A 48,841-nucleotide genomic window follows, 5' to 3' on the forward strand; every position below is an offset into this window, starting at 1 on the left:
CCATCCGTAACCGACAATCGAAATCAGCACGGGGGAAAGGGGGCGGTGTGTCCCCGGCCCGCTCGCACGCCCGACCACAACGAATCAGCCCGTCTCATTCGACAACTCATGAAATATGGCGGCTAAGGTAAAACCGCGACGGGTATGCGGAGCATCCCCGATGCGGGCCGGCGAACCGGCACGCCAGCCCCCTCTACGGCCGTGGAAGGTCCAAGCAGCGCCCAGTCCTAGTTCCCGCTGGGTCCCGGATAGAGATCGTTGAGGATTTCGGTAGTGGTTGTGCCCAGATAGGACGCGATGCCGTCGACAATAGCGTCCCGGAACTGCACACCGATATCGCAGGCGGTTGTGCTTAGGCAGACCAGCAGGCCGACAGTCATCAATGCTCGTCGCAGATAGCTACGCATCCTTCATCTCCGCGTTTTGGGCGACTCTCGAAACAGTGATTCGACTCGCCGCGAGGATTGGTCAATGCCACGCGCCCCGGCACTGACCGCGTTCCATGCACCAGCAAACCCGAAGGTCCTCGGTGCGCACACCGGCAGCGGCCTCCCGTGACACCGGGATCACTCCATCTGCATCGGCAATTCGTGTGCCAGAACCCCGGAAAGTGCCATGAGGCGCCTCCTCCCCAATCCATGACTCGCCTGCCTGTCATCGCAGGGGTGTGTACAATCCTGGGCCTCGGCGGCGGCGCCGTCAATAGAAATCAGAGTGGCTGATATCGTCGCGGATGAAGTTCACCTGCTCCGCGAGTTGATCCAGCTCAGCCAGGAAGTTCTTGCGATTGAATTCGTGCGGAATCATGACGGTAAAGCGGTGTCGATACGTAACCAACCCCGCCGGCCGCGGAAGTTCCGCCTTGTGCGCGTGGTGCGCCACGATGGACAAGCCGTGCCTCGTGAAGAACGAGGTCATTGCCGTGAGCAGGCCGTCGAAGTCCGGGGAGGAAACCCGAAGCGTCAGGGGCAGCGACTCCGCCAGATTGCGCGGCTCGAGTTCCCGAATCCGGGTGAACAGGGCCAGCAACTGGAGGGACTCGCCCAGCTTTGGTGCATCCTTCTCCACCAGTTCGAGCTGCCGCGGTGTCCCCATGACGTAGAGCAGGACCACCGCTTCGGTGCTCAGCGTATGTGCAATGCCCTCTCGAATGGCTGCGCCGCGTTTCACGACGAACTCGGCCGCTTCCTGAAGAATGCCCACGCGGTCCCGCCCGATCAGATGCAGCAGACCGAATTCGATTCCCGTGGCGTTCGTGGTCACCGCGAGCACTCCCAGACCCGGCGAGCCCCGACCAACGGCTGCCGGAGCGTACGCTTTCCGCGGACGTCCCCCTGTGGCGGAGGCACGGCCACGCAAATCGCGTGCGGGGCGATCGTACGGACCGTTGCAGGCCGAGTCAACCGGACATGCCTCGTGCCGCCCGCCCTCCGTGTCCTTGTCGCCGCCTGCGCCATGCATAGACTCCACCGACCGGTCCGCAGCGCGGTTGCGACCGTGAAACGCCTTTAACGCCGCTTCGGGTTTCGATGGATATCGTGGTCGTCCTAAATCTGGTTGGCGGGTTCGCACTGCTTGCCTTCGGCGGAGAATTGCTCGTCCGGGGGGCGGCTCGCCTCGCCGGCCTCTTCGGCGTCTCCTCCCTCGTCATCGGACTGACCGTGGTGGCGTTCGGCACGAGTGCCCCGGAACTTGCGGTCAGTGTCCGTTCCGCCCTGACCGGCCAAGCCGACATCGCCGTCGGTAATGTCGTCGGCAGCAACATCCTGAACGTCCTTCTGATCCTCGGACTCTCCGCGGCCTTGACCCCGTTGATGGTCTCGCGCCAACTGGTCCGTTTTGATGTCTGGGTGATGATCGGTGTTTCCGTCCTGATGCTGCTCATGGCCCTTGACCGCAAGCTCGATCGCATCGACGGCGCCATTCTGGTCATCGGACTGCTGCTCTACGTCATATGGTCCATCCGTGCGAGTCGCCGGGAGCAGGCTGCCCTTTTCGCGGCCGAGATGGTGGCTCCCGCGCCCGCGGGCTTGCCGAACACGCTGGCTGTGCCCGTCAATCTCGCTCTCGTCGCCGTCGGTCTGGCTTTGTTGGTCTGGGGTGCGGCGCTGATTGTCGCCGGTGCCGTCGCCATCGCCACGTGGATGGGCATCAGCCAACTGGTCATCGGTCTCACGATCGTGGCTGTTGGCACATCGTTGCCCGAGGTGGTGACCTCCGTCGTGGCCGCCCTCCGCGGCGAGCGCGACATCGCTGTCGGCAACATCGTCGGAAGCAACATATTCAACGTTCTTTGCGTGCTCGGCGTGACCGCGGCCGTCGGGGGGCAGGGCATCCAGGTATCCGAAAAGGCCCTCACCTTCGATATTCCCGTGATGATTGCGGTGAACGCGGCCTGCCTGCCCATCTTCTTTACCGGTTACCGCATCGGCCGCTGGGAGGGCGTTCTCTTCCTCGCTTATTACGTCCTCTACGTCATCTATCTGACCCTGGACGCGACTTCCAGTGCCGCCCTGACCGGCTTCCGGGAAGCAATGCTGTGGTTTGTTATTCCGATCACGGTAATCACCCTGGTGGTCATCTCGTTTCGGTACTGGCGAACGCTGCATCTGGAATCTCGTGCAGCGGCATCGGGCAGCGCGGAAGTGTGACGAACCCCTGTGCGGCTATGATGCAGGGGCAAGCTTCGACGGAAAATTCGACGTTGAGAATCTCCCGATGATCGATCGCGTCATGTTGATCGGCGGTGACACCCGCCTCCGCAAGCTCGTTGAGGAGGCCTGTGGTGCTGAGAACGTTCACGCTCTTCATGCTGCGAGCTACGAGGCCGTTTCCCCTCCCGCCGCGTCCGGCGAGCGACCATCCGAGATAGTCCTCTGCGATTATGAGACTTTCCCGAGCGTGCGAAGCGACTGGCCGACGGTTGGGGTCCTGCTCATCGACGAGCCCTCTTCCAGTGATACCACCATCGAGGCCATCAAGCAGGGCGCACTCGACTTTCTCGTCCGCCCGACGACCGTTGCCTCACTTGCCCGCCAGATCCGCGATGCGCTGCGTATCAGTCGGGCGATCGAGCTCCCCGCGGAGCGCGACGAGACCCACCGGGATTCTCGCGTCGAACGCATCATCGGGCAGTCACCCGCCATGACCGAGCTCTACAAGCTCGTCGCCCTCATCGCTCCCCGCGATATCAACGTGCTCATTACCGGTGAGAGCGGGACCGGAAAGGAGCTTGTCGCCCGGGCCATCCTTCATCACAGTCCCCGCCGCGATCATCCTTACCTGGCCGTCAACTGCGCCGCCATCCCGGAGACGCTTCTGGAAAGTGAACTGTTCGGACACGAAAAAGGCGCCTTTACCGGCGCCACGTCGCGCCGTCTCGGCAAGTTTGAGCAATGCGACGGCGGGACGCTCTTCCTGGATGAGGTCGGCGACATCCCGCTGCCGACCCAGGCCAAACTTCTCCGTGTACTCCAGGACGGGAGTTTTCAGCGCCTGGGTTCCTCTCAGACGCAGAACTGCGACGTTCGCATCATCTCCGCGACGCACCAGCCGCTCGAGACCATGATCCGGGAGCAGCGCTTCCGTCGCGATCTCTACTACAGATTCCGCGTCGCCAGCGTCGAGGTTCCCCCTTTGCGCGAGCGGGAAGTGGACGTTGTGCTTCTTGCCCACTACTTCGTGCGCCGCTACAACGCCCTGCTCGGCACGGAGATCCGCAGTTTCGCCCCAGATACCCTCCCGTTGCTCTTGCGCTACCCTTGGCCGGGCAACGTCCGCGAGCTGGAGAACGCGATAAAGTCTGCACTGGTCGTTGCCCGGGGGACGATCCTCTTGCCCGAATTCCTGCCGGATCACATTCGGGCCGGAACGCCGGCCGCGGCTGAGGACGCCATCCCAGACTCACGAGCGGTCGGGTTCGAGACTTTGCCACTTCGCCAGCTTGCCGACCGGCTCATCGCCGGGCCCTCGTTTGAGGGGCGCGTTCGCGCCACCGCACTGGACGTGCTGGATCGCGAGTTAGTGCGCGCGGCCTTGGAGCGCCACGCCGGGCGGCTTGCCCCCGCCGCCCGCCAACTTGGCATCAGTCGCGCGACGCTTCGCCAACGTGTCCGACAGCTCGGCCTCGAGACCGAATTCAAGGTAACGGGGATCCGCTCGAACGAGATGGCCTCAGATTAGCCAAAGTGGATAAAATTTGTCCCTTCCGGACCGCATATTGCCATCTGTTAAACCCGGCCTCATGCATTGATGTATCTGTAAGCGACTATAAATAAATAGTTTATATAAACATCGCATTGGCTGTTTCGACGGCACGCCTCCTGCCATTCCTCTCCTGACGGGTGGCGCGAACGACACCCGTCCAGTCGCTCAGTCTGATTGAGACGAATTGGCGCTCCGCCCAGCGGAACGCCCTACGGCGGACGGAAATCCGCGAGGGCTGAAGCGACCCGCAGGTTTCGTTCGCGGAAAGGGTGGCCGATGCAGATGACCACCAGCCGATCGCGGAGGTTCAATCGACGTGATTCACTCCTCGAAATCGCCTGGGGCGCGGATGTGCCCTGGCTCAAGCGGGCGGCCGCGGGACCGGCCTTGGAAGCTCGCGACGCGTTGCGGGATTCGCCTGCGAAGGCGAAGGGAGTCTGTGCCGACTGCGGCAAGCGAATCCCCGCGGCGCGTCTGAGGATCATTCCCGACGCCACGCGATGCGTTCCCTGCCAGGAAGCGTTGGAGGCGAAGTCGGGAGCAGCTTGATGAAAGGGGGCAACCCAATGTTGATCATTCGTCTGTGCTACCATGTCACTCAGCCGGGAGTTTGGGCCAAGCTCCCACCGTTCCGGCCACGAGATCCGCCTCCAGGATGAGTTCGCCGGAGGGCCGGCCTCTCTCAACAATGCGAAGGGAACTGATGTGCGACCGGGTTGGATGGTACCGACCCGGTCTTATCGTTGCCGAGATCGTCCGGATCCCGCGCCGGCAGATCCCAAGTGTGCTGGCGCAAATATGCGGGCGGCTGATGTTCGTTCCGGCACAGGTGGAGTCCGGTAAATGCAGGGCGGATTCTGAGTCCCGGTTTCCGCGAAGTGACCCTGACGGCCGCCCGCGACGCTTGTCATTCATCATCCGTTTGAACAATGCCCGCGCGCTTTCATCGCTCACCCGGTGAATGTTCGTCGGAGAGAATCTTGCCGCCAGTGATTGGACCCCTGATCGAACTCGTCGATTTGCCGAGCCACCCCGCGCGAATGTCACCAGCCGGTTCGCCGTTCCCGAATGTTCTGCTAGGATAGCCGGCGCTGGATCCTGGCGATGCGAACGGTGGGAACAGCGGGCCTGTAGCTCAGCGGTTAGAGCAGGCGACTCATAATCGCTTGGTCGGGGGTTCGAATCCCTCCAGGCCCAATGGTCGGACTTGAAATTGGCGCAACCCGCAACTCATTTGCCGCTCGCCAGCCTCACCTTTACCGGCTTCGCCCGCCAAATGTCTCGTGCGTATTCCTGAATCGTTCGGTCGCTGGAGAAGCGCCCCATGTTGGCCGTGTTCAGGATCGACAGCCGCGTCCAGCGATCCACGTCGCGATACGCCTCCTCCACCTCGTTCTGGCAACGGATGTACGCCTCATAGTCCGCCAGAACGAGGAAGTAGTCGCCGTGGTGCAGCAGCGCGTCGTAGATCGGCTGGAATGTCCCCGGCGCTTCCGGACAGAATGTGTCATCGCAGAGCGTAAGCAACGCCTGACGCAGTTCTTCATTGGATTGATAATATCGCCACGGGTTGTAGCCCGACGCCCGTGCCGCTTCGACTTCCTCGGCCGTCAGTCCGAACGTGAAGATGTTGTTGTCGCCCACCGCCTCGCGGATCTCCACGTTGGCGCCGTCGAGCGTTCCGATCGTCACCGCGCCGTTGAGGGCGAACTTCATATTCCCCGTGCCCGACGCCTCCATGCCCGCGGTCGAAATCTGCTCAGAGAGCTCCGCCGCCGGAATAATCGCTTCCGCGAGGGAAACGCCGTAGTTCTCGGGAAAGACGACCCGCAGCTTGTTGCGTACAAATGGATCGTTCTCGATGGTTCGTCCCACGGCGTTGGCAAGGTGAATGATGAGCTTGGCTCGGTGATATCCCGGGGCGGCCTTGCCCGCGATCAGGACGGTCCGAGGGAGGAAATCACCCCCTGGATTCCGGCGAATCCGCTGGAAAAGCGTAATGACATGCAGGATGTTCAGCAGTTGCCGCTTGTACTCATGTATACGTTTCACCTGGCAATCGAGCAGCCAGTCCGGCTTGATTCGCAGCCCCTGCGTCTTCTTCAAGTATTCTCCCAGCCGCTCCTTGTTCAGTCGCTTGATCTCCCTCCACTGGGCGCAGAAGGAGGCGTCGCCGGCGAAGGGAATCAGCCGGTGCAGTTCGTCAAGATCCTTAAGCCACGCATCGCCGATGGCCTCGCTGATCAGGTATGCCAGGGGAGCGTTCGCCTTCTTGAGCCAACGCCGCGGCGTAATGCCGTTGGTCTTGTTGTTGAACTTGGCCGGATAAAGGGCGTCGAAGTCGCGGAAAAGCCGTTCGACCAGAATCCGCGAATGCAGCGCCGAGACGCCGTTGACCGAGTGACTTCCCACGATCGCCAGGTTGGCCATCCGCACCCGCCGCTGGGGCTCTTCCTGAATCAGCGACATGCGTTCGACCGCCGCCGGGTCGTGGGGAAATGCACATCGAACGTCGTCCAGGAAGCGGCGGTTGATTTCGTAAATGACCTGCATGTGCCGCGGCAGCAGGCGTTCCATCAGCGCCACGGGCCAGGTCTCCAGCGCTTCCGGCAGCACGGTATGATTCGTGTACGCGAAAACGCGCGTCGTGATGTCCCACGCCTGTTCCCAGCCCAATCCGTGAAAGTCCATCAGCAGGCGCATGGCCTCCGGAATCGCCAGTGCCGGGTGGGTGTCGTTGAGTTGGATCGCGGCCCGCTCGGGCAGTTCCGCCCATTCCTCGTGCTGAGACCGGAACCGTTGCAGGATCTCCTGAAGCGATGCCGAGACCAGCAGGTATTCCTGCTTGAGCCGCAGCTCCTGCCCCTGTGCGAAGTCGTCCTTGGGATACAGCACCTTGGTGATGTTCTCCGCCTGCGACTTGTCCTGGCAGGCACGAAGGTAATCACCATGGTTGAAGTAGTTCAGGTCGAATTCGTTGGTTGCACGCGCCGCAAAGAGACGCAGCGTATTCACCGTGTTGTTGCGATAGCCCGGCACCGGCACGTCGTACGGCAGCGCCAGCACGTCCGCCGTATCCACCCAACGGAATCGCAATTGTCCTTCGAGGTCCCGGTACGATTCCGATCGCCCATAGTATTGAATCCGTATCACGTCTTCCGGCCTGGCGATCTCCCACGGGCTCCCTGAGCGCAGCCAGTCGTCCGGCTCTTCCACCTGCCGTCCGTCGCGGATGCGCTGCGTGAACATGCCTTGTTCGTAACGCAGTCCGTAGCCGTATGCGGGAAGTTCCAAAGTCGCCATCGAGTCCAGGAAACAGGCCGCAAGCCGCCCGAGCCCGCCGTTACCCAGCCCAGCCTCTTCCTCCAGCTCGCGAATCTGTTCCAGGTCGTAGCCCAGTTCGAACAGCGCCTGATAGAGCTCATCATACAGTTGCAGGTTGACGAGACTGTTACCAAGCGTCCGGCCGATGAGAAACTCGAGCGAAAGGTAGTAGACGCGCTTTGTATCAGCCCGCTCGTAGTAGGCCCGCCGCGTGGCGATCCAGCGGTCGATCAGGCGGTCGCGGACGGCCATCGCTACCGCCACGAATACATCCCGTTCGGTCGCGTGCCCGGGGACTTTCGCCTGCGTGAAGCGAAGATGACTGAGAATCGATCCCCTGAGCGATTCGACGTCCAGGCCCAGGCGTTCGTCCCGGTCGAGCAGTGCCGACTTGGTGATTTGCTGTGTATTCATTCGCTTGGCCTTGCCCTCGTTCCGACCCGAACGCCACGCCCGTGCCTATACGATCGCTCCTTCGAGCCCCGCCGCCGTCCAGTCGCAGACGGAATCTTCTTCTACATTGCCGCTGTTGATCATCGACGTCGGCTGTCCCGTACATTCCACGACGCTCTGCCACAGGTGGCCTGTCGGATCGAGGCGCTTGCTGTTGGCGACCGCCGCGGAGATGGGCACGTGGGTGAACTGATCATTCCAGTGTCCGACAAACATCCCCGTCTTGCCCGCCATCGCCGCGTGCGCCGCCATTTGACCAAGGATCCCCGCGAACAGCGAATCGCTCGGCGTTGCCGGCGCCGATCGAATCAGATAGCTGGGATCGATGTACTTGAGCGTGTGCGGAATGCTCATGAGGCGGAGATACTCGCCGATACGATCGCGAAGATACGTGCCGATATCCTTGAGTTTGATATTGCCCGAAGGGTCGCGTGCCGCGTCGCGATCCGTATCGGACTCGAACAGCCGCTGCCCCGCGCCCTCCGCCACGACCACCACGGCGTGCCGGCGCTTCTTCAGTTGGCGGGCGAGATGCGAGAAGAGTCCGTTGCTTCCCGCCAGTTCGAATTCCACCTCGGGAACCAGCACGAAGTCCGCGTCCCGGCTGGCAAGCGCCGCATGGGCCGCGATGAAACCCGCGTGCCGTCCCATGAGCTTGACCAGCCCCACGCCGTTCAGTGCTCCCGTCGCCTCGACGTGCGCCGCGCGGATGGCCAGCGATGCCTCCGAGAACGCGGTTTCGAATCCGAAGGTCCGCGTCGTGAACGGGATGTCGTTATCAATCGTTTTGGGAACCGACACGACGGCGATCTTGAGTCCCCGCCGTTCGATCTCCCGGCACAGAGCATCCGCGCCACGGAACGTCCCGTCTCCGCCGATGCAGAAGAGCATCTGGAGATTCAGCCGCTCCAGCGCATCGACCATTTCCGCCGGCTCCTGGGGCCCGCGCGACGACGACAGAATCGTGCCCCCGCGTTGGTGAATATGGGCGACGGTCTCCGGGTCGAGCATGATCGGCCGGTGCCCGTACCGCGCGACCAGCCCCTCGAACCCGTACCGGAATCCGTAGATCAGCTCCACGCCGTAGTGCTCGTGGAGCTGGAGCACGATCGCCCGGATTACATCGTTGAGCCCCGGGCAGAGCCCTCCGCACGTCACGATCCCGCAACGCGTCTTACTCGGGTCGAAGTAGACCTGCTCGCGCGGACCGGCCAGCTCGAAGCCGATGTCGCCGCCATCCTGCGATGCCTCCGTGCTCCCTTCGTCCTCGCCCGTAACGGTGTGGCGCAGCAGCGTCCGTGCGCCGTCGCTCACGTAACGCGGCGTCCGGTAGGGCGAAGCCACGCGCCGCGGACCAAGCTCCGCGACGCGGAAATCCAACGGATTATTGTCCGTCCTCATCGTTCCTCGCGTGAGCCAGCGTCCGGCTTCAAGTCGCCCTTCCAGCAACAGTCGGCCGGACACAGATCCTGTCGCTCCGCTCTGTGCCTTCGTGCCTCGCTTTCGTTCTCAAACGCCCACCGCCTGCATGGGCGCCGTCCGCGGACCGGCTTCGGCCACCTCGCGCGACACGCCGTCCTTGTATTGCTCGAAGTTCTTCTGGAACATGCCCGCCAGCTTCTTGGCCTGCTCGTCGTAGGCCTTCGCGTCCTTCCACGTCGACCGCGGATTGAGCACGTTCCCCGTAATGCCCGCCACCTTCTTCGGCACCATGAACCCGAACAGCGCATCCGGCTCCATCGGTGCCGAGACCAGCGATCCGTTCAGCGCCGCGTTGATCAGCGTGCGCGTCACCTCGATCTTCATCCGCGAACCTGTGCCATAGGGTCCCCCCGTCCAGCCGGTATTCACCAGCCAGCAGTCCGTGTCGTGCTGCCGCAGTTTCTTTGCCAATAACTCCGCGTAGGCCGCCGGATGCCGCGGCAGGAACGGCGCTCCAAAGCACGCGCTGAACGTCGCCGTCGGTTCCTTCACGCCTGCCTCGGTCCCCGCGACCTTGGCCGTGTATCCGCTGATGAAGTGGTACATCGCCTGCTCGGGCGTGAGCTTGGCGATCGGCGGCAGCACGCCGAAGGCATCGGCCGTAAGCATGATCACCGCCCGGGGATGTCCGGCCTTCCCGGATGTCACGATGTTCGGAATGTGCGTAAGCGGATACGACGCCCGCGTGTTCTCCGTAAACGTCGAATCAGTGAGATCAACACGCCGGCAGGCCGGGTCCATTCCCACGTTTTCGAGAATCGTGCCGAATCGTCTCGTGCACGCGAAGATCTCCGGCTCCGCGTCCTTCGAGAGGTTGATCACCTTCGCATAGCAGCCGCCTTCGAAGTTAAAAACGCCGTTGTCCGACCAGGCGTGTTCGTCGTCACCGATGAGCAGTCGATTCGGGTCGGCCGACAACGTCGTCTTTCCCGTGCCCGACAGTCCGAAGAAGATCGCCACGTCCTCCGGGTCGTCCTTGGCGACGTTCGCCGAGCAGTGCATGGGCAGCACGCCCTTCGCCGGCAGGATGTAGTTCAGCAGCGTGAATACGGACTTCTTGATCTCTCCGGCGTAGGCCGTCCCCCCGATCAGTATCATCTTCCGCGTAAAGCTCAGCGCTACGAAGGTTCCGCTGCGCGTCTTGTCCACGTCCGGATCGGCGTGGAAGTTCGGGCACTGGATGACCGTGAATTCCGGCATAAATCCGCGAATCTTCTCCGCGTCCTGCTCCGGCTGGATGAACATGTTTCGCGCAAACAGGCTGTGCCAGGCGAACTCCGTGATGATCCGCACCGGCAGCCGATAGCGCTCGTCCGCGCCCGCGAAGCAATCCTGGACGAACACCTTCTTGCCCCGCAGGTAGCTGCACATCCGCTTGTGCAGGTTGTCAAAGCGGTCCTGCGCGAACTTCACGTTGATCTTGCCCCACCAGATGTCCTTGCCCGTCTGCGGGTCATCGACCACGTACTTGTCGTTGGCCGACCGTCCCGTGTGCTGTCCCATCCGCACCACGAGCGGGCCGAGGTGCCCGATCTGCGCCTCGCCCTGGCGGATGGCGCTCTCATACAGCGCCGGCGTCGAGCGGTTCCAGTAGATGCTTCCCAGGTTCGTGAGTCCCGCGTGCTCAAGTCCGTACCGGCAGACCAGGTCCGACATTTCCATGTGCCTATCCTTTGCTCGCTGGCCGAGGGACTCCCCGCTCGCGCGGAGTCCTTTGGCGCATGACTGATATCCACCTATCTCATCGGACCCCCGTCGCGCCCGGATAAGACCGCCGTTTCGCGTGCAAACGTACTCCAGGGCAGAGTCCGAAAATGGCTGATCGCGGTGAACCGGAGCAGGGTCGTCGTTCGGAGACGGGATTGGCGGGATTTTCCTCGTCGACTAAGATCACTGGATACGGGAAGGGCCGGTAACGGACGTGCGCGCCGCATTCGCGACGCCGGCTTCGTTGCCTTTTCGATCAACCAGGTTTCGGCAACAGAAGACACGATGATCGTCAAAATCGCCACCGCTCGTGGATTCTGCTTCGGCGTCGAGGACGCCATCGAAATCGCCGAGGCCGCCGTGACCAACCACGGCCCCGGCAGGATCGTCGCCCTCGGACCTGTCATCCACAATCGTCAGGTCGTCGAAAAACTCGAGCGCCAAGGGCTCAACCAGTCCGGCGATCTCGAAACCGTCGACGGCGACAAGGCTGTCCTCATCCGCTCCCACGGCGCTCCCCCGGAGACGTTTGAAAAAGCGCGACAGCGCGGCCTGAGCATCGTCGACGCCACCTGCGTTCTCGTGAAGCGCGCCCAGAACGTCGTCCGCCAGCTCCACGAGGAAGGCTATCACGTGGTGATGATCGGGGACCCCAATCACCCCGAGGTCCGTGGCGTCATCGGCTACGCCCCCAACGTCACCGTTATCGACCACGGCAGCGATCTCGAAGAGGCACTCCCCTACAAGGAACGACTCGGCATCGTCGCCCAGACCACGCATTCGCCCGAGCACGTCGCCCAGATGATCGCCGAGATCCTCAAGCGCCCCTACAAGGAAGTGAAAATCGTCAACACGCTCTGCCTGGAGGTCACCCGCCGCCAGGAAGCCGCCGTCACCCTCGCCCGCGAGGTCGACGTGATGTTCGTGCTCGGTGGACTCAACTCCGCCAACACCCGCGAGATGGCCCGCCTCTGCCGAGAGGCCGGCTGCGAGACCTACCATGTCGAGACCTACGAACAGCTCGAGCCGCACATGATCGACGGCAAACGCGTCGCCGGCGTCACGGCCGGCGCTTCCACCCCCGAAGACGTCATCGCCGACTTCGTCCGCCACCTCGAAAAGCTCTGAACTCTTCTCCCTTCGTGGCTTCGTCCCTACTTCTTGCTACCATGTCTCGATGTCCCGCTTCGACCTCATTTTCGTCGACTTCTACGGCACCGTCTCCTCCGGCGACCGCGAGGCCGTCGAGTCCGTCTGCACCCGCGTCGTTCAGGACTTCGAGCTCCCTCTTTCCCCGCCCACCTTCGCCGTCCGCTGGGGCGAGCATTTCTTCGCCGCCCTCGACGCCAGCAACGGGCCGAACTTTCGCACCCTCCACGAATGCGTCTGCCTCAGCCTGACCCAGGCCGTCGGTGACTTCGATCTCCGCATCGACGCCCCGGCCTACGTGGAAGAGCTGGAGCGCTATTGGGCCAATCCGCCCATCTACAGCGACGCCCTCGAGTTCCTCCGACGCGTTCCGCTCCCCACCTGCTGCGTCTCCAACGCCGATACCGAACCGCTGCTCGTCGCCATCGAGCGTCACAAGCTCCGCTTCACCTGCGTGATGACTTCGGAAATGGCCCGCAGCTACAAACCCCACGCCGAGATCTTCCGCCACGCCGCCCGAGCGGTAAGCGGAGCCTCGTCGGCCGTGTGTGACTATGGCAAACTTCCTGGCGAGCCGTGTGGCTTCAGCCCGCGCGGACCCGCTCAATCGGGTGCCATGGCCAAGCTCGCCGAAGGTGAGCGCCGCCATGCTCCTTCGGAGAAACCGGGCGCGGGTGCCATGGCCAAGCTCGCCGAAGGTGAGCGCCGCCATGCTCTTCCGCCGGAACTCGACGCTCTCCACTTGCTCACGTCCGACCCCAAGCGCATCCTCCACGTCGGCGATTCCCTCCACGCCGACGTCGGCGGCGCCGCACCCCTCGGCCTCACAACCGTCTGGCTTTGCCGCGACAGCCGCACCCACGACATCGGCCGCGCCCGCGCCGACCACATGATCCGCTCCCTCGACGAACTCCTCGATTTGGTGGCCTAGACTAGGACCGGCGGAGCGGCTCGGCCTTGAAGGGATCGAGATCAGAAGCCTTGGTCGCCGATTCGACCTCCAGCTTGCATATTGCTGTCACTACTTATCGGTGAGAGAATCTCATCAAGTTGGAGACCGCATTCTCCAAATCTGGTGGTCAAGAAGTCGGGGAAATCCCGCACTGCACTTGGCTCAGCAATCGCGTATATCTGCCTGCCGACATCCGTCAGAAGGACTCGCCCGATATCAATTCGCTCCGCTCGCTCAGAAAACAAAAGCCGAAACCGACGCTCTTGATACTGCAAGTTCAGAAACCATCCTTCTGGCTGCGTCGGCAGAGTGAGCGTCTGAGAATAGCCGGAATCGTTCGTGGATATCAGGCCTAGGCTCGCGAGGTGGAGGCAGTGCTCAAACGTTAGGCCCCGTTCTTTGTAGTAGCTTGTTCTACGAAAAATCAGCGGGAACGGACTATTCTCAATGCGTACGACGAATCCCGCAAGCCGTTGAAACAGACTGGCGTCAGCTGGTTCAAAGCACGCGACAGCATTCACGGTGCGTCGGGCAATCGAACCAGGATTGTTGAATTGTTGAGCAAGCAGGTAGGCAAACAACTGCTGCATTTCAGAGTTACTATATTGGCGAGCTTGTTTGAAGAAATTCGCAATCCAGTCGCTATCGACCTCTTCGGGTCGAGCCGAGTCGTTCAGGAGGGGGAGTGTCTTTTCTGCGACGGACTCCATGTTGTCCTGATTTCGGTGTAGCTCGGCAAGCCATCTTTGCTGCGCGCGCTTAACGCGTGCAGCATCATGTTTTACTCCAAGTTCCTCAAGCTTGATGTCGGTCCTCGCTCTAACAAGGTCGGCTTCGCATTTCTTCTCTACTGCCAGCAACTTCTTCTCGGGGTCTCGCCAATCACCGATGAACTCTGAGATTCTATCTATTACACGTTCGAGGGTGCTAGAGCGAACGTCCAGCTTGACCTTGAGAATCGCGGGCAGTTTCATTCGGGTAATGTATGGGTCCAACACCAGTACGGTCAAGGGAGTCCGCCGGAAGTCCATTACTTCCCCCCTTCCACTCCCCGCCTCGCTCCCTATCATTCCTTTCCATGCTCCTCCTCATCACCGGTACCTCCGGCCACCTCGGCGAAGCCCTCGTCCGCACCCTCCAGGGCAGCGGCCACGACATCGTCGGCATCGACATCCTCCCCTCGCCTTTCACGACGCACGTCGGTTCGATTGTCGACCGGGACTTCATCAAGAAAGTGATCGATGGCGCCGACGCCGTCATCCACACCGCCACCCTGCACAAGCCCCACATCGCCACACACTCGAATCAGGCCTTCGTCGACACCAACATCACCGGCACCCTCAACCTGCTCGAAGAATCCGTCCGCGCTGGCGTCAAATCCTTCATCTTCACCAGCACGACCAGCACCTTCGGCCGCGCCCTGCGACCCCCGCGCGGCGCCCCGGCCGTCTGGGTTACCGAATCCCTCACCCCCGCCCCCCGCAACATCTACGGCGTCACCAAGTGCGCCGCCGAGGACCTCTGCGAACTCGCCGCCCGCAACGACAAACTCCCCTGCATCATCCTCCGAACCTCCCGATTCTTCCCCGAGGAGGACGATGACGCCGTCGTCCGTGACGCCTACGACGACGGAAACGTGAAGGCCGTCGAGTTCCTCTACCGCCGCGCCGACATCGCCGACGTCGTCTCTGCCCACCTCCGCGCTCTCGAACTCGCTTCGTCCATCGGCTTCGGACGCTACATCATCTCCGCCACCACGCCCTTCGAGCCCAGCGACGTCGCCGAACTCAACACGGACGCCCCGGCCGTCCTTCGCCGCCGCATTCCCGACTACGAATCCGAATTCGCCCGCCGCGGCTGGCGGATGTTTCCGTGCATCGACCGCGTTTACGACAACGCTCTCGCCCGCCGCGAGTTAGGCTGGACACCGCAGTACGACTTCGCCCGCGTCCTCGCTTCCCTCCGCGCCGGCGAGGACCCCCGCAGTCCCTTGGCTCGGGCCATCGGCTCCAAGGGCTACCATTTCAGGCGTCCCGACCGTCCGCCGTAGCCCGGCATCGACCGCCTCATTCCACGTTGTGTCTTCGTGCCACTTCCGGGCGCGCTCACTCGAATTGCGCATTCGACTGAGCGCCCATGCGCGTTATTACCTGTAGAGGGACCGCGTTTCCGATTCGCCGTCGCGGTACCCGTTTCCATTGCAGGGGGATCCCGTATTCACTGCCGATTTCCCCGATGGGCCCGGATGCACGCCTAACCGTGGCAGGGGCGGCACAGTCCATTCAAGAAGGAGGGAGCGAATTATGTCCGAAAACGGGCGCAAAGAACGCTCATTTGAATGTCAGTCTGAGAGATACCTAGGTTTTGCGCAAATCGGAATCGACGCGGAAACGCGTCTAAGTCGTTGAAATAACGCGAGTTGCGAGCGAATTGAGGGGGCGGGGAGGTTTTGCGCACGCAAGACGGTTCCGGCCAGTTGCGCTTGGTTTTGCGCTCTTGTCGGAGCGCTGCAAGTTGCGGTGAATTGCGGGTTTATAAGAGAAATGGGAGCGTGGCCGCTCCGACGCTCCGACAAGCGGTCCGACAGAATTGGTGAATAGAATTGCAGCGGCAGGCGATATGTGGAAGTGTCGGAGGATAGATTCGCCAGATTGCCGGGCTTGCCAAGTGCTTCGAGGATGGGTCGAACCGCCGTTCATCGAAGTCCATCTTAACAGCTATCTTAACAGCAGCCACGAGGCCATGCCCGGCAAGCCGGGTCTGCAAGGGAACGGAGCAAACTACCCGGACAACCGCAGGGCGACGCCGAGGCGCTGGATGCCGGAGCGGGCGGGACGCAGGTGCGGGCGGAGGAGGGCGACCTTGCGCTTGCGCACGAGCAGGTCGAGCTCGTGCTCCATCCGCGCTGCTGCCGCCGCGCGACGCCACTTCGGATTGTCGTCCAGCCACTCCTTCGCGGCGACGTCGAGACGATCTCGAAGAGTCTTCGGAAGCGACTCCCACCAGAGGGGCAACGTGGCCACGGCCTGCTTCTCGGCCTCGCGGTCACCCTGGCCGACGCCGATCAACATACGACGCATCCCATCGTCCAGCAAGCCCAATGACTCCGCCACCGTCTGCGGGTCGCGGTTCCCAGCCAGGGCCGGCGGACCATCGATGGGCACGGAAGCCAACACCTGACGCGCGGCATTATCCGCCCCGATGGAGCGTAGCAGGCGGGCGGCGTTCGGAAGAAGCGACGGAGCCACGGAGGCACGAAGGCACGAAGGGGCTGCGGAGGGAGGATCAACGGGAGTGGCCATGGCGGCGATGGCGCGGCGGGTGCCGCGGTGAGCGGCGTCACGCTTGCGGGCCTTGGGTTGAGGAGGGCACGAAAGCACAGAGCCACCCGGCAAGCCGGGACTGCTGTGGCACGAAGCAGAGGCAGGAGGACGGAGAGGAGTCTCGCTCTCACGGAGGGCGGCGGACTGGCGGCGGTAGTCGGCTTGGTCGGCGGCACGCAAGAGCCAGGTCTGCACGTCGTGCTTCGCCCAGCGGGCGAAGGACTTGAACGGATAACGCTGACGGTCGCACGGCCAGGCGTAGTAGCAATCGACGGCGGCGAGGAGGTCGGCAAGCTGGAAGCCCTGGCGGAGTACGCGTACACCACTGTGCATCACTGTGGTGCAGATTGTCTCGACGTTGCCGATGCGGAAGCACCACCAGGCGAGAAGCTTGACCGCGGATTCCGCTTCGGCGGCGGTGAAACTCGCTACGGCCCGTGGGGCGGCGACGTAGCCGTCCCGCAACGACGCCTCGCCTTCCGTGTGGAAGCGCTCGGCCCAGAGCATGATCGAGCGGATGGAGACACGCTCGCTGGTGGACTCGACCACACGCCGCGCGGCCTCGCGCTGGGAGAGGGTGGAGTCGGTGCTGCGGAGGTCGTTGAAGCGTTTGACGCACTGCACGCGAAAGGACTCGCGGGCGGAGTGAGGAGAAGGCAATTGGCAATAGGCAGTAGGCAACGGCGAAGAGGTCTGCTCTGTGCCTGGCCTCATAGAGCGGTAGTCGATGGGCACGCGGTCACGGGCGTAGGTGGCGTAGGGAAACGCTACCGAGCCCACAACGCGATCGCCGTCGCGCGAGGCGGTGAGCACCAGGCCGAGGAAGTTGAAGGAGCTATCGAGCATCAGCCGACTTTCTTGCGCTGGACCTTCTCAGCCGTCTTGCGCCAGATCTCCACTTCCGTCTTGAGCTCATTGAAATCCTTGCGGATTTGACGGATCTCCGTGCGGGCCGCTTCGTAGAGCGTTTGGAATCGCTCGGCGCGTTGCTCGGGCGTTTCATCGGGGACTGTAGATGGCTGCTCGGCGTCAATGTCCACGCGAGCAATGCTAGGCGCCTTCTTCCGTGATCCGGCGACGGCGAACACCCCGAGCTTGACGTATTCCTTCTCACTCATGCCGTTCTGGACGGCGCTGAGCAAAGACCGGCGGTCCCCGCCAAGCTGCTCAATGGGGTCGAAGTACTTGTCCATCCAACCATCGAGATCGACGCCTTCGGTGAGCACCCAGCGCACGAAGTCGTTGTAGTGGTGTTGCTGAATCTCGATCAGGTCGCGGGCGAAACGGTACGCGGCGCGGCGGTGACGCTGGAGCGACGTACGCACGCCATTGGCGTAACGCACGACCTCGGCATGATGCTTGAGACAGCTAGCCAGCAAGTGATCGAAGCGGGGCATGGGAGTCCTCCTTGAGTTGGCGGTAGTGGTGGTCCTTGCAAAAATGGCCGAACTTCGCGTTGCGCTTTGCATACGGGGTGCGGTACCCAGCAAGATTTTGGCAACCTGGAAACGAACACTCGACCAGCGATCCGCCGGCGAAGCGGGGATGGAGGTGACCTTTTAATCGCGAAAAAGGAAGGCCTCCTTTGATGCGTCGGTCAATCCTCTGGCGAGCAGACCTCTGGTGGGCCCTGCGTGCCCTGCATACTCGGTCTGCTTTTCGCCTGGCATCTTTTCGGCCGTCGTCCCATGATGCACGCAATTGCCGCTTGTAGTGCATGGGACATAGGCCTTTCCCGGCATTCACCTTGAGCGGCGCATCTGGCTGGCACTCGGGGCAATGGATCGTAGGTGTTCGATGTGTCCTCTGGTAGCAATTGCGGCAAAGTCCACGCGCCCAGTGCTTCTTCATCTCCGCGTCCTTCGGGCACTCCGGGCACTGGATCATGCGGGGCATCAGCGGGACTCCTTGCGCTCGGCCATGAGGGCGGTGATGCAGGCCTGGATGTCGGCGAGGCAGTCGGAAGAGAAGACCGTTTGAGCCCCGGGGAAGAAGACATAGCTCCGCCAGGAGCCGTACCAGGAAATGGTGCCAAGCGAGACGCCGGATCGGATGTTGCGGACGACGATCACGAGAGTCTTCCGCCCCTTCTGCGGCGGCACTTCCTCGAAGCGCAAGTACTTGGTTTCGTGGGGGAAGTTCACGATCGGGCCTCCTCGGCGACCATTTTCGCGGGGTCAGGAAAATGGTCCTGCTCGTCGATCTGCGCCTCGGCGCGGGCCACTGCCTCGGGCGTCGTGGGGATAGCGGAGACGGTGCGATCATTCAGGCAATTGTCGCACGCGGTGAGGCAGGGGAAGTGCGTCGTCCTCACCGACCCCGTCGGCGCTGCACGGAAGTACTCGTCGATGAGCTCGTGACGGCAGTGCCAGGAGTCGATGCAGTAGTCTTCCACGGCGCGGAGCTCGAACAAACGGTAGACGTCGAGCTCCGGGGCCAACTCGCGGAAGTCCTCACGTTCCGGATCGTCGTTGACTTGGTGTTCGATCTCCTCCAGGTGCATGCGCTCCAGCCAGACGAAGTAGTCGTCCTCGTCGTAGAGCAACACGCACTGCGAGGGCTGACCGTCGCGGCCGGCGCGGCCGATCTCCTGGTGATAGAGCGACAGACTGCTGGGCATGGACATGTGCACGACCTGGCGGACGTCGGACTTGTCGATGCCCATGCCGAAGGCGATCGTCGCCACGACCACGTCCAACTCGCCGGCCATGAACGATCGATGCACGTCGTTACGCTGCTCGTCGGGCATGTCGCCGTGGTACGCGGCCGCCCGGTACCCACGCGCCACCAGGTCGGCGGCGATGCGGACGGTTTCCGCCCTGGTCGTACAGTAGACCAGGGCGGGAAGGCACGAAGGCACGGAGGCACGAAGGCACGAAGGGGATGATGAAAGGAGCTCAAGCAGTTGCGCGTCGCCGGAGCCGATGCGCTGCTGCACGTGCAGGTGCAGGTTGCGGCGGACGAAGTCGCCGACGAGCACGACCGGATCGCGCAGGCCGAGCGTCGCAATGATGTCCTCGCGGACGGCGGCCGTGGCCGTGGCGGTGAAGGCGCTGACCTGCGCCCGGGGAAAGACCTTGCGGAGCTCGCCCAGGCGACGGTAACTCGGCCTGAAGTCGTGACCCCACTGCGAAACGCAATGGGCCTCGTCCACGACGACGTGAACCGGCGGTCGCATGGTAAGCGCGGCGAGAAACTCCGGGGTCATGGCCCGCTCGGGGGCAACGTACAGAAGATCGAGATCGCCGCTCTTCCAGTCGGTGTAGATCGCATCGATCTGGCGGGGATGTAACTGCGAGGTGATGGCGGAGGCAACAGGCAACGGCCAACAGGCAACAGGAGAATCTGCTTCGTGCCTTCGTGCCTCCGTGCCTCCGTGCCTGGCATTCAGTGCCTGGACCTGATCGTTCATGAGGGCGATCAGCGGAGAGATGACCAAGGTGGGGCCGATGAATGGTCCCGACGCCTGGTAGACGAGCGACTTACCTGAGCCCGTGGGCATGACGCATAGGAGATCGCGTACTCCGATCACCGCCTCCAACGCCTCGCGCTGAAGGGGGCGGAACGAGGAAAGGCCCCACGATTGCAGGATCGTGTCGAGGAACGAAGCATGGTCAGAGTTCATTCGTCATCCTCGTCGTAGTCGGGCATTCTGGAGGCTGGATCAATCCCTGATCCACCACACGCGTAGCAGTCCCGCATGCCGTCGATGCCCTCATCCTCGTCGGAACAAAAAACCTCGCCCGAACCCTCGCAGGTTCGACATGCGTGCATCTCGCACCAAAGCGCGTAGCCCTCGGGGTCGTCAATGGGATCGGGGGCTTCGCTCACGGAGAGGCCTCCTTCCACTGCCGGAGCACGTCGGCGAGGATGTCGTGGTCGGCGTAGACCCAGAACCCACGGCACTCCGGCCAACGCTCACGAATCGTCTCAAGATCGATGGCCTTCGCCTGGTCGACGGTGAGCTTGGCAAACGTGCCGGCCACGTCCACGGAACGGCCGAGGCCGACGTTGCTTCCCCACAGGTCGAGACGTTGCACGAAACCCGCCGGCGGATTGGCCACGACCCTGCCGTCGCCGCGCGGCGTGTAATAGGTCTTGTTGTCGGCGCGGAGCAAGCCGAGCTTGCCCAGCGGCCAGGCGTAGTGCGTCGCACGCGAGGAACTCGTGGGCAGCACGACGTCCACGGCGCCGACGCGACGCACGGCCGCATCCACGGCGCCGCCGATCACGGCGCGATCCCCCTCGGTGAGTTCCAGTTTCTGCAAGGCCTTCTGGGCGCAACGGCCGTAGGTCTCGACGTCGAGCAGCGTGGCGGTCGCGCCGAGCGCTTCGGCCTCTCGGCGGAGGTGCTCAATGGCCTCGGCGTAGAACGCGGCATGGAACTGGGCCAGCGGCGGAGGAACCTGTACGCCGGGAGCGAGCCCGTCCGACCAGGCGACCCAAAGCCAGCGCCCCCAGACGACGTGAATGCCTTGCGATTGCAGCGTCGCCGCCGCCTCACGCACGAGGGGGTCGTACACGGCCAGCGGACGGTCCTGCCACGAGAGCGTCACCAACGCCACGTGGGTGAAGCCGCGAAGATCCCGCAACTGCTCGACGATGGCCTGGTCCTGGAGGCGACTGCTCTCGTCGAGAATCAGCAGGGCGTACAGCAACCGCACGGGATCCGCGCCGTACAGTGATCCGTCGCGGTGGATCTCCGGCGGCGCGGGCGCGGGGGCGACGGCGGTGGGCAGATCGACGGTGCACTGCATGGTGACCGGCGGAGACCCGCCGAGGCAATGGGCAATGGGCAATAGGCAATAGAGGAAGGCAACAGGCAATAGGCAACAGGCAATAGCACGGGACCTCACGAGGCGACTCCTTTCGAAGAGGATGAGCGCGGCTTCCGTGGCCGCGGGGTGGTCTTGTGGGCGCCGCCCGTCGAGCGGGCGCGTTGGTGCATGGTGAAGAGCACGTGAATGACCTCGCCGGCACGGGCGGCGGTGAGCAACTGCTCCGGACTGCGGACCTTGAAGTTCGTCTCCAGCCAGTTCTCGAAGCGCTCCGGACTGTGGAAGTGGGTGAGGCCCAAACGTGTGATCTGCTCGACATGGTCGGCGGTGATCACGCGCACGCTGGCCGTCCGCTTGCGTCCGTAGGGCCTGGGCTTCTTGCCCGGCGGGTTGGGAAGGTCGCCGCCGCCGAAGTGCCTGATCCATTCGCTGCACTCCAGTGCCGACAGCCGCCGCAGCGAGCCACCGACCATCTTGCGGAGCTCCCCGAGTGCGAAGCCCTTATTGGCCGCTTCCATGACAAGCTTCTGGTGCTGGAGCTTGCTCGACGAATTGGGAACCGTGGAAAGCTGCGTCACGACAGCACCTCCTTGTCCTTGAGGAGCTTGGTGAAATCGAAGCCGTGGCGATACTGCACGACCTTGCCGACGCGGGGGCCGAGGTTGACGATGCGCGTCTCGATCTCCGGTGGCCACGGCTGGAGCAGCGGGTTGAGCACCTCGCACCAGCGCAGGCTGCGCCGCAGACGATGCAGCAGCACGCCGATGACCACGAAACCGATGCCGGTGAGCACCAGGGCGATGGAGACGAGCAGTTCGAAGAGCAAGGTAAGACCTCCATGTCAGGCAACAGGCAATAGGCAATAGGCAACAGGCAACAGCAAGAGGCACGAAGCGGAAGAATCAGCCGGCGACGGCGGTGCGGATGCGCTCGCGATGGTCGATGTCGGCGGTCATGGCGTCGTCGCGCATGGCCCCCTTCTCCGCACTGCGCAGCGCTTCCGCGTCGAGATTCACCCGATCCTCGGGGCCGAGATTGTCACGCCGTCGAACCAGCGACACGGCCCACTTGACGATCCAGTCGCAGCGACGCAGCGAGCCGTGGCCGAGCATGTTGGCCACGTCCTGCAAGTAACGCTGACCGTCGGGAAGCAGACGGACCTTGTCCGATTCGTAGATGCGGCGGATGTCCGCGATGGAGAACAGGGGCTTGCGGCTGCCCGGCGTCTTGTCCGCCCCCCGGGTGAGCTCCAGGAACATGGCGAAGCGACTGAACAACTGGCCGTGGTCCTCGTCCTTGTCCTCCTCCAGTCGCCGTACAAGGTCCTTCGTGGCCAGCAGCACGATGGGCACGTGGCACTCGTCGTAGAGATCCCGCAGGAACTCCAGGCCGCTGTCCGCCAGGCGGTGGGCCTCGTCCACGACGAGCAGGCGGCCGCTGTCGCGGAGGATGTTGAAGACCATCTCGTCGAATGTCAGCCGCCGGCGATCGCGGCGCAGGCCGCGCGGGTCGCTGATGTGGAGCTCCTTGGCGAGCAAGCGGCGCAGGGCCATGTGCGTCGTGTTGCCCCGGCTGACGCGCAGATACATGGCCCCCGGGTAGCGGTCCACGATGGCGTGGGCGACCATGGTCTTGCCGATGCCGGTGGGTCCGTGGGCGATGGCCATGAACTGCCCCGAGACGGCCTGCTCAGCGAGCGTGATGAGGTTCACCGCGACGCCCGTCTCCACGAACTTGCGCTGGGGGCGCGTGGCCCGCCGGCGGGCGTCCACCTCCATCCAGTTGTTCAGATCACGCACGTGGCCGTCGCGCGTCTCGGGCTTGACGCGGCTGTACTTGCCGGCGAGCACTTCGCCGATCGTACTGGGCCTTACGCCGCCGATCTGGCGGGCGATCTCCGCGTAGGTAATGCCGTGCCGGGCGATGTAGTCCTTCACGGCGGTAAGCACGTCGAGCACCTGCGTCTCGGTCAGCGGTCCTTCGTCGGGCAGCATCCTTGCCTCCAACAATACGCGTCCCTGCTGGCGCAACGTCTCGACCAGGTGCGCTGAAGAATCGCGCGGTTCTGGCTGTTGGTCAGCGTTCACAGTCGAAGCTCCGAAAATGCAACGTCTTCGTCATCGTCCTCGGATACGCCGGGATCGGTCAGTCGCAGTGAGGCGAAGTCCACGTCGTCGTAGCGCGATTTCGGCGGGGGCGCCACTTCCACCGATGCAGGAATCGAGACGCCCTCGAAGCCGGTTCGAACCGGAAGGCACGAAGGCACGGAGGCACGGAGGCACGAAGCAGAGGTATCCGTGCCGGTGGCACGGAGCTCGGCGACGCGTTCGCGGTGATCGCGGTTCATGCGCTCGTTGGCCGTACGCGTGCGCTTGACTTGACTGCGGCGGGCCTTTGCTATCTGGGCCTGCTCACGCTTGACCTGGGCGGTGGCCTCGCGGGCGTGGTCCACGTCCACGCCGGGCTCGATGTACTCGTTGGCGTCCAGACGCCCGATGATCCGCCGGGTCTTCGCGTCCAGCGCCCAGACGTGGCCGATCTCCGCCTGGTCGAGACTGACCAGCACCTCGCGGCCGCGCAGCTTCTTCAAACACGCCGCCTTGGCGCCGTAGCTGACCGTCCCTGCGCCCACGCGCAGGGTCACGCCGTTGGCGTGGACCTTGTACGCACCGCGGATGCTCATGAGCGTGGCCAGGGCCTTGTCGTCAGCGCGACGCAGGCTCTGCGCCGTGTGCCACACGGCCAGCGGCGACGCATCCAGACTGCGATGACGGCGGTGGTGATAACGCAGCACGATCTCGCGGACCGTCTCGCGGGCCTGATCCATGGTGGGCACCAGCGCGGGATCGAAGATGCGCACGCCGCGCTTCACGCGGCGGCCGAAACGCACCTCGTCCACGGCCTCGGGCTTGTCGGCACTGCCGCGCCCGCAGTAGGTGGCGAATAGGGCCTTGGAGTACGCGTGGAAGGTGCCGAACCAGCGCTCCACCGGACCCTTGGCCCAGGGGCAAAACGGCAGGGCGAACTTGAGGTCGATGCCGAGCTCGCCGGTGATCCCGCCCCAGCGGAGCACGTCGTCGCAGAGGACGTTGTCCTCGCGGTAGCGAATCTCACCCTCCGCGACCTTGCGATCCAGCGAGCGGCGCTCCACCTTGGTCAGCCCGGTGATGAGCTTGCTGGCGAAGTCCGCGCCGTTGTCGATCTTCAACTCGCGGGGCACGGCCCAATCGCGGAAGGCCGTGCGCAGGGCGGAGAGAATCGCGTCCTGGTGGGCCTCGGGACCCAGGTGCCAGCCGACCACGCAGCGGCTGCGGATGTCCATGACCGCGGTGAGCCAGGGGCGAAGCTGCCGCCGACCCCACCAGCACCAGAAGTCGCAGCGGGTGTGGTCGGCCATGTACAAGCCGCCTACGGGCAGCCGGGAATAGTCCATGTGGGCGTAACGCATGTAACGCCGCGACCAGTAGGACCCACCCTCGCGCATCAAACAACTGGTGGAAAGGTCGTCCGTCTCCGCCAGCCAGCGACGCGTGCTCGAATAACTCGCGGGCCACGACCAGCCCTCCTGCCCGGCAAGCCGGTTCTGCTCTGCATGCCGGACCGTGGCCTCGTGGCACTGGGCGACGCTGAGCTTCAAGGTGGTGTGGTAGAGGGAGTAGAAGTAGTCGATCGCTTCGGGCGATCGAGTACAGGCAACAGGCAACGGGCAACAGGCAATAGCGGAAGAAGAGGAAGACGGTCCGGTGTAGCGGTCGACGAGGGCCTCCACGCCGCGAATGCGTCCGTCGTCGCGCGGCGTCTGATACGCGGACCACCACAGTTCCAGGGACCGCACGCTGATCTTGAACGCGGGACCCTCGGCGGCGCGGGCCTCGGAGACGATGCGCGTCGCCGCGACCTTGGAAGAGGAAGTACTGTCAGCGACGAGCTCGCGCCAGCGGTGCATCCAGCGGGCCTTGCGGTAGGCGCGGTCGAGCAGGTGCGCCGGGAAACGCTCGCTCAGCATCACCCGGTCCTGCTCGTCGCGCGTGTCGCGATCGATGACACGGGCGAGGCGGGGATCGATGCTGCGGGACAGCCACCAGGTAACGCCGCCGCTTCCGCCGGGAAGCGGACCCTTGCGTGCCCTTCCTTTCGCAGCCGACTCCAGGGCCAGTCGCTGGGCGCTCCGCTCACTGAGGCCGAGCCTGGCGGCGACGTCCGACAGCGGAAGCCAGTCGGCGGGGATGGCGGACGAAGTTGTACGGGCGGGCAAAGCCATTTTGCTCAGATCGGTGCATCGAGATGCACCCTACGGTTCTAAGTGACGCGCGAGATCCTCGGTCAATTCCAGATTGAAACCCCACTCAGCGAGCACTGTCGAGCAGTCCAGGAATTCGCCGTCGTCGTCTCGCAAGGCCCAGTCGCGCAGGGCGTCGACTAGGGCCGCGAACTGGCGGAGCACGTCCTCGACGTCCGTCAGGTTCAACTGGGCGAGGCGCTTGCGATCCACCTCCATTCTCAGGCCGTATTTGAGAAGATCATGGATGTGGAGCTCGTCGCAGCTTCCTATCGCCCGACCGCACAAGGCGTGGACGATGCGAAACATGTCTTCTTTGGACCATGCATCGGGGGTGATGATTGATTGTTTTTTACGCGGCACGGGCGGACTCCAGATTCTTGAGGAACTTGGCCAGGGGTTCGGGGCGCGTGCGGTCGTACGTGGCGGTGAGACGTTCGTGGAGCCGGCCGTCGGCGCCGAGCTCCCACCAGGTCTCCCAGCCGACGCCGCAGAAGTCGCAGTAGAGATAGGTGATCTCACCGTTCACGACGTTCTCGGCGGCGACGTGCTCGCGGTCCAATGCCCCGCTACAGCGCGGACACTGCTGAATGGCTCGGGTGATCATGGTTCTCCTCCGATGGTGCATCGAGATGCACCCTACGCAGATCGCGGCAGCCCGGACACCACTCACTAAACGCCTGGGCGATCCGCTCTGCGTCGCAGGCGTCCACCACGTACACGCTGACGGTCTTGCGCCCGCAGCGACAACGAATCTCCACGCGGCGGGCGGCAACCGCCTCGCCGAAGACGCAGGCCAGGTAGCCCAGCAGAGACAGAACGGTGATCAAGGCGAGCGTGGTCATGAGCTCCTCCCGGCGACGGCCTTGTTGAAGGCCTGAACGATGGAACGCTGGAGCGACGCCTGGGTGGCGCGATGGGCCACGTAGGCGTCGACGAATTTCTGGACGGTGGGCGCGTCGGCTTCGTCGATGCGCCCGTCCCTCAGCAACTCCGCGAGGTAGACCTGCGTCTGGTGGTATTCGCCCTGGTCGCGGATGGCCCCTTCGAGGAAGTCCTTGGTCGTACGAACGTCGCCGGCGGGCAGGAACGCCCAGTCGATGTCATCGCGGTCGCCGAGCAGCAGGAAGATGATGCGGGGCTCGTCGATGTGGGCCAGGAGCATGCGCCAGAACTCGACGGGGATGTTGATCTTGCCCGTGGCGTAGTCGCTGATGGTCTGGATGGCACGGTTGGTCCAGCGGGCCACGAGCTTCTTGCTCAACTGGTACGTTTGCCCGGTGAGGCGATCCGTGTAGACCACGGCCTGGTCGCAGAGGAAGTTCAATAGCTCAACGTCCTGACGCATGTCCTGGTCCATCAGCGGCCTCCGTGCCGGGCGAAGAAAGGCAATGGGCAATAGGCAATAGGCAACAGGGAAGACCGGAGAGAATGGAGCGGAAATCCGTTGCCGAAGGGCTGCCGTGCGATAGAGTTGAGGCAACAGGCAATGGGCAATAGGCAATAGAAACAGTGCCCCCGCGGGCGGGGAGGAACGAAGGACGCGGCGGAACAATCCCTGAATCGCCAATACGGGGAGTGCCCGTACGGTCAAGCCCGATCCCCTGGGCCGACCGGCAAGTCAGGGATTGATGGGATGGTGCCACGTCCAACGTCCTCCGTCCGCCCGCGTTGTCGGGGCGGTAGACAAAAGCCACCGGGAACGCCCCGGCGGCGTGAGACACACGTCAGCGCCGCTTGTGGCGGCGGTCATCCAGGCGGGTCGTGCGGTAGCGATGGGCCAGGAAGGCCTCGACCTCGCGGGCGAGGCTCTCCACCTCGGCCCCGTAGACGGTGAGCGAGCGGCTCTTCCCCAGGAGCGGGTCGTAGACGAGCACCTTCAATCCGGGTGCGGTGTTCAGTCGCATGGTCAACCGGCCTTTCTGGATTCACGAACCGCTCGCACCACCAGACGGATGATCTGCTCCGCGGTGAGCTTGTCGCCGCGAATGGTGACCGTCTTGGACTGCTTCCGCTGGGGGTCGCGAACGGTCAGGTAGAAGCGACGATCTCGGCTCGTTGTGAGCATAATATGCTAAGTATGCACGATGCGCAGAGTAAAGTCAAGTGGATTATTGCAGAAGACGTGTACAGACTGTGGTCATGTCAAAAAGAACCGAAGAGAAGCGGCCGCGAGTGACGCTGAATATCCACCCGCAGGTATGGCCGTGGTTCCGCCGGCAAGAACTGGACAACGGGATCACGAAAACGAGGCTTGTTCAGGCTGGGATCGCGGCATTGCGTTTCCTCGGTTCCGGCGAACGCGAGGCGATGGTGCAATGGGCAACTCTAATTGACGAGGACCAGGTGACCTGGGCCGAGTTTGACGAATGGTGTTCGGCAAATCAGAAGCAGCGGGAGCAATCCTTAAGGCGGGTTTTGGCACGGGCAATAGGCCATGAACTTGCAGCACATCCCGGGTTGCCCGAAGGACGGCAAGCGGGCAAGGCTGGAGCATAAGTGTAATTTCTTCGATTAGGAGTTCGCGTTCGGGGCGCAATGGCAGCGGGAACTGGAGCATGGGTGACCTCCAGAATCATCAGGGCAACCGGCCGGGCGTCCTCCGTGACGGCACAATTCCCTGGCCACCGGCCGGCGGCGAATCGAGGCGGCTGGCATCTCGCCCGCTGCGAGATCGGAGACGGTTGTACGGGAAACGTTAGGGCGTGTCAATAGGCACGAAGCGACGCCCGGCAAGCCGGGTTTGCTCTCGCCACGGAGCCACGAAGGGAATGGATGGGCGATGCAAATGCGGGGCGGACGTGGCCCTGGGGGAGCACAAACCTCCGCCGCCAGGGAAGATCCTGCTGATCACCTGTCCAAGTTGCGGGCGGCGGGCACAACCCCACGTGTATACCCGCGCGGCGGAGAAGGCCCGCAAGGCGGCCGAAAAAGAGGCGGATCGGGATCGGCTTCGACAAGAGAAAGCCGAGGAGCAGCGGGCACAGGCCGAGCGGCTCGCAGCCCTTGAACAACGGCGGAGGGAATTCCGCGAAGCGCAGGCGGAAAGGCAAAGGGCCGATCAGGCATTTTATGAGCGCGAAGCCGCGCGGCGTGAACGAATCGCCCGGGAGGCGTATGAGCAGCGCCGCGCAGAGGACGCGGAGCGCTTCGATCCAGTCGTGTTTGACAGCCCGCGCGTTGGGATTGTCGCCCGATTCGTCCTGATCTGGGGCGGCCGCGTGGCGATGCTGCTGTGCTGGGTGCCGGTTGCCGCCGCTTCAGGCAGACCATATGGAAGCGATACGGTGGATGCCTGGGCACTGGCGGCCGGGATGTTCGTCTCGGGGGCATGGTTGTACGCGGCTGGAGCCGTGTGGGAGGAGGTGCGGCGCATCCGCATCGCGGTCGAAAAACAATTCGAAGAAAAAAGTGCTTGACATTTGCGCACCCATCGCCACGATGCGGCGCGTGAAGACCTCCGGCAGGGCGAATGCCCCGAGGAGGCCGTCGAACCGAAGGCCGGGATGGACTGGAGGATCGGCGACAATCCAGAGGCCGCGTGAGACCGGCCTGAACAGGTAGACAAACGTGAACTGATCCGGTGCCGACTTCGGACCGGGTCCACGAAAGTGCCCCCACTGTCGGGACATGCGTGGACCCGGTCTTTTTTTGCGCCTGACGGTTCCCATGGCACGGACGCCCGCACAGATCAGGGACGAACAGCGGCGAACGACGCCGCCCAGGCGACCACAGACGACGCGGCAGCGAAGCGCGGACATCGCCCGCCAAGGCGGGACCGCGGAGTACTTCTACGCCGTCGTGCGCTCGGTGATCTTCCCCGGCGAGGCGGGGCACCAGGGCGGACCGCACGCCACGGTGTGGGCGCACCGCGTCACCTACCGCGACCCCGACGACATTACCGAAGGCGACCTGGTCACCATCGACCAGGCCGAAGGCGAGCCCTGGCTCCGCCTGCACCCGGGCATCCCCAGCGCCCAGTACGGCTCCTTCGCACGCGTGGAACTGCGCCTGAAACGCAACGTCGGCACGCCCGCCGACCCGGTCTACGCCGACGTGCGCACGCCTGAAGACTACCTGGCGGCGACGGCGCCGAACTCGCCGACACCACTCGCGAGCCCGCGACTGGGACTGGAAGTGCTGCCGTGCCGCTGCTGGACGGTCGGCGACAAAACCTTCGGCGAGCCCTGCCTGAAGCTGCCCCGCCTGATCGACGGAGCCCTGTGGTTCAACGATCCGCCACGGATTCACATGGGGGGGAGCAGTGTATGAGCAGGCACGAAGGCACGCAGGCACGAAGGCACGCGGGGGGAAGAACGAAGAGCCTACAAGTCGCGGCGACACCTCCGCCGCGCATCACGCGCCCTCAGCCGCAACCGGACGGCCGGGATACCGGCCCCCGGCCGTTCGGGCGGCACCCGGCAAGCCGGGTCTGCTTGGAAGAAGAAGCCACGAAGGGAAGGAACGAAGAGCAACAAACGCATGCGGCGAGGCCGGGCTGGTGCCCGGCGGTGAAACGACGGCTGGTACGCGAGACAGGCCAGAGGTCGCACGCCAGGGGCTGCTCCGTCGTGCTGATGGCCCCCAAGCAGGTTCGATTCCTGCCGCCGCGAATCCATACCTCCCCTCCCAGGCCCGGCGGGCGGTCACGGATGACCGGGGGCGCCATGGACGGCGCCCAAGCCGGGGCGGGGGAGTGCGAATGTCGAGTCGACCAACCAAGGAAGGAGTGACAGCGATATGGCACATAGGAAAGCCACGAAGCCACGAAGCGACGCCCGGCAAGCCGGGTTGGCCGGTGCCACGAAGGAGAAGAAGGAAGGGAAGACGCCGGCGAAGAAGGTTAAGCCGGTGAAGGCAAAAAAAGCCTTGAAAACCAGTGTTCTGGCGCTTTTGGTGAGTGCCATGACGCTGGCACAGACGGCCTGCGTCGTACGCACCAAGGACAACGGGAAATTCTTTTTCGGGTTCGGCACGCGGATTGAACTGGGCCACGAATCCGCAGCGACGCAGGCCGAGGCCGAATCCGAAATCAAGTCGCAGCCTCTCCTGGATTACCTGGCGAAGACGGAGGCGAAGGATGACGCGGCGGAGGAAAACCCGACGCCGTAGTGCCGTGATGGTGGCACTGGCGGCGCTGAGCGGTGGGTGTCACGTGCATCTGCACCTCTTCGAGCAAAGGCACGGAGGCACGGAGGCACGAAGGCACGAAGGGGATGAAAGAAGCCACGAAGGGGATGAACTGGAGAACGATCCGCGATGGCAGCAGCTTGGAAAGTGAAACTCCTGCGGCCGCTTCAAAGCCGCAAGGTCCGCACGGCGATCGCCACGGTGATCGTCGCGTACCTCGCCGAGGCGGGGATCAACGTGAGCGAGACGACCATGATCGGGATCATCGCCGTGGGCGTCTCGATCATCCTGGGCATCGCGATCGAGGACGCGGGGCAGAAGAGCGCGGGCAAGGCGAACGGAGTCGCCGATGGCGGAGCGGAGCGACAGCACGCTGAATGAACGCGTGAAGGTGCTGCTGAGCACGCTGGCACGCGTAAGCAACCGGCCGGTGACGGCCATCGAACTGGCGGAGGCCATGAACATCACCGGCACGCACGAGTCCCGCCGGCGACGCGTACGCGAGACCGCCCGCTACGCCCGCGAATGCCTGGGCCATCGCGTGTGCGCCGGGTCCGGGGCCAGTGACGACTGCGGCTACTGGATGGCCCGAGACGCCGACGAATGGGCGAGCTACCTGGAAGCGGCGCGAAACGGCGCACGCTTCCGCTTTGCGGGAATCGCCCGGGCGAAACGGGCGGTGGTGGAACGGATGGGCAAACAGCAACGGCTGTTTGCCCAGTAGGCACGAAGGCACGGAGCCACGGAGGCACGAAGGGAACGTGAAAGAAGGCACGGAGCCACGAAGCCACGAAGCGACGGAGCAGGGATGCACGGCTTGCGAGGCGAGCGCCCGAGACGATGCGGCGGCGCGGCTGACGTGTCTTTACGGCGTCATCACCAAGGCCCTTTGTGCAGTCCCCAAGCCAGGGTCGACGCCGGAGACGATCACCGGCCGGTTTGACGTGGAATACGTTCACGTGGTCCGCGCCGTGCTCGCCGAGGCGCTCCGCGACATTCCGCAATTGACCTACGAAATCGGCCAGCACCGCACCGACCCCGTGGGGCATTGTGTGGTGACGTTTCGATGGGAAGAAGCCACGAAGCTACGTAGCCACGGAGCCACGAAGGGGGAAGCATGCTCGCAGAAGTAACGCTCACGCTGACGGATTGGTCCATCGTGGCGGGCATGATCGGGCTGCCCATGGGCTGGGTCGCCTGGTCGCTCTCGGGCATGCGGAAAGACCAGCGGGAAGGCCGCGAACGACTGGAGCGCGAACTGCACGACGGGCTCTCGCGCATGGACAACAAGGCCCGCGAGTTCGACGCGAAACTCTGGGAACTGGAGCAGAGCAAGGCGGGCAAGGCGGACTGGGTGAGAAGCACGCTCGTGCTCCAGCGCGGGCAGCAGCAGACCATCGAGGCGCTGCGCACCGTTGAAGGGAAGCTCGACGCGACGCTGGGCATCGGGGGATCGCTGAGCCGCATCGCCAAGGCGATGGAGGAGAAATCACCGTGAACGACGCGACACGCGCACGCATGATCCAGCAGACCCGGCAGGAGATCATGATCGCCCTGCTGCACACGCGGGGCATCCCCTTCCGCTTCGACCTGCTCTGCCACGCGCTGCTGCACCTGAACCTGCCGGACGACGAGGTCGTGAAACGCGACCTGGAATACCTCGCCGCCAAAGGCTACGTGCGCTGGACCAATGAGGCGGATTACCTGCCCTGGTCGCGGCGAATGTTCGAACTGACGCCGGCGGGCGACGAAGTGGCCAATCGAATCACCCACGATCCGGCGGTGGGACTGTGAGCGGCGAAGACGCCGCAGGCAACAGGCAATGGGCAATAGGCAACAGGAAAGGCACGAAGGCACGAAGGGAAGGACTCGAAGCCATGAACGTACACCCGACCACGACGGAGATGATCGAGCACAACTTCACGCATCACGTGCCCGTGAACGAAGCCGTGTGTCGGCTACACGCGGACGTGCGAAAGGCGTGCAGGAAGGCGGCGCTCGACATCGCGTTTCTGTGCCCGGAGAGTCGGGAGCGATCGCTCGCCCTGACCAAGCTCGAAGAGGCCATGATGTGGGCCAACGCGGCGATCGCACGGAACCAGGAATAAGGCACGCCCGGCAAGCCGGGTTTGCCGGAGGCACGAAGGGAACGAAGAAGAAGCGACGGAGCGACGTAGGGCATGAGTGAAGAGCGGGTACATGGCGCGATGCCGCGATGGGTGCGGGAACTCGAAGCGGAAGGCTTCGACCCGGCGGCCACGTGGAACCGCATCGAAGACCTGCTGTGGATGGGCTGGGACGCCAAGGACATCCATGCGGAACTGCACCTGCCCGAGAGCAAGCGGCGCTCACTGCAAATGCTGGCCCGCAAGTTCGGACCGCGACGGCGGCTGGAGCAGTTCGCCCGCTTCAAGGATGCCCTGCTGAGCGGAGCCATGGAACTCGGCCCGGACCTGATCCAGGCCCTGCAAGGGATCGCGGCCAAGGCCGTGTCGCCCAACGTCAAGGAGAGCACCCAGACACGGGCCAGCGTCCTGCTGATCGAGTTCACCAAGGCCCTGACGCGGATGATGAAGGCGGACGCGGCGAGCGAACGACAGCGCGAGGAGAAGGAATCCGCCGCGAAGGCCATCGATCCGAAGGACGCGGTGGAAGCGATCAAGGCACTGTATGGAGTCAAGTAGGTAACAGGCAACGATGAAGGCAACGGGCAACAGGCAACAGGCAACAGCAGGCACGCAGGGGCTGAGTACGGCCCTGGCGGGACTTCTGCTGCCGTACCAGAAACGCATGGTGCAGTGCGAAGAGCGCTTCTGCATCTGGCGGTGGAGCCGCCAGGTGGGCAAGAGCTTCGGGGCCAGCCTGCGGCGCATCATGCGGGGCATGGCGCGGCGGCGCAACCAGATCTTCCTCTCGGCGGGCATGCGGCAATCCCGCGAACTGATGGACAAAGCCCGCACGCACCTGAAGGCCATGCAGATCGCCTTCGAGTCGAGCGAGTACGACGAGGTCTTCGAAGGATTCGAATGCCGCGTGCTGGAAGCCAAGATCCCCGCGTTCGGCATGCGCATCATCGCCCTGCCGGCCAACCCCAACACGGCGCGAGGATTCACCGGCGACGTGCTCCTCGACGAGTTCGCCCTGCACGCCCACGATCGCGAGATCTTCGCGGCGGTGTACGCCTCGCTCACGCGCGGCAACGGCGAGCTCGACGTGTGCTCCACGCCCAAGGGGCGGCAGAACTGGTTCTACAAGCTCTGGACCAACGACGCCTACGCCAAGGACACGGTGACCATCTACGACGCGATCGCCGACGGCCTGGACGTGGATGCCGACCAACTCCGCGCGGGCATCGCCGACGATGAGCTCTGGCGGCAGGAGTACCTCTGCGAGTTCGTGGACGAAGCCACGGCCTTCCTCACCTACGAAATGATCATGGCGTGTGAGGACGAGAAGCTGCCGCTGGAGCTTGCGCTCCAGCAGCAGCAGGCAACAGGCAATGGGCAATGGGCAATAGGCGAAGACCTGTTCGTGGGGATCGACGTGGGGCGGAAGCGCGACCTCACCGTGATCTGGGGATTCGAGCAGATCGGCTCCATGCTCATCTCCGCGGGGATGATCGAACTGAATGCGATGCCGTTTCGAGGGCAGTACGAGATCATCTCGAAACTTCTCGAAAGCGGCCGCGTGCGGCGGGCGTGCATCGACGCCACCGGCCTGGGCATGCAACTGGCGGAGGAGCTCGGCGAACGATTCGGCACGTACAAGGTCGAGCCCTGCCCGTTCACGCCCAAGCTCAAGGACGAGATCGCCGGGAAGCTGCGCGTGAAGTTCATGGACCAGAACATCCGCATCCCGGCCAGCGACGCCGTCCGCAATGACCTGCACAGCGTCGCCAAGACCGTGACGGCGGCGGGCAACGTACGACTCTCCGCGCCACGCGAGGAAGGCAGCCACGCGGACCGCTTCTGGGCGGCGGCGCTGGCCGTGCACGCGGCGAGCGGAGACCGGGGGCCGATCGAGGAAATTCCCACGCCGGACCTGGTGACGGCGGGACTGCGAGGTCGGGCATGGTGAGAACGGGGAACATGATCGCCAACAGCTTCCGCTGGGCACGAGACGCCTGGACGAACCTGACGCGGCCTCGGGCCGGGGCTCTGGTCCGACCCGACGCGCAATTGGACTTCGTCCGCGCCGCCGTGTCCGACAACCTCACCTTCAGCCGGTTGCGCACCCTGCTGATCAGCGGCGATAACGGCGACCTGGAGACGACGCTGCAACTCTTCGCGGAGATGCGGCAGAAGGACCTGAACCTGCGGAGCGTGGCGGACACGCGCATCGGCGCCCTGACGGGACTTGATTACGAGATTCTGCCCGAGTCGGACACGAAGGAATCACAACTGGCCGAAGAGGCGGCGGCGTTCGTGCGCGAAGGGATCAAGCGCATCGCGGGCTTCGACGAGACGCTCGAACACCTCGCCGAGGGCATCGGCACCAACCTCTCCGTGGCGGAGACCGTCTGGGGGGAGAACGACCTGGTCGAGGCGCTCACGCCGGTGCCCCACTGGCGGCTGCGAAGTGATACGCAGAAGCCGGGGCTCGTTCTTGTGGCCACGCATGAGGCGCCGCGCGGGGAGGCGGTGGCAGGGCCGAAGTGGATCGTTCACGAGCCGTACTTTTCCGGCGGGCACCCCCTGTCGCAAAGCCTCTACCGCAGCAGCGCTCTGATCTACCTGGTGAAGATGCTGGCCGTGGCCGACTACGCGACCTACTGCGAGACCTACGGGATGCCCATGCGCGTGGCCAAGTATCCGCCGGGCATCAGCACCGACGAGCGCACGGCGCTGATCAACATGATGGAGAATCTCGGTTCCAAGGCCTACGGCGTGTTCTCGCAGGGCGTCGAGCTCGATCTCCACGAAAGCAGCCAGCGGGGCACGCAGCCCTTCGAGGCGCTGATCAACCTGTGCGATCGCTCCATGGCCAAGCTCTGGCTGGGCGGCAACCTCACCAGCGATACGACGGGCGGAACGGGTACCTTCGCGGCGGCGGCCGTGCAGGACGACGTCCGCGAGGACAAGCTCGACGACGACATCCGCCGCGAAGCGCGAACCATCGAGGCACAACTCTTCGCCCCGATGTGCCTCTACCACTTCCGCCGTCCGGTTCCACTGCCCAAGTTCCGACGCACCAAGCCCGACACGACGGATCGCAACCAACTCGCCCAACTGCTCAACACCGTGACGCAGCAGATGGGCCTGCCGGTCGCCGAGGAGTGGGCCTACGACGCCCTGGGTATTCCCAAGCCGGAAGAGGGCGAGGCGGTGATCGAGCGGAATCTGGGGGCGTTTGGAGAAACGCTCCAGGAGGAGACTGACAGCGGACAGCAAGGATTCGGCGGAGGGTCGTTCTGACATGAAAGGCCCCAAGAGCAACAAGGAAGTGATCGCGGGCGTCACGCTTCTCGCGGATCGCGCCCTGGCGAAAGCGGGCCGGGGCTACCGCGCGGCGATGATCGATCCGCTGCTGGAGGCGATCGGCGAGGCGAAGAGCTTCGAAGGCGCACGGCAGCGACTGAGTGCCGCCCTGGTCAAGCGCATGGACGCCGCGCCGGTGGAAGAGGCGCTGAGCGCCTCCGGCGTGCAGGCGGGAATGATTGGCGACGTCGCTGCACGGCCCGTGCAGCAACATCGCAGGCAACGGGCAACGGGCAACGGGCAACAGGAAGAAGGCACGAAGCCCGGCAAGCCGGGTCTGCGTGGAAGAGAAGACTAATGCCGATCAGCGTGCTCACGGAAGAGGACTTCAAGTCGTTCTCGCATGACGAGGCGCGGCGGCGGTTCGCGCGGAAGACGCCGCTCTCCGCCGGCGACTTCGAGGAACTCTCCGTGCGCCAGCGCCGAACGGCCTTCCGTATCGCGACGGTACACAAGGCGGTGATCGTGCAGATGGCCCGCGACGAGCTCGAAAAAGCCATCGCCGAGGGGCGCAGCTTCGCGGAATTTCGCGAGCGACTCTATGCCCTGCTGGACACCAAGGGGCTGCCGCGACCGGCGATCAGCCGACTTCGCCTGGCCTTCCATCAGAACACCATGCAGGCCTACAGCGATTCGCGCCGCGCGGTGCTCGACGATCCGGACATCGCCGCCGCGTTCCCCTTCCGGCAGTACTGGACGGTGGGCAACGGCGTGCCGGGCGTGCGCAACGTGCGCGAGGACCACGCCGTCCTCCACGGCAAGATCTTCCGCTGGAACGATCCCTTCTGGGACCGCTTCACGCCGCCGTGGGACTTCGGCTGCCGCTGCACGACGGCGGCGCTGACCGAAGGTCAGTTCCGCGCAACGGGACAGACGCTGTGGACCTTCTCCGGCGGGCGCGTGCGGCCGGTCAGTGACAAGCGGGCCAAGCCCTTCCGGCTGAAACCCAACGCGAACTACGAATCGTCGCGGCGCGGCGATCTGCTGACGCGACTGGATGAGGACCTGAGAGAGGCAATAGGCAATGGGCAATAGGCAACAACAAGAAGGCACGAAGGCACGGAGGCACGCCCGGCAGGCCGGGTTTGTTGGAGGCACGAAGCAGAGCGCGGAGTGCGTCAAGGGCGGGCAGTGGGAGTACGTCTTCTGCGGCGGACTGGAAATCGGCCGGGAACTCGGCGCGGAGAAGCTGGTCGAGGTGATGCTTCTTCCGGACGGACTCGTGGCCTCGATGCGCGGGGAGATGCTGCTGGACGCTACGGCCTGGCGGGAGATCGAGAAGCAGTTCGCCGAGCTATCCGCGCGCGGGCCGGTGGTCTTCGATTACGAGCACCAGTCGCTGGGGCGCCTGGACGAAGACGAGGACTTCTCCTCGCCGGACGGAACCGCTCCGGCGGCGGGATGGATCCATGCACTGCGCTACGAGACGGGACGCGGCCTGATGGCCCGCGTGGAGTGGAACGAGCGGGCGAGAACGCTCATCCGCGACGGCGAGTACCGCTACGTTTCGCCCGTCACCGTCGTGCGCAAAAGCGACCGGCGCGTCGTCGGCATCCTGTCGGCGGCGCTGACCAATACACCGGCGATCCGCCGGCCCATGGAGAGACTGGCGGCCAAGCAACAACCACGGAAGGAGACGAGAGCTATGGCGGAAGAACCAATGGGGGCGGACCCCATGCTGAAGGTGGGACAGATCCTCTCCAAGTTGGGGATCGAGGCGAGCGAGGTGTCGGACATCAACTCGGCACTCGATGCCATTCTCAGCAAGCTGGGATCGGGCGTGGAGGGCGAGGAGGCCAAGGCCGAGCAGGAGACGGCCAACAGTGCCCGCAAGGCGCTGGGGCTGAAGGCGGACGCCGGAGCCGACGCGGTGGCCCTGGCGATCAAGCAACTCAAAGACGTATCGAGCGGGTCGAACGCGGAGGTCAAGGCCCTGCGTGACAAGGTCACGGCACTGGAAACGGAATCCCGCGACCGCCAGGCCCGCGACCTGGTGGACAAGTACGTCAAGGAGCGGAAGCTCAACCCCAACGACCGCGAGCGGATGGAGAAGGCCCTGAAGCTGGCCCGGGAGAATCCCACACAGTTCGAGGAAGTCATGGCCCTGACGGACAGCTTCCCCGCGCCGCCCAGGGGCCAGACGCAGCCGCCGGCGGGCGGAGCGCCGGGGGGCAAGGCGAAGGAGGACGAGCTCATCGCCAAGGCGCTCAAGGAGCACAAGAACGACCACGCGGAGGCCATGACGGCGCTTCAGGTCGAGCTCCGCAGGCCGTTCCTTGAGCAGGGCTTCACCAGCGCCAAGGCCAACGAGATCTGCCGCGAACAGTACCCGAAGATCTTCTCGCTGTAGGGGCAAGGACGCCCGCCGCGACGGGCACGAACGTGAGTCATCAATCGGAGTGCAAAGATGCTTCAAAAGAACGTCATGCTGCGAAGGAGCTTTGTCGCCGGCGGCGCGATCGCGGAAGGCGCGATCGTCAAGTTCGGCAGCGACGACGACTCGGTCGTCGTGGCCACGGCGGCGACGGACCTGCTCATCGGCGTGGCCTCGCACGACGCCGCCTCCGGCGAGCGTGTGGAGGTGGACCTGGTGGGCATCACCTACGTGAAACTCGGCGGAAATGTCACGCGGGGCAACGACATCACCGCGACCACGGCCGGGGCGGGCATCGCCCTGGCGGCGGCGGCGACGATCAAGTCCAGCGTAGGCAAGGCCATGGCCAGCGGATCCTCGGGCGATCTCTGCCCGGTCATGCTGGGGCTGTGGTCGGCCGTGACGGCGTAACGAAAACGCTGACGGCACGAAGACAAGCGGCGCGGCACGGAAGCCGGCGCTCGATCCATCGAAGGGAGTCCATCGAACATGCCTCAACCAACTGATCTTTCGTTCTCGCCCGCGCTGACCAAGATCGCGGTCGAGTACCAGAACCGGCGGCTGATCGCCGACCAGGTGTTGCCGCTGATGCCCCACTCAGCCAAGAGCGGCAAGTTCAAGAGTTACGACCAGTACCCGCAGTTCGACATCGAGGGCGGGCTGCTGGGTCCGAACGGCCAGGCGGACGAGATTGAATACAAGGTCTCCGAGACCGAGTTCGCCATGGACGACTACGGACTCAAGGGCTGGGTCTCCCAGCAGGAGATCAACAACGCGGAAGCGCCCATGAAGCCCATGGCGGACATGACGCGCAAGGTGACGGAGAAGACTCTGCGACTGCGCGAGCGGCGCGTGGCCCTGGCGGTGCTGAACGCCAGCAATTACGCCGCGGGCAACCAGGTGGACGTGGCTGGAGGGTGGACCACGACCACCACGGATGCCTGGGGAGCGCTGCTGACGGGCCTCGACGCCTGCGCGGAATACCCCAACGTCATGGTCATGGACCTGGCGACGTTTCGGAAATTGCAGGTCAATCAGACGATCCTGGCGGCCATCAAGGGCACGCTGGCGCCGCAGTTCATCGAGCAGACGCAGGGGCCGGCGAAGACGGCGTCGGCGTTTATTCCGGACTCGGTGTTCTGTCCCGCGCTGGCCCAGGCCCTGGGGCTGGATCGCGTGGTGATCGGCGGCGCCAAGTACGCCACGAGCAAGCGCGGGCAGACGCTCACCAAGGCCGCGATCTGGGACCTGCCCAACGCAGGAAAGGGTGGGGCCGCGTTTCTGCGGGTGGCCCAGGACCAGGTGGCGGATGTCGTGTGGGGCATGCACCTCTACTGGCAGCAGCCCTTGCGGGTGCTGACCTGGTTCGACCCCGATCGCGGAGCGGACGGCAGCACCGCCGTGAAGGTCGTGGAGACGACCAAGATCCAGTTGGTGGCCAACGATGCCGGCTATCTGTTCAAAGATACGCTGGTGACGTGATCGGAGTAGCCACGAAGCCACGAAGGGAAGGAGACGATTGTGGGCACGTATCTGACGGCGCAGGACGTGGTGGATCGGATCGGCAGCGACGCGGCGGCAAGGCTGACCACCGACAGCGGGACCACGCCGAATACGACCAAGATCGACGCGGTGATCACGGAAGCGGAGGGCGAGGCCCACGGGTACCTCGCTCGCCGCTATGCCGTGCCCGTCGATCTCACGTCGCATCCCGACGTGGAGGCCACCCTGCGCGGACACGTCATGGCCCTGACCCTCTACCGACTGTACGCGCTGCGCCCGCCGGTGTCCGAAACACACCGCAACGGACGCAACGACGCCGTGGAATGGCTCAAGGGCGTCGCCAAGGGCGAGATCGTCCTGCCCGCCGCGACGACGCCGGCGAGCCAGACGAGTGACACGCCGGTGGCATCGTGGGGATCGAGCTCGGCGAATGCGAGCCGCGAAACCATTGTGTGAAGAAGGCACGCCCGGCAAGCCGGGTTTACTGAAGGCACGTAGGCACGAAGCCACGAAGGGAATGAGTGAAGATCAGTTCTGTGCATTCCGGCTGACGCCGGAATGAGGAAAGAGAGGAGACGAAGATGAAAGACAAGCCATGGTGGGCGCTCGTTGGGGGTGTCGCGACGGTGGCGCTTCTGATTGTCGGAGCACTGATCGCGGGAGCGGCGCCGCCGCTGGAACGCACGGCGGCATCGCCGGAACCGGCGGCGCAGGCCGCGACCTGCCTGTGCCCGACAATCAGCGACTGGCCGATCTTCACCGAGGGCGGCGGACCGAGGGTCTATCTGACCATCAAGTCCTGCGCGGTGGACGTGGTCGTGCCCAATGCCATCGACAAGACCACGATCATCGCCAACGGCGTGGAACACGTCGTCCGCGTCAACGTGGACTCCGTCGTCGACGATCTCGAAGACAAGGGCGTGACACTGCTGAACTGGACGCGCTACGACGGACCACAGGTCTACATCAACGCCGCGTCGTTTGAATCGATCGAGGGGCTCTACCGGCAGATCGCGCCGGGGCAGTACGCGCAGGACCGCACGCGCATCGTGGCCAACGGCCAGACGATCGTCGTGGCCACCGACGCGGTGGATGTCACCTTCGCCTGGTACGGGGCGCTGCCGCCGTGCCCGGTGGGCAAGTAAACGCATGGCACTGGGCATCAACATCACGGTGACGCGAAGCGGCGACCTGGCGATGTTTCCGCGGACGGCCGACCGCCTGCGGAAACCGCGTAAGTTCCTCGCCGCGGTGGGCGTGCAACTGATGTCCAGCGCCGTCCGGCGACTGCCCGGCGTGCTCTCGACCAGCGACGACGCGGTGCGAACGGGACGCCTGGCGGCGTCGCTGCGCGTCAATGCCAGCGGCGGCGGTTCGGCGAACACGATCTTCCGGCTGACGGACCGAAGCGTGACGGTGGGCAGCAACCTGCCTTACGCGGCGCAGGTGCACTACGGCGGAACGATTTACCCGAACCAGGCCGACGCCCTGGCGATCCCGCTGGTGCCGCAACTCAAGCGGCAGGACATCAGCCCCAGCCAGCACCCGGAGAAAGAACGCATCTTCTTTCGCCGCCACGAGGGCGGGAAGCCGAACGTCTTCGGACTGCTCTTCCTGGCACCGAAGAGCAAGCGCGGCAAGCCGCGACTGCTCTACGCCCTGGCTTACCTGGTGCAGCAGCGGGCCAGGCCGTTTCTGTACGCGGATGACAACGACAAGCGGACGATCGCGGAGGAGATATTCCCGAAGTTCCTCGCCCCGTGAGGGCGAGGATCTTCGGGAAGGCAATGGGCAATAGGCAGTAGGAAGAGAAGACCATGGCGCATGATGGGTCGCTGGCGTCGCAGCTCGAAGACTGGATCGTGGCGCGGCTGAAGAGCCTGACCTACAGCGGTCCACTGTTCGAGCCGGAGAGCGTCACGCCGTGGGACGGCACGGAGAAGGAATCGGTCGAGGACTTCTCCAACGAGTTCATGGCCGGCCGGCGGGACACGGCGGCGGCGGTGTACTTCCTGGAAGACGCCATCCAGCCACTGGAGGCGGGCAAGATCGAAGTGGTGGGAACGTACGTGATTCTCACGGCGACACGCAACGAGCGGCCCGGCGAAGGGCGGCGAGGTACGGCCGCGCGAGCGGGCACCAACCGCATCCGCGACCTGGTCCGCTACGGACTGCATGACCAGCGGCCGACCGTCGCCGGCGACCTGATCAACGACGCGGTCTATTGCGTGGACCGGTTGGAGTGGGCGGGAAGTGCCATCGTGCTGGCACGAAAGACGGTGACCATCCAGCGGCACCTGGTGCTGGCGCACGAGATGCCACTTACAGAGTAGGCAACAGGCACCCGCACAGCGGGTTCACCGGGGCAATAGGCAACAGGAAGAGAAGAGCCATGGCGAATAAACGGGTGTTCCATGAGGTCAACGGGCTGGTGATCAACGGCGTCACCGTGGCCGGGGCGACGCAGATCAGCGTCACCGAGGACTTCGTCACCAACATCGACCCGGAGTACACCGGCGGGGCGGGACCCTCGGGGCGGGTGCATGACGCCTGCCGCACACGCACGCAGGTGCGCACGACGGACGTCGTCGCGGCGATCGCGGCGCTGATCGCGGCGCCGACCACGGGGGTGTGGTACGGACGCGAGTCGGGCGCGACCACGAGCCTCAAGAGCACGCTGAAAAGCCCCCGGGCGTTCGCCCTGGCCATCGAGCTCGCCAAGGCGCAACTGGGCGCGGCCACGCTGGACTTCTCCAGCGTCTTCGGCGCGGCGGAAACGCACGCCGACGTGCTCGCCGTCCTCGCGGCGCAGACGAACCCCAACCCGCAACTGCCCAACCGGGTGCTGCGCATCCAGTCGTGTGTGCACGGCGAGGATCCCAACGACCTGGACATCCTCCACGTGGAGTCGCTGTCGCTGCGCGTGCAGGCCAAGGGCGGGAGCCCGCTGGAAGATTACGGCGATGACGACACGGGCATCAGCGTGGTGGAGATCCCGGAATGGGACCTGCCGCAGGTGAGCCTCACCATCCGCGACAGCAAGGAGGTCGCCGCCGAAGGCGTAGACCTCTCGGTCAAGCTGCTGGAACACGGGCAGCACGATCTGATCGTCACCTGCCAGCCGGTGGCGGTGCTGGCCAGCGCCGTGCTCACCATCCGCAACGTAACCTTCCACAGCCGTCAGAAGACCGGCGGCGAAGGCTGGACGGGACACACGCTGCAAGGCACGGCGGGATGGCTCGACGCCGACGGCACGACCTGGCGGACGATCGACAACGCCACGCCGGCCCTGCGGCTGGTGAACTGGGCGACGTCGTAGCAGGCACGAAGGCACGTAGGGAAGAGAAGAGAGGATGCCGGAGCAGGATCTGAAACTCACGGCGGGCGTGCAGGGCTTCGCGGAGAGCGCGCAGCGCATCGAAGCGCTGTCGGCACAGATCGATAAGCTCCGCGCATCCATCGTGCAGATGCAGGACGCCCAGCGCAACGCGCCTTCCGACCCACTCTTTGCCGAGAGCGGCGCGGCAGCGCGACGGCAGGCTGCGGAGGCGGAAGCGGCGGCGACCCGGGAGCTCTCCGAGGCGGAGGCCCAGCGGTTCGCGGAGATGTCCCGTGCCGGTGCGATTCTCGATGAGTACCTCGCCGGACAGGATGCGCAGCGGGAATCCACACGGAAGAATATCGCAGCGGACAGCGACTACGTCAGTGTTCTTCGCCAGGTCAACCCGGCGCTCGGTCAAATCGCAGAGACCTTCATCAACGTCAGCCGGATCGCCGGGGACCTGGCGAGCCAGAATATCGACGCGTCGAAGACCTACGACACGTTGAAGACGGCGATCCTGGGGAACGTGGGCGCACTCAAGCTGTTCGGCGCAGGGGCGCTGGTGGCCGTGGGCATCTACGCCATCGCCGCCGCCGTGCGGCGCATGCGCGAGGAGTTCGAGGCGGCCACGAAGGCCATTCGAGACCAGACGGAAGAGGCCACGACGCTGGCCCAAAAGCAGGCCGAACTCCAGCAGTCGATCGAGAACCTCTCCGACACGCGCCGCGAGGGCGGGTTCACGGCCGACGAAGCCCGGGCGGCGGCCAACCAGGCGCGGCGTCTGCGTGAGCGACTTCCCTTTCTTTCCGAGGATGCGGCATCGCAAGCGGCGACCTTCGGCGCGGGCCGATCGACCGAAGAGGTCGAACGGATTGCCGTGGCCATCCAGAGCGGCCGGCTGCAACTGGACGGCGGACTGCGGCCGGAGACGCGCGAGCGACGCATTGAGGCGGCATTGGAGCGGTTCGCGGAAGAGATCGCGCGGACAATCGCGCGGGAACGCAACCAGGCCGCAGAGGAAACAACGGCGGCACGCGGCCAGTTGGGACGCGTCGGGGGGAGCGACGAAGAGCTTCGACGGGTCGCGTCGCGGTTCACAGAGGGCACGGGGCTGGACCCGGCCCTGATTGCGACGATCGCGAAGGTGGTGGGTGAAGTTCAGAAGGGGGCCATCGAAATCTACGGGAGCAACTTGTTCCCCAGCGAAGAACGCCAGGCCCGCAATCGCTTGAAGGATCAGGGAATCGAGATCGATCGCCCGCTCACCCAGCAGGAGGTCGACGTTGCCCGGCAGGTGCGGGAGTACCTCGTCGGTCCGGCGGCTGAACGGCAGGCCGAGGCGGCGAAAGAGATGAGCGCGGCGGCGGAGGCCATGCGCAATGCTGTCGAGAATATGCGACCCGGCGCTACGACGAATTACTACGACCAGCGCGGCGGGCGGATCGTGAATCCGTCGTCGCATGCCAGGCAACGCAGCAACGGCGAAACGGCCATCGAGGGAGCACGGTAATTGGCGAACGGGCATCCACAGTACGGCGGAACGAACGGCGTGGCGGTGCTGGACCTGGGCCAGCCGGGCGGCACCCGCTTCGCTTCCAACCACGCGCGGTTCACGGTGCGCGTGCAGCGCGATCCGATGCGCGTGCGCACGGTGGAGCACGCCATGGCCCAACTGGCGGGCAAGTTCCAGGATAACCTGGGCTACGACGGCCAGGAGGTCCGGTGGAGCGGCACCATCGTGGCCACGACCACGACGTTCCTCAATGCCATCCTCGCCGACCTGGACGCCAAGATCACCGGACACCGACGCGCCGCCAGCGGGCTGCTCCTGCCCGCCGACCTTAACGAGATCCGCGAGACGAAGCTGACGGACTTCGACGGCACGGTGATCAGCGACCGGGCACGCATCCGCTCGTGGACGCCGCGCGGCGAGCGCAGCGGGCAGGGGAAGATACTGACGCTGGAGGTCGTCTTCATCGCCCTTGTGTAGGGCGATGAAGCAGGCAACAGGCAATGGGCAATAGAGGAAGGCAACAGGCAACAGGCAATAGGCAATAGGGAGAAGGGTGACCATGGGGCAGCCGGTGGCAGGAAACAAGGTGAGTCCGACGCGTCGGCCCGATCCGGGCCGGCGGACGACGGACACGCACCTGGCGGGTCCGCCCACGGACTACGCGGGGCGGCCCATCGCCACCAGCCTGCTGCTGGAAACGGACTACGCCTCGGATGCGTTCGTGCCCGCGCCGGAGACGATGCGCTGGGAGTCGTTCTCGGAGGGCATGGACGGCGCGGAGACCACGCTGCGGATCAGCGGCGGACTCTCGGCGGAGAAGCTGACGGGCGCGGGACTGATCGGCGACGGACACTTCTCCCAGGTGCTCGAACAACTGGACCCGGCGCGACGCGTGCGCGTGATTCGCGGCGCGGGCGGCGGCGAGCCGCTGCCCATCTTCGAAGGCTTCCCCAACTACGCCACGGTGCAGTGGTCGGCGCGTGACCAGCGCTTCGACGTGGGCTGCACATCGACGGCCGACGAGCTCCTCGACAGCCATCCCGACGCGCAACTGCTGGGGCGGACCATGCGGCGCCGGCCCGAGTCGATCGCCGCGTGGCAGGCCGATGCCCCGGACATGCTCACGGTCGACGCCTTGGCCCTGGCGTACAACGCGGACGGCAAGCCCAACCGCGCCGCCGAGACGCTGCCCATCGAGACGAGCGCGGGCACGTTCAACATCTACCTGCACACGGAAGACGACGGCGACGGCGCGGGCTACTGGAACTACGCGGCGGCGCTGACCAACCTGCTCGTGCTGCACGTCCTGCGCAAGGGACTTTCCGTCAGCGTGGTCGAGGCGCTCAACGACCTCGCGGACCTGCAATCCATCGGACACGCGGCGCAGTCGCCGGACCCGTTTACACGGAGACTGACGGCGCGGGTCGCCTCGGTGACCTGCCGGGCGGTGACGATCAAGGAAGCCCTGGCCCTGCTGTGCCACGCGGCCGGCATCCACTACCACCTGCCCATCCGCTGGGACCGGGCGACGAAGCGGCCCGCGTACTGGCTGCGCCTCCTGGCCACGCTGCGCACCGACGCCGAAGAGCGGGCCACGCCGCCGCGCTTCTCCATCGGTCCGCGCGTGGATGATCTGCCGCGCCTGGCGCCGCTGACGGACACCGCGTCGGACCAGGCAGACGAAGTGGCCGAGGACGCACGGGCGGCGTTCGACGCGGTGATCACCCGCGACAACCGCATGATCACGCGGCCGACGCTGGCCGGCGACGTGCAGCGTTTCGAGGTAACCCTGCTGCTGCGCCCCGGATGGCGGCCCATCGCCAGCCTCGACAACATCAACGACTCGGCCGCATTCGATGCGGAGATGACCTTCTGGCGAAACCAGTTCGATCCGGAGTTCGACGAGGAGACGGGCAAGCCGCTCTCCATCTATCACCAGCAACACCCACAGTTTCACACCGTACGCGACGTGGGCCGGCTGTGGATCTTCCCCGACACCGACCGCTATCCCGGCAACGTATTCGCACGTATCAACGGCGACCTGGTCGGTCCCGGTTTCGGCTTCGATGCGGCGCTCTACAGCCCGTTCAGCGGACAGACGCAGGGCGACAGCGTGCTCACCTACTTCGATGCGGACATCGGGGGAAACATCCCCCTGCTGTACGCCGCCAAGTGGGTCATGCGGCCTCGGCCGTTTACCAACACGATCGGCCGCGAGGGACCCACCGACGAACGCAGCCCCATCGTGCGTTTCTGCTTCGACTGCGCCGATCCGCGCACGGCGCTGGCCACGGGCACGTGGGTGCGCTACCGGGGAACGGTGCGCTTCGACGCCCACCGCGCGGCGCTGTGGATCGACGAAGACAACCTGCTGAACAGCCCGGCCCTGGCGGCGGAGCCGAACGACCCCGATCCGCTCACCTACCTCGAAGCGTATCTGCGGGGCACGCTGCAAGTGGCGGTGACCTGCGTGGTGGAAGGCGACGAGCGCCTGCTGCACGCGCCGGTGCCGAGCCCGGCGCCGATGCCCCGGCCCCGGGCACGCGTCGTAGACGTGAGTGAACGATTCGCTTTCGACAAGCGGCGCGGGCAGAACAGCCACCTCGACGACCTGCCCACCGACGAAGAACGCTTCGAGACGCGGGACGACACGGCGGCACTGGTCTCCTACGGCACGCGCTTCGTGGAGGAGTCGGCGCGGGCGGAGCACAGCGGTCCGGTGAGCATGCCCTGGATCGATGACCGCTGGCGCATCGGCGACTCCTTCAGCGGCGTGCAGGGACTGGGCATTCCGTTCACCAGCTTCCCCGCGATCGTGCGCCGGGAGATTGCCTGGGACCCGGAAGCCAACGGCTACAAGACCACGTACCACCTGGCGGACCTGCGCCACGAACCGGAGGCCGACAGTGAGCAGGGTTAACGTGATCCTCCGCGTGCCGGTGGCGCGAACGTGGGACGCGGGCACGCGCCTGCAAGTGTACGAGGACCGGGGCACGGGCACGGTGGACTACACGCGGCCGCTGCTGGGCCGACCCGTGGAGGTGTTTCCCGGGCGTCCGGCGAATACGCCGCCGCTGCAACGCATCGCCGGCGATGGACGCCTGGGCAGACGGCAGGACGGATCGGGATCGCGCGACGGACTGGCGGGCAAGGCGGGAACGACGGAGAGCTACGTGGACGTGGCGGTGAGCATTCGCGCGGGATACGGGCTGCGGACGTTCGGCGTCGTGGCGACCAGCCCGGCGGGCGTGCCGCAGTCGGCCCCGGTGGAGCTCGAACACTTCGTCTCGGCCACCGATCCGCGTCCGGTGAAACGGTTTGCACTGGAGACGTTCGACGCCGGTTCGAGGCGGGTTCGATTTGCCATTGAATAGGCACGAAGGCACGTAGGCACAGAGGCACGAAGCAGAGAGAAAAGAGATGCCCAATCCGACATTGCCACTGCTGGGACGGGACCCGGCGATCGCCCTGGGCGGCACCAACCACGCCATCGGACTGCCCTACATCGGCTTCGACGACAGCGACCAGAGCAGCCCCACGATCATCGACAAGGTGGTCAGCGGGCAACTGCACACCTGGAACCTGCTGCTGCGTGCGGCGATGGGCGCCGCCGTGCAACTGGCGACCGGGCTGACGGTGCACGTCTTCGCGGCGAACTACCGCGTCGGCACGACGCGGCTCTACTTCGACGGCGGATCGATCAACGTGCCCAACTCTACGACCTCCTACGTCTACCTCAACGACCAGGGAGCGCTGGCCGTCACCACGGGCGCCTTTCCCGCCGACGTGTTCCGCGTGGCGGTGGTGACCGCGGACGCGACGAAGATCACGTCCATCGTCGACGCGCGGGCGGAGAACTACGGCATCGG

General features: G+C 64.7%; 56 protein-coding genes and 1 tRNA gene. 35 read left to right on the forward strand and 22 right to left on the reverse strand.

From position 1 onward, the window contains the following. Nucleotides 1-227: 227 nt before the first annotated feature. Both J5J06_05360 and J5J06_05365 read right to left on the reverse strand, forming a co-directional pair. A complete protein-coding gene (locus J5J06_05360) occupies nt 228-407 on the reverse strand; it encodes a hypothetical protein (GenBank protein ID MCO6436496.1) in 180 nt (59 codons plus the stop codon). Between the two features lie 292 nt (nt 408-699). Further along, nucleotides 700-1,263: a hypothetical protein gene (locus J5J06_05365; protein ID MCO6436497.1), complete on the reverse strand. Its 564-nt coding sequence runs from the start codon at nt 1,261-1,263 to the stop codon at nt 700-702. A gap of 266 nt (nt 1,264-1,529) precedes the next feature. Here J5J06_05365 and J5J06_05370 point away from each other — a divergent pair, with 266 nt between their 5' ends. The 4 genes from J5J06_05370 (at nt 1,530) to J5J06_05385 (ending at nt 5,403) form a co-directional block, all read left to right on the forward strand. Further along, complete coding sequence (locus tag J5J06_05370; protein MCO6436498.1) at nt 1,530-2,651, forward strand: calcium/sodium antiporter; 1,122 nt, start codon at nt 1,530-1,532, stop codon at nt 2,649-2,651. Nucleotides 2,652-2,718: 67 nt separating this feature from the next. Beyond that, complete coding sequence (locus J5J06_05375) at nt 2,719-4,182, forward strand: sigma-54-dependent Fis family transcriptional regulator (protein MCO6436499.1); 1,464 nt, start codon at nt 2,719-2,721, stop codon at nt 4,180-4,182. Nucleotides 4,183-4,488: 306 nt separating this feature from the next. Beyond that, nucleotides 4,489-4,755 (forward strand): TraR/DksA C4-type zinc finger protein, encoded by a 267-nt coding sequence (locus tag J5J06_05380; protein ID MCO6436500.1) that lies wholly within the window; start codon nt 4,489-4,491, stop codon nt 4,753-4,755. A gap of 575 nt (nt 4,756-5,330) precedes the next feature. Further along, nucleotides 5,331-5,403, forward strand: a tRNA-Ile gene (locus J5J06_05385). A 33-nt stretch (nt 5,404-5,436) separates the two neighbouring features. On the opposite strand, the gene J5J06_05390 is transcribed toward J5J06_05385, so the two are convergent. The 3 genes from J5J06_05390 to J5J06_05400 all read right to left on the reverse strand — a co-directional run bounded on the left by J5J06_05390 (nt 5,437) and on the right by J5J06_05400 (nt 11,127). Continuing rightward, the gene (locus tag J5J06_05390) at nt 5,437-7,944 is read right to left on the reverse strand and encodes a glycogen/starch/alpha-glucan phosphorylase (protein MCO6436501.1); all 2,508 of its coding nucleotides are present in this window, start codon (nt 7,942-7,944) and stop codon (nt 5,437-5,439) included. Nucleotides 7,945-7,989: 45 nt separating this feature from the next. Next, nucleotides 7,990-9,384: an ATP-dependent 6-phosphofructokinase gene (locus J5J06_05395; GenBank protein MCO6436502.1), complete on the reverse strand. Its 1,395-nt coding sequence runs from the start codon at nt 9,382-9,384 to the stop codon at nt 7,990-7,992. A 108-nt stretch (nt 9,385-9,492) separates the two neighbouring features. Beyond that, entirely contained in the window at nt 9,493-11,127 is a 1,635-nt protein-coding gene (locus J5J06_05400; protein ID MCO6436503.1) for a phosphoenolpyruvate carboxykinase, read from the reverse strand. 330 nt (nt 11,128-11,457) lie between these two features. Between J5J06_05400 and ispH the strand changes: the two genes are divergently transcribed. Together ispH and J5J06_05410 are read left to right on the forward strand one after the other, a co-directional pair. Then, nucleotides 11,458-12,300: a 4-hydroxy-3-methylbut-2-enyl diphosphate reductase gene (gene ispH / locus J5J06_05405; GenBank protein MCO6436504.1), complete on the forward strand. Its 843-nt coding sequence runs from the start codon at nt 11,458-11,460 to the stop codon at nt 12,298-12,300. 49 nt (nt 12,301-12,349) lie between these two features. Next, nucleotides 12,350-13,252, forward strand: a complete 903-nt coding sequence (locus J5J06_05410) for an HAD family hydrolase (protein ID MCO6436505.1) — start codon at nt 12,350-12,352, stop codon at nt 13,250-13,252. 41 nt (nt 13,253-13,293) lie between these two features. Here J5J06_05410 and J5J06_05415 read toward each other — a convergent pair whose 3' ends face one another. Continuing rightward, a complete protein-coding gene (locus J5J06_05415; protein MCO6436506.1) occupies nt 13,294-14,283 on the reverse strand; it encodes a DUF2806 domain-containing protein in 990 nt (329 codons plus the stop codon). A 68-nt stretch (nt 14,284-14,351) separates the two neighbouring features. On the opposite strand from J5J06_05415, the gene J5J06_05420 reads away from it, so the two are divergent. Then, nucleotides 14,352-15,323, forward strand: a complete 972-nt coding sequence (locus tag J5J06_05420) for an NAD(P)-dependent oxidoreductase (GenBank protein ID MCO6436507.1) — start codon at nt 14,352-14,354, stop codon at nt 15,321-15,323. A 730-nt stretch (nt 15,324-16,053) separates the two neighbouring features. On the opposite strand, the gene J5J06_05425 is transcribed toward J5J06_05420, so the two are convergent. The 16 genes from J5J06_05425 to J5J06_05500 form a co-directional block, all read right to left on the reverse strand. Continuing rightward, entirely contained in the window at nt 16,054-17,442 is a 1,389-nt protein-coding gene (locus J5J06_05425) for a hypothetical protein (protein ID MCO6436508.1), read from the reverse strand. Then, on the reverse strand, nt 17,442-17,993 hold the full coding sequence (locus J5J06_05430; protein MCO6436509.1) for a hypothetical protein: 552 nt from the start codon (nt 17,991-17,993) through the stop codon (nt 17,442-17,444). The genes J5J06_05425 and J5J06_05430 overlap by 1 nt, the downstream gene beginning before the upstream one ends. A gap of 498 nt (nt 17,994-18,491) precedes the next feature. After that, the gene (locus tag J5J06_05435) at nt 18,492-18,740 is read right to left on the reverse strand and encodes a hypothetical protein (GenBank protein ID MCO6436510.1); all 249 of its coding nucleotides are present in this window, start codon (nt 18,738-18,740) and stop codon (nt 18,492-18,494) included. Further along, nucleotides 18,737-20,221 carry an ATP-dependent DNA helicase RecQ gene (locus tag J5J06_05440; protein ID MCO6436511.1) on the reverse strand — a complete coding sequence of 495 codons (1,485 nt, stop codon included), beginning with the start codon at nt 20,219-20,221 and terminating at the stop codon, nt 18,737-18,739. The genes J5J06_05435 and J5J06_05440 overlap by 4 nt, the downstream gene beginning before the upstream one ends. Continuing rightward, nucleotides 20,218-20,427, reverse strand: coding sequence for a hypothetical protein (locus J5J06_05445; GenBank protein MCO6436512.1), 210 nt, complete (start codon nt 20,425-20,427; stop codon nt 20,218-20,220). Before J5J06_05445 ends, J5J06_05440 begins: the two co-directional genes overlap by 4 nt. Beyond that, on the reverse strand, nt 20,424-21,452 hold the full coding sequence (locus J5J06_05450; GenBank protein MCO6436513.1) for a hypothetical protein: 1,029 nt from the start codon (nt 21,450-21,452) through the stop codon (nt 20,424-20,426). Before J5J06_05450 ends, J5J06_05445 begins: the two co-directional genes overlap by 4 nt. Then, nucleotides 21,449-21,952, reverse strand: a complete 504-nt coding sequence (locus J5J06_05455) for a hypothetical protein (GenBank protein ID MCO6436514.1) — start codon at nt 21,950-21,952, stop codon at nt 21,449-21,451. Before J5J06_05455 ends, J5J06_05450 begins: the two co-directional genes overlap by 4 nt. Further along, nucleotides 21,949-22,200, reverse strand: a complete 252-nt coding sequence (locus J5J06_05460; protein ID MCO6436515.1) for a hypothetical protein — start codon at nt 22,198-22,200, stop codon at nt 21,949-21,951. The genes J5J06_05455 and J5J06_05460 overlap by 4 nt, the downstream gene beginning before the upstream one ends. A 76-nt stretch (nt 22,201-22,276) precedes the next feature. Next, complete coding sequence (locus tag J5J06_05465) at nt 22,277-23,368, reverse strand: AAA family ATPase (protein MCO6436516.1); 1,092 nt, start codon at nt 23,366-23,368, stop codon at nt 22,277-22,279. An 89-nt stretch (nt 23,369-23,457) separates the two neighbouring features. Next, nucleotides 23,458-25,635, reverse strand: coding sequence for a transposase family protein (locus tag J5J06_05470; protein MCO6436517.1), 2,178 nt, complete (start codon nt 25,633-25,635; stop codon nt 23,458-23,460). 30 nt (nt 25,636-25,665) lie between these two features. Beyond that, entirely contained in the window at nt 25,666-26,016 is a 351-nt protein-coding gene (locus J5J06_05475) for a hypothetical protein (GenBank protein ID MCO6436518.1), read from the reverse strand. Next, nucleotides 26,006-26,260, reverse strand: a complete 255-nt coding sequence (locus J5J06_05480; protein MCO6436519.1) for a hypothetical protein — start codon at nt 26,258-26,260, stop codon at nt 26,006-26,008. The genes J5J06_05475 and J5J06_05480 overlap by 11 nt, the downstream gene beginning before the upstream one ends. Further along, entirely contained in the window at nt 26,223-26,498 is a 276-nt protein-coding gene (locus tag J5J06_05485) for a hypothetical protein (protein ID MCO6436520.1), read from the reverse strand. Before J5J06_05485 ends, J5J06_05480 begins: the two co-directional genes overlap by 38 nt. Then, nucleotides 26,495-27,247, reverse strand: a complete 753-nt coding sequence (locus tag J5J06_05490; GenBank protein MCO6436521.1) for a hypothetical protein — start codon at nt 27,245-27,247, stop codon at nt 26,495-26,497. The genes J5J06_05485 and J5J06_05490 overlap by 4 nt, the downstream gene beginning before the upstream one ends. Before the next feature lie 133 nt (nt 27,248-27,380). After that, a complete protein-coding gene (locus tag J5J06_05495) occupies nt 27,381-27,560 on the reverse strand; it encodes a hypothetical protein (protein MCO6436522.1) in 180 nt (59 codons plus the stop codon). 2 nt (nt 27,561-27,562) lie between these two features. After that, nucleotides 27,563-27,721: a hypothetical protein gene (locus J5J06_05500; GenBank protein ID MCO6436523.1), complete on the reverse strand. Its 159-nt coding sequence runs from the start codon at nt 27,719-27,721 to the stop codon at nt 27,563-27,565. A gap of 107 nt (nt 27,722-27,828) precedes the next feature. Here J5J06_05500 and J5J06_05505 point away from each other — a divergent pair, with 107 nt between their 5' ends. The 28 genes from J5J06_05505 to J5J06_05640 all read left to right on the forward strand — a co-directional run. Next, complete coding sequence (locus J5J06_05505; protein ID MCO6436524.1) at nt 27,829-28,152, forward strand: hypothetical protein; 324 nt, start codon at nt 27,829-27,831, stop codon at nt 28,150-28,152. A gap of 272 nt (nt 28,153-28,424) precedes the next feature. Further along, nucleotides 28,425-29,072 (forward strand): hypothetical protein, encoded by a 648-nt coding sequence (locus J5J06_05510; GenBank protein MCO6436525.1) that lies wholly within the window; start codon nt 28,425-28,427, stop codon nt 29,070-29,072. A gap of 250 nt (nt 29,073-29,322) precedes the next feature. Continuing rightward, complete coding sequence (locus J5J06_05515; protein ID MCO6436526.1) at nt 29,323-29,925, forward strand: hypothetical protein; 603 nt, start codon at nt 29,323-29,325, stop codon at nt 29,923-29,925. 468 nt (nt 29,926-30,393) lie between these two features. After that, nucleotides 30,394-30,765 carry a hypothetical protein gene (locus tag J5J06_05520; protein MCO6436527.1) on the forward strand — a complete coding sequence of 124 codons (372 nt, stop codon included), beginning with the start codon at nt 30,394-30,396 and terminating at the stop codon, nt 30,763-30,765. Nucleotides 30,766-30,912: 147 nt separating this feature from the next. Beyond that, a complete protein-coding gene (locus J5J06_05525; GenBank protein ID MCO6436528.1) occupies nt 30,913-31,164 on the forward strand; it encodes a hypothetical protein in 252 nt (83 codons plus the stop codon). Next, nucleotides 31,133-31,507 (forward strand): hypothetical protein, encoded by a 375-nt coding sequence (locus J5J06_05530; GenBank protein ID MCO6436529.1) that lies wholly within the window; start codon nt 31,133-31,135, stop codon nt 31,505-31,507. The genes J5J06_05525 and J5J06_05530 overlap by 32 nt, the downstream gene beginning before the upstream one ends. A 37-nt stretch (nt 31,508-31,544) precedes the next feature. Beyond that, nucleotides 31,545-31,916 carry a hypothetical protein gene (locus J5J06_05535; GenBank protein ID MCO6436530.1) on the forward strand — a complete coding sequence of 124 codons (372 nt, stop codon included), beginning with the start codon at nt 31,545-31,547 and terminating at the stop codon, nt 31,914-31,916. Continuing rightward, the gene (locus tag J5J06_05540; protein ID MCO6436531.1) at nt 31,901-32,281 is read left to right on the forward strand and encodes a hypothetical protein; all 381 of its coding nucleotides are present in this window, start codon (nt 31,901-31,903) and stop codon (nt 32,279-32,281) included. Before J5J06_05535 ends, J5J06_05540 begins: the two co-directional genes overlap by 16 nt. Next, complete coding sequence (locus J5J06_05545) at nt 32,278-32,577, forward strand: hypothetical protein (protein ID MCO6436532.1); 300 nt, start codon at nt 32,278-32,280, stop codon at nt 32,575-32,577. Before J5J06_05540 ends, J5J06_05545 begins: the two co-directional genes overlap by 4 nt. 83 nt (nt 32,578-32,660) lie before the next feature. Next, the gene (locus J5J06_05550; protein ID MCO6436533.1) at nt 32,661-32,891 is read left to right on the forward strand and encodes a hypothetical protein; all 231 of its coding nucleotides are present in this window, start codon (nt 32,661-32,663) and stop codon (nt 32,889-32,891) included. Between the two features lie 72 nt (nt 32,892-32,963). Then, nucleotides 32,964-33,467, forward strand: coding sequence for a hypothetical protein (locus J5J06_05555; GenBank protein MCO6436534.1), 504 nt, complete (start codon nt 32,964-32,966; stop codon nt 33,465-33,467). 13 nt (nt 33,468-33,480) lie between these two features. Further along, nucleotides 33,481-34,860, forward strand: a complete 1,380-nt coding sequence (locus J5J06_05560; protein ID MCO6436535.1) for a terminase family protein — start codon at nt 33,481-33,483, stop codon at nt 34,858-34,860. Next, nucleotides 34,854-36,197 (forward strand): DUF935 family protein, encoded by a 1,344-nt coding sequence (locus J5J06_05565; GenBank protein ID MCO6436536.1) that lies wholly within the window; start codon nt 34,854-34,856, stop codon nt 36,195-36,197. Before J5J06_05560 ends, J5J06_05565 begins: the two co-directional genes overlap by 7 nt. A gap of 1 nt (nt 36,198) precedes the next feature. After that, a complete protein-coding gene (locus J5J06_05570; protein MCO6436537.1) occupies nt 36,199-36,558 on the forward strand; it encodes a hypothetical protein in 360 nt (119 codons plus the stop codon). Further along, nucleotides 36,558-37,295 carry a hypothetical protein gene (locus J5J06_05575; protein MCO6436538.1) on the forward strand — a complete coding sequence of 246 codons (738 nt, stop codon included), beginning with the start codon at nt 36,558-36,560 and terminating at the stop codon, nt 37,293-37,295. The genes J5J06_05570 and J5J06_05575 overlap by 1 nt, the downstream gene beginning before the upstream one ends. Further along, complete coding sequence (locus J5J06_05580) at nt 37,285-38,610, forward strand: hypothetical protein (GenBank protein ID MCO6436539.1); 1,326 nt, start codon at nt 37,285-37,287, stop codon at nt 38,608-38,610. Before J5J06_05575 ends, J5J06_05580 begins: the two co-directional genes overlap by 11 nt. 57 nt (nt 38,611-38,667) lie before the next feature. Next, complete coding sequence (locus J5J06_05585; protein MCO6436540.1) at nt 38,668-39,045, forward strand: DUF2190 family protein; 378 nt, start codon at nt 38,668-38,670, stop codon at nt 39,043-39,045. Between the two features lie 78 nt (nt 39,046-39,123). Further along, on the forward strand, nt 39,124-40,116 hold the full coding sequence (locus tag J5J06_05590; GenBank protein ID MCO6436541.1) for a hypothetical protein: 993 nt from the start codon (nt 39,124-39,126) through the stop codon (nt 40,114-40,116). A gap of 39 nt (nt 40,117-40,155) precedes the next feature. Further along, complete coding sequence (locus tag J5J06_05595; protein ID MCO6436542.1) at nt 40,156-40,593, forward strand: DUF1320 domain-containing protein; 438 nt, start codon at nt 40,156-40,158, stop codon at nt 40,591-40,593. Between the two features lie 125 nt (nt 40,594-40,718). Beyond that, on the forward strand, nt 40,719-41,282 hold the full coding sequence (locus J5J06_05600; protein ID MCO6436543.1) for a hypothetical protein: 564 nt from the start codon (nt 40,719-40,721) through the stop codon (nt 41,280-41,282). Between the two features lie 4 nt (nt 41,283-41,286). After that, nucleotides 41,287-41,901, forward strand: coding sequence for a hypothetical protein (locus J5J06_05605; GenBank protein MCO6436544.1), 615 nt, complete (start codon nt 41,287-41,289; stop codon nt 41,899-41,901). Nucleotides 41,902-41,954: 53 nt separating this feature from the next. After that, nucleotides 41,955-42,470, forward strand: coding sequence for a hypothetical protein (locus tag J5J06_05610; protein MCO6436545.1), 516 nt, complete (start codon nt 41,955-41,957; stop codon nt 42,468-42,470). Between the two features lie 59 nt (nt 42,471-42,529). Beyond that, nucleotides 42,530-43,456, forward strand: coding sequence for a hypothetical protein (locus J5J06_05615; GenBank protein MCO6436546.1), 927 nt, complete (start codon nt 42,530-42,532; stop codon nt 43,454-43,456). A gap of 34 nt (nt 43,457-43,490) precedes the next feature. Beyond that, the gene (locus tag J5J06_05620) at nt 43,491-44,969 is read left to right on the forward strand and encodes a hypothetical protein (GenBank protein MCO6436547.1); all 1,479 of its coding nucleotides are present in this window, start codon (nt 43,491-43,493) and stop codon (nt 44,967-44,969) included. A 39-nt stretch (nt 44,970-45,008) separates the two neighbouring features. Further along, nucleotides 45,009-45,449 (forward strand): hypothetical protein, encoded by a 441-nt coding sequence (locus tag J5J06_05625; protein ID MCO6436548.1) that lies wholly within the window; start codon nt 45,009-45,011, stop codon nt 45,447-45,449. An 82-nt stretch (nt 45,450-45,531) separates the two neighbouring features. Next, the gene (locus tag J5J06_05630) at nt 45,532-47,892 is read left to right on the forward strand and encodes a hypothetical protein (protein MCO6436549.1); all 2,361 of its coding nucleotides are present in this window, start codon (nt 45,532-45,534) and stop codon (nt 47,890-47,892) included. Continuing rightward, nucleotides 47,879-48,346, forward strand: a complete 468-nt coding sequence (locus J5J06_05635; GenBank protein ID MCO6436550.1) for a hypothetical protein — start codon at nt 47,879-47,881, stop codon at nt 48,344-48,346. The genes J5J06_05630 and J5J06_05635 overlap by 14 nt, the downstream gene beginning before the upstream one ends. Nucleotides 48,347-48,392: 46 nt before the next feature. After that, nucleotides 48,393-48,841 (forward strand): hypothetical protein (locus tag J5J06_05640; protein MCO6436551.1); only part of this gene is annotated, 449 nt, incomplete at its 3' end.

Source organism: Phycisphaerae bacterium (genome assembly GCA_024102815.1).
In the GTDB taxonomy this organism is placed as follows: Bacteria; Planctomycetota; Phycisphaerae; order UBA1845; family UBA1845; genus JAGFJJ01.

Bases quoted from the DNA above. Each gene is read 5' to 3' on its own strand.
- J5J06_05360 (MCO6436496.1), bottom strand. From the start codon at position 407: ATGCGTAGCTATCTGCGACGAGCATTGATGACTGTCGGCCTGCTGGTC.
- J5J06_05370 (MCO6436498.1), top strand. From the start codon at position 1,530: ATGGATATCGTGGTCGTCCTAAATCTGGTTGGCGGGTTCGCACTGCTT.
- J5J06_05375 (MCO6436499.1), top strand. From the start codon at position 2,719: ATGATCGATCGCGTCATGTTGATCGGCGGTGACACCCGCCTCCGCAAG.
- J5J06_05380 (MCO6436500.1), top strand. From the start codon at position 4,489: ATGACCACCAGCCGATCGCGGAGGTTCAATCGACGTGATTCACTCCTC.
- J5J06_05390 (MCO6436501.1), bottom strand. From the start codon at position 7,944: ATGAATACACAGCAAATCACCAAGTCGGCACTGCTCGACCGGGACGAA.
- J5J06_05395 (MCO6436502.1), bottom strand. From the start codon at position 9,384: ATGAGGACGGACAATAATCCGTTGGATTTCCGCGTCGCGGAGCTTGGT.
- J5J06_05400 (MCO6436503.1), bottom strand. From the start codon at position 11,127: ATGGAAATGTCGGACCTGGTCTGCCGGTACGGACTTGAGCACGCGGGA.
- ispH (MCO6436504.1), top strand. From the start codon at position 11,458: ATGATCGTCAAAATCGCCACCGCTCGTGGATTCTGCTTCGGCGTCGAG.
- J5J06_05410 (MCO6436505.1), top strand. From the start codon at position 12,350: ATGTCCCGCTTCGACCTCATTTTCGTCGACTTCTACGGCACCGTCTCC.
- J5J06_05420 (MCO6436507.1), top strand. From the start codon at position 14,352: ATGCTCCTCCTCATCACCGGTACCTCCGGCCACCTCGGCGAAGCCCTC.
- J5J06_05425 (MCO6436508.1), bottom strand. From the start codon at position 17,442: ATGCTCGATAGCTCCTTCAACTTCCTCGGCCTGGTGCTCACCGCCTCG.
- J5J06_05430 (MCO6436509.1), bottom strand. From the start codon at position 17,993: ATGCCCCGCTTCGATCACTTGCTGGCTAGCTGTCTCAAGCATCATGCC.
- J5J06_05440 (MCO6436511.1), bottom strand. From the start codon at position 20,221: ATGAACTCTGACCATGCTTCGTTCCTCGACACGATCCTGCAATCGTGG.
- J5J06_05465 (MCO6436516.1), bottom strand. From the start codon at position 23,368: ATGCTGCCCGACGAAGGACCGCTGACCGAGACGCAGGTGCTCGACGTG.
- J5J06_05470 (MCO6436517.1), bottom strand. From the start codon at position 25,635: ATGGCTTTGCCCGCCCGTACAACTTCGTCCGCCATCCCCGCCGACTGG.
- J5J06_05480 (MCO6436519.1), bottom strand. From the start codon at position 26,260: ATGATCACCCGAGCCATTCAGCAGTGTCCGCGCTGTAGCGGGGCATTG.
- J5J06_05485 (MCO6436520.1), bottom strand. From the start codon at position 26,498: ATGACCACGCTCGCCTTGATCACCGTTCTGTCTCTGCTGGGCTACCTG.
- J5J06_05495 (MCO6436522.1), bottom strand. From the start codon at position 27,560: ATGCGACTGAACACCGCACCCGGATTGAAGGTGCTCGTCTACGACCCG.
- J5J06_05500 (MCO6436523.1), bottom strand. From the start codon at position 27,721: ATGCTCACAACGAGCCGAGATCGTCGCTTCTACCTGACCGTTCGCGAC.
- J5J06_05510 (MCO6436525.1), top strand. From the start codon at position 28,425: ATGGATGGGCGATGCAAATGCGGGGCGGACGTGGCCCTGGGGGAGCAC.
- J5J06_05515 (MCO6436526.1), top strand. From the start codon at position 29,323: ATGGCACGGACGCCCGCACAGATCAGGGACGAACAGCGGCGAACGACG.
- J5J06_05520 (MCO6436527.1), top strand. From the start codon at position 30,394: ATGGCACATAGGAAAGCCACGAAGCCACGAAGCGACGCCCGGCAAGCC.
- J5J06_05525 (MCO6436528.1), top strand. From the start codon at position 30,913: ATGGCAGCAGCTTGGAAAGTGAAACTCCTGCGGCCGCTTCAAAGCCGC.
- J5J06_05530 (MCO6436529.1), top strand. From the start codon at position 31,133: ATGGCGGAGCGGAGCGACAGCACGCTGAATGAACGCGTGAAGGTGCTG.
- J5J06_05540 (MCO6436531.1), top strand. From the start codon at position 31,901: ATGCTCGCAGAAGTAACGCTCACGCTGACGGATTGGTCCATCGTGGCG.
- J5J06_05550 (MCO6436533.1), top strand. From the start codon at position 32,661: ATGAACGTACACCCGACCACGACGGAGATGATCGAGCACAACTTCACG.
- J5J06_05555 (MCO6436534.1), top strand. From the start codon at position 32,964: ATGAGTGAAGAGCGGGTACATGGCGCGATGCCGCGATGGGTGCGGGAA.
- J5J06_05560 (MCO6436535.1), top strand. From the start codon at position 33,481: ATGAAGGCAACGGGCAACAGGCAACAGGCAACAGCAGGCACGCAGGGG.
- J5J06_05565 (MCO6436536.1), top strand. From the start codon at position 34,854: ATGGTGAGAACGGGGAACATGATCGCCAACAGCTTCCGCTGGGCACGA.
- J5J06_05570 (MCO6436537.1), top strand. From the start codon at position 36,199: ATGAAAGGCCCCAAGAGCAACAAGGAAGTGATCGCGGGCGTCACGCTT.
- J5J06_05575 (MCO6436538.1), top strand. From the start codon at position 36,558: ATGCCGATCAGCGTGCTCACGGAAGAGGACTTCAAGTCGTTCTCGCAT.
- J5J06_05580 (MCO6436539.1), top strand. From the start codon at position 37,285: ATGGGCAATAGGCAACAACAAGAAGGCACGAAGGCACGGAGGCACGCC.
- J5J06_05585 (MCO6436540.1), top strand. From the start codon at position 38,668: ATGCTTCAAAAGAACGTCATGCTGCGAAGGAGCTTTGTCGCCGGCGGC.
- J5J06_05590 (MCO6436541.1), top strand. From the start codon at position 39,124: ATGCCTCAACCAACTGATCTTTCGTTCTCGCCCGCGCTGACCAAGATC.
- J5J06_05600 (MCO6436543.1), top strand. From the start codon at position 40,719: ATGAAAGACAAGCCATGGTGGGCGCTCGTTGGGGGTGTCGCGACGGTG.
- J5J06_05605 (MCO6436544.1), top strand. From the start codon at position 41,287: ATGGCACTGGGCATCAACATCACGGTGACGCGAAGCGGCGACCTGGCG.
- J5J06_05610 (MCO6436545.1), top strand. From the start codon at position 41,955: ATGGCGCATGATGGGTCGCTGGCGTCGCAGCTCGAAGACTGGATCGTG.
- J5J06_05615 (MCO6436546.1), top strand. From the start codon at position 42,530: ATGGCGAATAAACGGGTGTTCCATGAGGTCAACGGGCTGGTGATCAAC.
- J5J06_05620 (MCO6436547.1), top strand. From the start codon at position 43,491: ATGCCGGAGCAGGATCTGAAACTCACGGCGGGCGTGCAGGGCTTCGCG.
- J5J06_05630 (MCO6436549.1), top strand. From the start codon at position 45,532: ATGGGGCAGCCGGTGGCAGGAAACAAGGTGAGTCCGACGCGTCGGCCC.